Consider the following 57,671-nt stretch of genomic DNA (forward strand, 5'->3'; position numbering starts at 1 on the left):
ACCGGTGAATGCACCTTTCTCGTGTCCAAAGAGTTCAGCTTCGAGAAGTTGTTCGGGTATGGCTGCGACGCTGATCGGGATAAACGGTTTGCCGGCTCGAGGGCTGTTCAAATGTATAGATCGTGCGACAACTTCCTTTCCAGTTCCGCTTTCTCCTTCGATCAGGATGCTCGAGTTGGTCGGGGCCGCACGCCCGATTACTTTAAATACCCGGAGCATTTTTTCGCTCTTCCCAACGACATTCGAAACGTTTACCTCTTTTACATGCTCGCCTTCAATTTTTGATGTTACCGCCGCTGCTTTGAAATGCGAAACAGCGTTTGATACGACGAGCCTTATCTCATTGAGATTCAGCGGCTTGCTCAGGTAATCGAATGCTCCGGATTTGATCGTGTTTGCGGCCTCGTCAAGAGTGCCGAACGCGGTGATTAAGATTACAGGCAGGTTAGGCGAGATTTCAATTATTTTCTTCATTAATTCGACGCCGTTCAACTTTGGCATCATCACATCGGTAACGACGCTGGAAAACGATCCGGTTTTTATTTTGTTCAAGGCTTCTACCGGATCAGAGAATGTTTCCACCTCATAAGTCGGCGATAAGGCTTCACGAAGAATCTCGAGCGAGTCCGCATGATCGTCTATTACAGCAATTTTTTCTTTCACATCAAGCCCGGTTTATGCTATGCTGTCACATTTTTTATCTTCACGGTTGGCAATATCACCGAGAATGCAGAACCAGTCTTTGAATTTCGCGATAAAAATATCTTTCCGCCGTGTTTATCCACGATCTCCTTACAGATGACAAGACCGATCCCGTTTCCGTTAGGTTTCTTGCTGTCAATGAAGTCGTTGAAAAGCTGAGGAACAATTTCCTGTGGAACGCCACAGCCATTGTCTGAGACATCGAAGCGAATATTCGGGTACCCTGAATCAGACATTCTGAAATCTAAATCCTCGTGTACATCAAGCTCTATCCGGCCTGGTGAGGCCGATTTGTTTTTTGTCTCTATTGATTCGATTGAGTTATTCAGGAGGTTTATCAGCACCTGCTGCACCTGCACATGATCGGCATTAATCATTGTGTGCCGGTTCTCAATCTTGATATTTAATTCGATCGGTTTTCCCTTTAATCGCGGCTCCATGACAATCCTCGTTTCCTCGACGAGGTCACTTACGACGACATCCTGCTTCGCGGGCATCGCTATCTTACGCGCCTGCAGAAGACTGTTAATGATACCAATCATGGATTCGACCTGCCGCTCGATGACGGTCAATTTCTTCTTCTCATCTTGGGGAAGCTCGTTTTCCATGAGTAATTGAACAGAAGTGTATATCGCATTCAGCGGGCTCCCTAGTTCGTGTGCCAATTTGGAAGCGATTTTTCCAAGCGCGGCCTGCGATTCAAATGTCCGAAGTTTTTCCTGTAAAGAGATGATCTCGCTGCTTTTTTCATGCAAGGCGTCGATCGCAATCGAGATCTCGTTTTGAAGACGCAAATTGTAATCCTCGCGTTGTTTGACTTCTGATCTTATGATCTCGTGAGCCTTCTGCAATTCGTTCATCATCCGGTTGAAAATCGAGGAGAGGTCTCTAAACTCGGTGCCGGAAGTTATAGATAATCGAGTATCCATCTTGCCTGCGGCAGCCTCGCGCATAGCGTTTGCAAGATCACCAAAGGGACGCAAGAAAGTCAATCGAATTGCAAAAAGAAGAAGTATAGACGATACAAAGCTGACGACCGATGTAATCCCGACTCCGGTTATCCAGTTTCGCAGAACAATTTGGCGCACATCTTCCAATGATATTTTGATGAGGGCATATCCCCAAACCTTGTTGTCACTTTGAAAGAGTTTCGAATAGTAGTAAAGTGAATAATCCAAAATCACAAAGGACGAGGACATATCCTTTTTTAGACCTGACTTTGCATAGTCGACCTCGCCGTCAGACAAGTCTCTCCCGACCAAAGCGACCAAAGAGACCGAATCGGGGCCTACTTTTCTGTAGAACCCTACAGATTGCACATCGTGATTTAGTCTGAGAGCTAAATTTGCATTTGTCATGAGAGTCTGGATATCCGCCTCTTGAGAGGAGCTCGAAGTTAAGTTGAATTCCGCGGCCATCAGCTCCGCATCGGTCTGGGAGTCGCGAAGTTCCATTCTCTGAGCAGTGACAGAGTTAAAGTAGGTGATCAGGATTCCTGCAGCAAACAAAATAAGCCCGACCACCGCGGCACTCCGTGTTCGCAGTGACAGGACAGGCGATCTAAATTTCACGATGAAATATAATTTTTGACGGCCTGGCTTTCAAGGCAAGATGGTTCCCACTCTGTTGAATTTACTCCAGCAGTCATAAGGTGGTTACTGTTCACAGACCTTGAGTGGAAATGCAGTTCGACTTGTTCAGATATGGGCACTTGCCGGGAAGTCAGGAGAAGTCAGCTGTTGAAACAATTTTGAGTCGGTTCCACGAGCTGACGGCCGGATGCTCGCACGCTTAGAGTCCAAAAGTGTGCGAAGAAAGATTGCCGTACGTTTATTAAATTATGTTGTCTTAAATAATTCTCGGATGGAACCGTATAGATCATGGCGCAGAGTGAAATAAGAGAAACCTTGTCGGAAAATGAAATCGTACTAGAAGGGGTGCGCACGCATAACCTAAAGAACCTTGTGGTGCGAATCCCCAAAGGAAAAATTACTGTCGTGACAGGGCCGTCAGGGAGCGGTAAATCAAGTTTGGCATTTGATACCATTTACGCTGAAGGGCAAAGAAGATATATCGAAAGCCTTTCGGCTTACGTGAGACAGTTTCTCGAGCGAATGGAAAGACCCGATGTCGACAGCATACGCGGGATTTCCCCGACGGTCGCCATCGAACAAAGACGCTTAAGCAGAAATCCTCGCTCTACAATAGCCACCATGACTGAGATCTATGATTATCTGCGTCTGCTTTACGGAAGGGCCGGAACAGTAGTCTGTCTCAATTGCAGAATTCCTGTTATTAAGTTCACCCCTCAGTCGATCTTGAATTTCATAAATAATCGCCTGAAAAATAGGAGGTTATATATTTTTTTTGATTTCAAAAATAATGATTACAGGAGAAACGTTCAGGAGCTGAAGAGGCGCGGCTTCTACAGATTTGCTGAACTAGAAAAACCAGGCGAAGTTATCGACGCGAACACGGCTTCGTTCGCGCCTCTTGGTGATTTTCTTGTCCTCGCGGATAGAGTTGTTGCCCATGATAGCGACGAAAGGATCACGGAAGCGTGTGAACAGGGATTCTTAAATGGTGCGGGAAGCATTTACGTCTACGATGTCGATGCACGGGAGGTTCATAAGTTCTCCAGCAGGCTCGAGTGCTCAAACTGCGGCAGATCATACCTTGAACCGGAGCCTCGATTGTTTTCCTTTAATAATCCCTATGGGGCATGTCCGGAATGTCAGGGTTTTGGCACCGTCATAGGTTACGACTGGAACAAGGCTGTGGCAAACCCTTTCTTGAGTGTCCTTGAGGGAGGCATAAGTTTGGTGTCGGCACCTGCCTTTGATATCTACAGACGGTCGCTTTTGAAAGCAGCAAGCAAAGGGAAGATTAGACTGGACATTCCTATTAACAAACTCACTGAAGATGAATTTAACTTTTTGATCAAGGGAGACAAAGAATTCATCGGTTTATACGGCTTCGTGAAAAACCTGGAGAAGAAATCTCGTTCGTTCTCGGTCAGATACTTTCTCGATAAATATCGTGGATACGTGGTTTGCCATTCGTGCAATGGCGGACGGCTTCGACCGGAGGCAGCTGCCGTTCAAATCGACGGGAAAAATCTTCCCGGAGTTGTCGCAATGACAGTGGATCGTGCACGTAAGTTTTTTGAATTGGTTCAACTCGAAGGGGAGCATGCCGTGATTGCCGCGCAAGTGCTTGACGAGATTCGAAAGAGGATTGGTTATTTATATGAAATCGGTCTGGGATATTTGACGCTCGACAGGTTATCGTCCACTTTATCGGGCGGCGAAGCGCAGCGCGTAAATTTATCGACGAGTCTTGCATCCACTTTGGTGGCAACGACATATATTCTCGACGAACCGAGCATAGGCTTGCACCCCCGCGATATGGATCGGCTGGTTTCCATTTTGAAGAATCTCAGGTCTTATCAAAATACCGTGATTGTTGTGGAACATGATGCCGAGATGATGAGAAACGCGGACCATGTCATCGATCTTGGACCGGGCTCGGGGGCGCTTGGAGGGGAGATTATGTACGAAGGGCCTTTTGCCGGGCTTCTCAAATCCAAAACCTCGATAACCGGAAAATACCTGCGCGGCGAAAAGGAAATTCCTTTGCCAAAGAGAAGAAAACCTGTCGACAAGTTCATTCATGTTCGTGGTGCAAACCTTCATAATCTCGTTAATGTTGATGTCGATATTCCGCTGTATTCCTTTGTTTGTATAACCGGCGTCAGCGGATCTGGGAAGAGCACACTCGTTTACGACATCCTTTATGATGCGCTGAAGGAAGAATTCTCAACAGACCACTTTCGCAATTCTTCCGAAAACGTCAAGCTATCTTCTAATAGTGCTAAGGAGATTGTGTTCGATTATTTCCCTCAGTCCGTCGAGCTTGTCGATCAGAGTGCGGTCGGGAGAATATCGAGATCGAATGTGGCAACTTATAGCGGTGCGTTCGATCCGGTTCGCGAAATTTTTGCGAGGACGCCGCTAGCGAGGGAAAGAGGATTAAATGCGAGCTACTTTTCTTTCAATGTTGATTGGGGCGGAAGGTGCGAGGCCTGCAACGGCGAAGGCGTGCAGGTGGTTGAGATGCAGTTCCTCGCGGACGTTTCCCTCGAATGCGAAGTATGCCGGGGCAAAAGGTATGGTTCGGAAGCATTGGAAATAAAATATAAAGGGAAGAGTATTGCCGACATTCTTGATCTCACCGTGGCTGAGGCTAAAGAATTCTTTTCTGAGTCGACCTCTCCGGGAAAAGATAACAAGGATGTCCTCAAACGTCTAACGCTGCTTGACCGCGTCGGATTAAGCTATCTGAAATTAGGTCAGAGATTGTCAACGTTATCCGGCGGGGAGGCACAGCGTCTGAAGATTTCAAGTTATCTTTCTCCCTACGCTGTGAACAAAGACTCCTTGGGGAAATACATAGCCGGGAGCAGCGGGAGTGAGGTGCTCTTTATCCTCGATGAACCGACAACTGGATTGCACTTCGAGGAGATTGCAAAGCTGCTCGAAGTCTTGTTTGATCTGCGCAATCATGGGAACAGTATCATCGTTGTCGAACACAACTTAGATGTCATCAAGTGTGCCGATTACGTTATCGACTTAGGACCGGAAGCAGGCGAAGCTGGAGGAAAAGTAGTTGCTGCAGGAACACCTGAAGAAATAATTGGGGTCAAAGAATCAAGGACGGGACCTGTGTTAAGAAAGGTGATAGGAAAATGACGGTAGATGTGTTGGCCGTCTTTGCGGTCATAACAGGTGCTGGTCGTTCTTGTTATGGTCCGGAAGTTTACTCAACGAAATCCCCTCATTTCCTCGCGAAAGCATTTCAAGTTACGATTGGAAAAACATCCCGCTGAAGTTATTTTATAGGATGCTGATTGCATTTGAAGGGATCGACGGCAGCGGCAAGACGACACAGGCAGAACTTCTTTCGAAACGGCTTAATGGCGAAGGAATATCGAACGTAATTTTGCGCGAGCCCGGCGGGACTCCTCTTGGCGAAGGAGTTCGAGAATTACTCCTGCACCGGTCAGACTTAAAGGTAAGCCCGATTGCCGAGTTTCTGCTCTTCAGTGCAAGCAGGTCCCAGCTGACGCATGAAAAAATATTGCCGGCGCTTAGAGGCGGAAAGGCAGTGATCATAGATCGGTACTTTTATTCTTCGATCGCCTATCAAGGGTTCGGCAGAGGAATTCCGGTGTCTGAAATAAAGACCGTGAACCACTTTGCGACGCAAAACGTTATCCCAGATGTGGTTTTCCTTTTCACGCTGGACTTGAAAACTGCCTTCGAACGCATGGCTTCATCCGGCAGAGCTGCGGACAGAATGGAAAAAGGAGAAAGCGAGTTTTTTCACAGGGTCATTGACGGATTTGCTTATTGCGCAAAGGAAGAACCGGATAAGTTTGTCACCGTCGACGGAAGAGAATCGATTGACAATCTTTCTGAAAAGATATTTCAAAATGTAATGAACAGAATTAAAAGGGTTAAAACAAATGCGCCGTAAAGTTTTCTTTGTTACGCTAGTTTTGTTTCTTGGAACAAGCATAGGGTTTGTTGCTGTCAAGAACAGTGATACCTTCTACGAGGTCAAACAGAGTATCGATCTGTTCGGAAATGTGTATAAGGACGTCATCGAAAATTACGTCGACCCTGTTTCGCCGGGTCAGTTCATGCGGAAAGGAATCGACGCGATGCTCTCGTCGCTTGATCCCTATACTGTTTACATGGATAAGCAAAACAGCGGCGAGATTGATTTGCTCACGACAGGCAAATACGGCGGGATCGGGGTGACGATCGGAACCGCCAACGGCAAAGTGATAATAACCGGCGTCTTTGATGGCTACAGCGCACAGAGACAGGGATTAAGGATCGGCGACCAGATACTCATGATAGATACGTCCGATGTGAACAAAATCAAAATCGATGAAGTCAGCGACATGGTACGAGGGGAACCCGGTTCCCAGCTCAAGCTGAGAATAAAAAGGGAAGGTGAGGAGAAGCCTTTTGATGTGGTTCTCGTGAGATCGGAAATCAGGTTGAAATCTGTGTCGTACTACGGTGTAGTCGATTCCAATATCGGATTCATAAAGCTGGATCAATTTTCACGGGGATCCGATGAAGAAGTAAAAAATGCTTTGACGGATTTGATGGCACGGGCTAGCCTTAAGGGTTTGATTCTGGATTTGAGAAACAACCCGGGAGGACTGTTGGAATCTGCAGTAAATATCGTCGAGCTTTTTGTCCCTAAAGGAAGTTTGATCGTAATGACCAAGGGGAGGGATCCTTCTTCCGACAAGAAATATACGTCAGATCAGGATCCGATAGCTCCGGATATTCCGATGGTAGTCTTGGTGAACGGAAACAGTGCGAGTGCCAGCGAAATAGTAACCGGGGCTCTGCAGGATTTGGACAGGGCGGTAATTATCGGGACGAATACATTCGGAAAGGGATTGGTACAGACAATTCTTCCGCTGGGATACGATGCGCAGCTAAAGATGACGACCGCAAGATATTATACGCCGAGCGGCAGATGCATTCAAAAAATAGATTACGAACGGCGCCGCGACGGGGAAGATGCCGTCACCCCGGACAGCCTTAGGAAAGAATTTAAAACGCTGGATGGTCGTCCGGTGTACGAATTAGGCGGGATTTCTCCCGACAGCACGGTGACCGGACTGGAGAATTCCGACTACGTTCAACAGCTCATGCGCGGCGGTTACTTTTTTAACTTCGCGACACAATTTCGCGCGGAGCATGATTCGATTTCACAGGATTTCACCGCCCGGCCCGAAGTGTTGAACAGTTTCAAACGCTTTATCGAGAAGAATAAATTCACGTATGCCTCCTCTCTTGATCAGGCTGTGGGGGATGCGCGCAAATTGGCGTCTACTTCCAACTACGATGAGTCGATATACAAGGACTTGTCTTCAATTGCAGATAGAGTAAAGAGCGATGAAGAGGGATTATTCAACAAGAGTTCCAAGGAGATTTCAGAATATTTGACCGCCGAAATTATCGGCAGATTCAGGGGGGACGCGGCGCAAACTGAAGCTGCTCTTCATTACGACCATCAGACTAGAGTTGCCGAGTCGATCATAGAAAATACTTCAACTTACAGAAGAATTCTTTCCCTGGATTATTGATTATACGTTTGAATTCCGCTAAATTTTTTTCACAACAGAGGAAGGAATCTCACCATAATGTCTGAAACCATCAGCGCAACCAAACCGTCGGCTGCATTCTCAAAAGGTCTGGATGGAATCGTGGCCGGCCAATCCAAGATTTGCTTCATCGATGGACTGAAGGGCGAACTTGTTTATAGCGGGATAAACATAGACGAGCTTGCGACGAACGCAACTTTCGAAGAGGTAGTTTACCTTTTATGGTACGGTCGGCTTCCCAGAAAGGATGAACTAAGTAAACTCCAAAAGGAACTTGCGGCGAACAGGAGCCTGCCGAGCCAGGTCATTGAGTTCTTGAGAGGTGTCCCGAAAACTGCCGATCCGATGGATGTGCTTCGAACGGCGGTTTCGTATTTGGGTATTTTTGACGAAGAGGCAAAGGATAATTCACCCGAGGCTAACCTGCGAAAGTCGATCAGGCTTGTTGCGAAGATGCCCACCATTGTGGCTAACTTCCACACGTTTCGGAAAACAGGTGACTATTCGAAGCCGGATGGTTCGCTTGGGCATTCCGCGAATTTTCTTTATATGTTGAACGGTGTACCACCCGGCGACACCTCGACAAAAACTATGGATTGCGCCCTGGTCCTTCAAGCCGATCACGAGTTTAATGCCTCTACGTTTTCCGCAAGAGTGACGGTGGCTACTCTGTCCGATATTTATTCTGGTGTTACTTCTGCAATCGGAACTCTAAAAGGACCTCTCCATGGCGGCGCAAACGAAGAAGTCATGAAGATGCTTCTTGAAATCAAGACAATGGACAACGTAGAAAAATATTTGCAGAGTCTGCTGGCGGGCAAAAAGAAAGTGCCGGGTTTTGGGCACCGGGTTTACAGGGTCGAAGATCCCCGTGCAAAACATTTGAAGAAATTTTCAAAGCAGCTGGCCGAGACGATTGATAATCTAAAATGGTTCGAAATGTCGGAGAAGATCGAAGCAATAATGAAAAAGGAGAAGAGTTTGGTGCCGAACGTGGATTTCTATTCAGCATCAACCTATTATTATCTCGGTATCCCTATCGATCTTTACACTCCCATCTTTGCGATAAGCCGAGTCTCAGGTTGGACTGCTCATATTATGGAACAATATTCGGATAATCGCCTTATAAGGCCGTTGTCAGACTATGTTGGAAAACGTGATCAACACTTTGTGCCGATCAGCCAGAGATGAACGGTTTCTGAACTTGGCTTGACATAGGAATGAAGACACAACTTCCTCGTACAGAATTCAAAGTTGGTGCTCGTTTTCCCGAGGGTGTTTTTCGAGATACAGATTAAGTCCAATTAGGATTGGCGCTTGCTGGAAATCCTCTATGGGAGTACACGGGACGTTCGGGATAATTCGTGACATTTTTAGTTGCGGCTGAGCCGCGTTGGGAGGATAAACATGACTTCTTATGAAAAACTTTCGCTGCCGCAAAGAGGCGAAAAAATTGTCTACGCGAGCGGCAGGCTGCAAGTGCCGGATAATCCAATCATTCCTTTTATTGAAGGGGATGGTACAGGTCCGGATATATGGCGGGCAAGTAAGATAGTATTTGATGAAGCAGTGAAGAGAGCTTACGGTGGGAAAAAAGAAATCGAATGGTTGGAAATCTTCGCCGGCGAAAAGGCAAACAGGATTTATGGCAGGCAGGTTTGGTTGCCGGAAGACACACTCAGGGCAGTCAACGAATACATTGTCGCGATAAAAGGCCCACTTACTACGCCGGTCGGAGGTGGAATTCGTTCTTTGAATGTTGCACTCCGTCAAGTGCTCGATCTTTATGTCTGCTTGCGGCCTGTTAGATACTTCGCCGGTGTACCATCACCGGTAAAGCATCCTGAAAAAGTTGATGTGGTGATCTTCCGCGAAAACACTGAGGATATCTACGCGGGCATAGAATATGCGGCGGGAACGTACGAAGCACAAAAAGTCTTGGATCTTCTTCAGAGAGAATTTCCGAAGGATTTCGAAAAAATCCGGTTCAACACGAAAGAAAAGGCTGATCAATTCTGGCGAACCGTCGGCGCGAACGATTTTCCCAGCGATGTAAGAGTCGGCATCGGCATTAAGCCGGTAAGTTACAGCGGGAGCGTGCGACTGATTCACAGCGCGATTTCCTACGCGATCAGGAACAAGCGCGAATCAGTCACCATGGTGCATAAGGGGAACATCATGAAATTCACCGAAGGTGCATTTCGGGATTGGGGATATAAAGCGGCAAAAGAATATTTCGGTGCTGTCGAGATCGACGGCGGCCCATCATGTAAGATTCCTGAAGGAAAACCGGGTGCAGGGATCATCATTAAGGACAGTATTGCCGACATCACTCTGCAGCAGGTTCTTACGAGGCCAGAGGATTTTGACGTCGTAGCCACCTTGAATTTGAATGGAGATTATCTGAGTGACGCTCTCGCGGCACAGGTCGGCGGAATCGGCATCGCGCCGGGAGCAAACATAAACTACATAACAGGATACGCGATCTTTGAGGCGACCCATGGCACGGCACCCAAGTATGCAAACCTGAACAAGGTGAACCCGGGCTCCATGATATTGAGTGGTGTAATGATGCTCGAGTATCTGGGATGGAACGATGCTGCGAATTTGATAGTGAAGGGGATGGAGAAAGCGATACAATCGAAAGTGGTCACTTATGATTTCGCTCGACTGATGGATGGCGCGAAGGAAACTGGCACACTCGAGTTCGGAGAAGCGATAGTGCAAAATATGAGATAGAGGATTTCACAAAGCCTGGACAGAATTCCAGTTAAGACTGTAAGTCCGGCTGGATCGAGCAGCACCACGTGTTTGAAAGGTGAGAGAATCGGACAGAAACGGATTGGAAGACAGTTCTCATTTTCCATTATATGATTTTTATTTTATATTTTACTTGACAAAAAGATTTTATTTATTTAACTTATTCTTGTAAAAGACCTTAATTACTAAGACAATTACCTTGAGATGATAGCACTAGCCGACAAGAAGCTTGATCCCATCGATCACAGGATCTTGGAAATCTTACAGAAGAATGCTCGCACCAGGCTCAACGAAATGGCTCAGCAGCTTGGTCTTACTATTCCAACTATCTCCGAGCGTATCCAAAAGCTGGAAGATCGCGGGTTCATAAAAGGATACACTGCCATATTGGACGCCAAGCGATTGGGTAAGGACATCACGGCGTTCATAACTGTCTCGATCGACTCCAGCAAACATTACCAGATGTTCATGGAGCGCGCGCGCGAAACTGAAGAGATACTCGAGTGCCATTCGGTGACAGGCGAGGGGTCACATCTTTTGAAAGTTCGAGCTGAAAATACTAATTCACTCGAGAAACTCTTATCAAGAATCCAGTCATGGCCGGGAGTGTTGAGCACCAAGACGAGCGTCGTGTTATCCACTATCAAAGAATCAACTATTTTAAAAACACAAAACAACTAATCTAGGAGGGACAAAATGGCAAAAGCAGTAAAATCTGCTAACGAGGTAGACAAATTCTTAAAGTTTATCAAAGACAACGGTGTCGAAATTATCGATCTGAGATTCATTGACATTCCGGGACAATGGCAGCATTTTTCTATGCTTCCATCAGAATTGAACGAGGATTCATTCGAAGAAGGAATAGGATTTGACGGGTCAAGCATCCGCGGATTTCAAGCCATCAACGAAAGCGACATGGTTCTGATTCCCGACGCGACGAAATATTTCATAGATCCGTTTACATCTTATAAGACACTTAACGTAATCTGTGATGTATACGATCCTATTACCGGCGAACCGTACCACAGAGACCCGCGATTCATTGCACATAAGGCAGAATCTTACCTCAAGTCGACCGGCATTGGAGATAGCGCCTACTTCGGACCGGAATATGAATTCTTCATTTTTGATAACGTGAGATTTGCGCAGACTGTGAACTCAGGATTTTATGAGATCGATTCCGAAGAAGGTATTTGGAACAGCGGAGAAAATAATAAACAAAATTTAGGATATCGTCCCAAAACAAAAGAAGGATACTTCCCGGTCCCGCCTATAGACAGCTTACAAGATGTAAGGTCGGAAATGTTCCTCACAATGAGGCAGGTCGGGATCAATGTTGAAGTGCACCACCATGAGGTTGCCACGGCAGGCCAAACTGAAATCGACATGCGGTTTGCTCCACTCTTGGCGATGGCTGACAACATGTTGACCTTCAAGTACATCACGAAGAACGTAGCAAAAAAATACAACAAGACCGTCACTTTCATGCCGAAGCCGCTCTTTGGAGATAATGGTACGGGCATGCACGTTCACCAGAGTATCTGGAAAAACGGGAAGCCGTTGTTTTACGGTAACGGCTATGCAAACTTGAGCGAGATGGCGCTCCACTACATCGGTGGATTGTTGAAGCATGCTCCCGCTCTGTGCGCGATTACAAACCCGACAACCAACTCCTATCACAGGCTCGTTCCCGGTTTCGAGGCGCCTGTCAATTTGGCGTACAGCCAGCGCAACAGATCTGCTTCCGTTAGAATTCCGATGTACTCAAAGAATCCGAAAGCGAAACGATTGGAGTTTCGTGTTCCCGATCCCTCGGCAAATCCTTACCTTGCTCTGCCGGCGATGCTTATGGCGGGACTGGACGGAATAATTAACAAGCTCGACCCAGGTGAGCCACTTGATAAAGATATCTACGACCTGTCGCCGGAAGAGCTTCGAAATGTTCCTTCAACCCCCGGTTCGCTGGAAGAGTCCCTCAAGAATCTTGAACGCGACCATGAATTCCTGCTGCGCGGCGATGTATTCACTGAAGACCTCATCAGCACGTGGATAAATTACAAAATGACGAACGAAGTGAAGCAAGTCGCCTTGCGGCCGCATCCCTATGAGTTCATGCTCTATTATGATGTTTGAGAAGCGGTAAGTAAATTAGACCAATTATATTTCAGGAGGGGCTGCCAGGTGGCAGCCCCTTTTTTATGCGGTGTTGACGAAAAAACTGTAAGAGATACAGAAAAAACCGAGTACGGAGTGAACCAATGATCGCTTACGTTTTTTGGCATTGGAAGAAACCAGAGGTGGAAACCGCCGAGTATGAGAAGCATCTTCGCAAGTTTCATGCGAAGCTCAGGGAAGAACCACCTAAGGGTTTTCTTGACTCATTTAGCGTGGGATTTGCCCGCGCTCCTTGGATAACGAGCACGGACGAAGCATTCGAGGACTGGTATCTAGTCGAGAACTTCGGTGCGCTTGGCACGCTGAACGAAGGAGTGATAACTGGAACCCGCATGACATTGCATGATGCCGCCGCCGCGATCGCAGATGGTGGAACTGGCGGGGTTTATGCGCTACACCATGGGACAGTGATGAGTAGGCCGAGATTCGCACACTGGTTCGGAAAACCTCCGGGCATGTCATACAAAGAATGCTTCGAAGAACTTATGCCATTGGTAGATAATTCGGGGGGAGCACTATGGATGAGGCGGATGACTCTCGGACCGGCCAAGGAGTTTTGCCTTCATGGAGACACCGTTGCGGCATTTCCTCCTAGATTCAATGTTCTCGTGATACCTCTCAGGGAAATTTGGGCCGGGAATAAGTGACGATTTGACGGCCCTACCACAAGTAAGTCGCCGATATTCTTTATTCGAGACCGACGTAGATACACGCTAAGGGTGCTGTTCGATTCTCGTATTTAACTTCGTCTTTTACTTTGCCAGGCGGATGGTAAGCCAAAAAATTTTGAGGAAATTCCGATAAAAGGAGAGCGGGTTGGAGCTGACCATGTAGAACCACCGTGTCGCCGAAACAAAATAGCTGAATCAAACGACTATGCTACGGAGAAATACATGGCATTAATGAAATGGAGGGAAAGATTCGCTGTCAATATCAAAGAGATCGATGAACAACACAGGAAATGGAGAGATATGCTCGAGAATATTCTCGGTGGACTGGTGGAGTATACCCGAGTTCATTTTGCGACTGAAGAGAGACTGATACAGCAGAGCTGGTATCCTTTTTTTGAAGGGCACAAGAAAATACATGATGACATGATAGGGGAGGTGGAATTGCTCGAGTTGAGGCATAAGTCGGGCGAGACCTCATTGAGCATATATGTCATGAATTTCTTGAAGAACTGGCTGGCTGATCACATTATGGGAACCGACAAGAATTACGGGCCCTACCTCAATTCAAAAGGAATCGTATAATTTGAGATTCTTGATATCGCAATCATTATTAAAGAAATAATGAATGTGGTAAATCTCCATTTTCGGTAGTTGATTTCCAGCGGGAAAAATATTACTGAGAATATTCTTGACTCCGTCAATGGCTTAAACTTCAAACCATCTCATTGAAACAAAATGAAAGGTTGTTTAAAATTAAGCAGGAATAAGAGATGCGGAGTTTAAGATGAACCATTTGAGCAATTCCTTTTCGACCAAGAGGAATTTCAAGGTAAAGAACGGCCCGGTATTGATATTTCATCTGCCGTCGCTGACAAGCCTCGGCTTCAAGGTAGAGCAACTTCCATATTCAATGCGAGTTCTCTTGGAGAATTTGCTGAGGCTTGAAGATGGCAGGGTGGTTACCTCGTCCGATATTGAGTCCCTTCTAAGATGGAACGGGAAACCGAGTGGGGAGAGGGAGATAGCATTCATGCCCGCTCGTGTTCTACTTCAGGATTTCACGGGCGTCCCGGCCGTCGTAGATCTGGCTGCAATGAGAAGCGCGGTCGAACGAATGAAGGGGGACCCTGAGAAAATAAATCCGTTGATCCCTTCGGAGTTGGTTATCGATCATTCCGTTCAAGTTGATAAGTTCGGAACAGATGATGCCTTTCTGTTCAATGCAGACTTGGAGTTTAAGAGAAACGTAGAACGATATGCATTACTTCGCTGGGGGCAAAAGGCATTCAAAAATTTTAAGGTTGTTCCACCCGATACCGGAATAGTCCATCAAGTGAATCTCGAGTATCTCGCGCGCGTCGTTGAAACAAGGGAGCAACATGGGGAGACTGTGGCATTCCCGGATTCGCTTGTCGGTACGGACTCTCACACGACCATGGTGAACGGGCTTGGAGTGTTTGGGTGGGGAGTCGGCGGAATTGAAGCCGAGGCCGTGATGCTCGGGCAGCCATACTTTATGCTGACACCGGAGGTTATCGGTGTGCGATTGACGGGAGAATTGCCCGAAGGTGCAACAGCCACGGATTTAGTTTTGACTTTGACGCAAATGCTCCGCAAGAAAGGCGTCGTAGGAAAGATAGTGGAGTACTTCGGCGAAGGAATTTCCAAATTAAGTTTGCCCGACCGTGCCACAATAGCGAACATGGCACCTGAGTACGGTGCAACCATGGGTTTCTTCCCGGTCGACAATGAGACTATAAAATACCTCAGACTAACGGGGCGCAGCCCGGAGCACACTTCTTTTGTCGAGAGCTATTGCAAGGAGCAGGGGCTCTTCTGGAACGAACAAGCACCCGAACCGATTTACAGCGATGTAGTCGATTTGGATATGAACAAGGTTGAATCGTGTCTCGCGGGCCCGAAGAGACCACAGGACAGGGTACTCCTGAAGGACGTAAAAAATTCATTCCTGGAATACCTCACGTTGTCTCCGGCCGAGCGTGGTTTCGGATTGAAGCCGGAAGATGTCTCGAAAAGTGTCCAAGTTCGCCCGAATGGATTTGCACGTGCTAAAGACGGAAGCTCATTTGAATTACATAATGGCTCGGTGGCGATTGCGGCGATTACAAGCTGCACAAACACTTCAAATCCAAGTGTAATGATTGCCGCAGGCCTCGTTGCAAAAAAAGCCGTTGAGCATGGATTGAAGTCAAAGCCATGGGTGAAGACGAGCCTTGCGCCCGGCTCACAGGTTGTTATGGATTATTTTAAAGAAGGGGGACTGATCCAAGCGCTTGAAGAGCTCCACTTTAATCTTGTCGGCTTTGGATGCACTACTTGTATTGGAAACAGTGGGCCGCTTGACGAGGAAATTTCATCAGTCATCGAAAAGGAGAACCTCGTTGTTGCGGCAGTGTTGAGCGGAAACAGGAACTTTGAGGGACGAATCAATCCTCATGTGAAAGCCAATTATCTGTCATCGCCTCCTCTTGTTGTTGCGTATGCACTAGCGGGCAGAATCGACTTTGATCCACTTACACAACCTATTGATAACGATAAAGATGGCAAACCTATTTTCTTAAAGGATATATGGCCTTCACGAGACGAGATTCAAGCAGTACTGAAGAAGTCTATAAAGCCTGAAATGTACCAGGCACGCTACTCGCATGCTTTCGGTGGAGGTGAGAGATGGAAAGGGTTAAGGGTTCCAGATGGAACTAGTTATCATTGGGATAGTAGCTCTACTTATATTCAAGAGCCGCCATTTTTCAAGGAGATCTCTCTGATTCCCGAGAGAGCCGACGATATTTTCGGTGCAAGAGTGTTGGCTTTGCTTGGTGATTCGATAACGACTGATCACATTTCTCCTGCAGGCTCGATTCCGGTAAATAGTCCTGCTGGAAAGTACCTAATAGAACATCATGTATTGCCCAAGGACTTTAACTCTTACGGGGCCCGCCGTGGAAATCACGAAGTGATGATCCGTGGTACATTCGCAAACATTCGACTCAAAAATTTGTTGACTCCGGGCACCGAGGGAGGCTGGAGCATTCACCTGCCAGATGGGGAAAAGACGTGGCTCTATGATGCAGCAGCGAAATACCAATCTGAGAAAGTTCCGCTGCTGGTAATTGCAGGCAAAGAATATGGCAGCGGCAGCTCGCGAGATTGGGCGGCAAAAGGAACCCTTCTTCTCGGCATCAAAGCTGTGATTGCAGAGAGCTACGAGAGAATTCATAGAAGCAACCTTGTTGGACTTGGGGTGCTTCCACTTCGATTCAAGGAAGGAGAGAGCGCTTCGAGCCTCGGACTCACCGGAAGGGAAGTGTATTCGATAAGCGGTATAAAGGATGGGCTGACACCGCGAAAAGAACTCGAAGTGGCTGCAATCGGAGAAAATGCTAAATCGATTAAGTTCAAAGTCATAGCTTGTCTTGACAGCCATGTCGATGTCGAGTATTACCTAAATGGAGGAATCCTGAACACCGTATTGAGGCAGATGCTGACATGAGGCTAGGAATGATTTGCAAGTTCACGATTTGGCAAGTAAATTAAAAAGCTGGGTGTCAGGCCTCTGTTGTTTTAGCGGTTCATTTTATGAAAAACGAGGCACTACAAACCGAATGTAAAGCATCGCTGAGTCCGGGGGTATGCAGCACTCATGTTCATGCGACATGCATACCGATAAACAAAAGTCAATGTGCAAGGACGCCTAAGATTTGCTCACTGAGTATGAATGACGTTGACTGACTCTAATACACATGATGGTACAGCAGAAAACGGACAAGTCCCTGGGGACAAACCTGCTGCTATAATTGACCATACGGCAAATGTAAAAGCCGCGCTTTCATCAAAGTACGAGATAGTTGAAAATCTCGGTAAGGGAGAAATGTGCACGGTCTACCGGGCGGTCGATCTTGCGCAGAACAAGGAAGTTGCTCTCGAAATACTCCCGCCTCACCTGGACGAGAATCCAGAATATGTCGACCGCTTTCACAGTGAAGCATGGGCTGCTGCCGATCTAAGCCACCCTAACATTAGCAGGATATTCGACATAGGGTTCGAAGAGGGGATTAATTATGTGGCTGTTGAATACTTAGAGGGGACAGATCTCCATACATTAATTCTATGGAAGGGAAGACTTGAAACAGAAGAAGCAGTTAAGATCATAGCGCCGGTCACGGCTGCCTTGGCATATGCTCATGATAAGGGAGTAATTCACAGAGATATCAGAAGCTCTAATATTATTGTGACGGACGCGGGGAGACCGGTTTTGACCGACTTCTGGATCGATCATGCTTTCAGAGGAACACGGGTGACCAAAGCCGAAAGAGTAATAGGGACGCTCGAGTACTTGAGTCCCGAGCAGGCGGAAGGCAAGGAGCTGGACCGAAGCAGCAATATTTATTGTCTGGGCATCGTCTTATACGAAGCGCTGACGGGTCGAGTCCCGTTCAGCGGCGGCAATCCTTTCACAACAGTCAGCAAGATAATTAACAGCCCGCCCATTCCGCCCAGGCAAATCACCTCGTCGATACCGGAGTGGATGGAGGAAATCGTCCTCAAGTGTCTCCAAAAAGATCCGAAGGACAGATTTTCGACTGCTGGAGAGTTAACGGATGCGTTATTTAGGATCAGGCGTCGTAAGACCGCCGTCGGCCCATGGTCGCATTCCCGCGGTCGCAGTATTTCTTCGCACCCCCATTTGACTCACAAGAGAGTGCAGGAGCCGTCCTTAAAGAAATCCTACGTCTCGGAATCCCATCCTGAGGCACCAACAAAGCGACGGAAGGAAGCTAAAGTTCCGCCGCCGGAAAAACAAATTGAAAAACTGGATAAAGTTAGAAGTATACGGTTACATAAGCACATTCCAACAAAAACAATTCTCAAGACCGCTGCACCGTTTCTTATTATTGCCGCAGCAATTTTTATCGTAATAAATTACTCCGGTACCTGGCTCGGGGGAATTAAGACAGAACACGCAAGTTCAGGTACAACGCAATCGACGGAGATCGGACAGGCGCACGCATCCAGCTCTCTCCCGCCGCAAGACCATCGATATGATGGTACAACGAGTAAAGAGATCGAGTCGGGCAGCCGAAAGGCCGAGACCCGGCAAGAACCACCCCCGAGCATTATCGTTAATCCTTCGAATAAATCGGCGGAGGTTGTAACGAATACGCCGAAGACTATCGCTACTGAAAATGTGGAGCCATCCATTAGGCCGTCAACACCTGATAGGGTCGATCGTGAGAGACAGGTTGTCCATATTCCGTGGATTTTGGTTGATGGTGGTGCATTTCAGATGGGCAGCAACAATTATTCTTATACAAAACCGATGCACGCAGTTAATCTGCACAATTTCTATATGAGTGCAACTGAGATAACTTTTGACGAGTATGATAAATTTTGTGAGGCAACTCATGCCAAGAAGCCGAGTGACAATGGCTGGGGAAGAGGAAAGATGCCGGTAATAAATGTGAGCTGGAACGACGCGGTTGCTTTTTGTCGCTGGCTGTCGGACCAGATGGGGAAAACTGTACGTCTTCCAACAGAGGCAGAGTATGAATATGCGGCACGTGGCGGGAGCAAGAGCAGGGGATTTCAATATAGTGGAACAAATGACATTGACCTCGTCGCTTGGTACTCGGGAAACTCGGGCGGAAAACCGCATGAAGTAGGCACGCTGGGCCCTAACGAAATTGGGCTATATGATATGAGTGGAAACGTTTGGGAATGGTGCGAAGATTGGTACCACCAGTCGTATGATAAGGCCCCGGCCAACGGAGGAGCTTGGGCAATCCAAGACCGTTACAATCCTTACAGGGTACTTCGAGGCGGCTCGGCAAATGGTGCAAACTATTGCAGCCAAGTCTCGTTTCGCTTTTATCTTTTCCCGTACAGCAAGGATAACACCATAGGATTTCGCTGCGTCCAGGAGGCGAAATGAGCCGCGGTCGGCGCGCAGATATCGTTTAGTGATTTACTAATACTGCGCTCCTATGTTGAGCGTTATGAAGAAGGAATTGAAGTTAGCCATGGGTTCATCCTGCAAGCTTTCGATTCCATGCGACATCGGAAGTATATAATATCGTATACTTACTCCTAAGAGGCTTCCCGGATCAAGTCCAAAGTACGCTCCTAGTCCAACGTAACCGCCTGCTCCGAAGTATCCCCTGCCATGTGAGATACTCCATCCGAATGGTTGATCGTAAGGAGTTGCGAAAATAATATTCGGACCGACACCTCCGGAAATGTAGGGCCTGAAACTTCCTGTGAGGCTCTCTTTGAAAAGTCTGTACTGCAGGCCGGCCATAGCAGGAAAAACTAGCAGTGTATTGATTTTCCCGGGAACGATTTTTACCAGGTTACCGTATATGTCATATCCCTCAAGCTCTACCTCGTTTGGTGCTTTTGCTTCGGAGCCGCTGAGCGTGAACGTCCAAGAAAGGGTGCCGTTGATCGCCTGGTTGTAGAAGAAGCCCATGCCGAATCCGTTATTGCCTAGCATGATGTCGAGTCCCAGAGCATTTGTCTTTTCAGCAGTGTCGGGTGCGACGTCCTTTATCGGCATGAAGGCATATTCGGAATCAGGGTTTGCAGAGGTTTTAGTCACCTGCGCGAAAGAGATTCCTACTGTAAGAACAAAAAATCCGATCATGCATTTAAACATGTTCTTCACTCCGCAACAATATAATCCTTTTGAATTTCCTTTTCATCTTAAGATTAGACGTATCATAGTCCGCATAAATTTAATGTCAGATATGATGCGAATAGTTCCCTGGAATCGTGATGCGTAACTTCGTCCTTCTCCTTGTTAATAACTCGTTTGTTGAGTCTAGAATTGCCAATCCGAGGTGTTATAATGCTCTGTTTCTCTACAAAACTCTGTACGCGTTGAATTTCAGATATTCTGTCTCGGGCATTGATGGAAGGATCGGGTGATCAGGAGATGCCCCTGCGCGACAAAGGAGCTGAAGTGTCCGGCCGGATTTGAGAGCCGCCTCTGCAACTATTTCTTCGAATGTCTCCCTGAAAATATGATGCGAGCATGATGCGGTAAGAAGAATTCCTCCGCGCCTTAACGTGTTGAATATGCTCTCGTGCAATTGCCTGTAACCGCGCTTCGCGGATGGGATACTCTTTCTATTTTTTGTGAAGTTTGGCGGATCGCAAATCACAACATCGAATCTCTCATCTTTCACTCGTGTTAGATATTCATTCACATCTGCAGCTACTACTTTTACCTGATCTAATTTGTTCAAGCGCGCGTTCACCGACAGATTATTTATCGCGGGTTCGGATGAGTCAACGGCAATTACCTCGCTTGCGCAGGCATGTGCCATGTTGAGTGCGAATCCGCCCTCATTTGAGAAAAGGTCCAGGACCCTTGAATGGTTCGCGAATCTTCTCGAGAAGATTCTGTTAGCTCCTTGATCGAAGTAGAATCCGGTCTTTTGACCTCGCAATGGATTTACTCTGAAGATCACACCCTCTTCGTCATAATCGGCAGTCATCTCTTCACCGAGTATGATGGATTTCGACTGCGTGAGACCTTCGAGCTCTCGCGTCTGGCTTTCATTTCTTTCATAAATCGCAGCAGGTGAAAATAATTCTTTGATGGCTTCGTAAATGAAATGCTTTCGTTTTTCCATCCCGATGGAAAAAATCTGAACGCTGAAAAGGTTGTTAAATCTGTCTATGATCAGGCCGGGGAGGAAATCACTTTCGCCGTAGGTCAATCTGTAGAACGGAGAGTCGAAATATCTTTCCCTCAGAGACAATGCGGATTTAAGTCTGTCCATGAAGAAATCCTTTTCGGGTTCGACGAACTCTTTTGAGACCATTCGAACTGCGATCAGAGTCTTCGGATTATAGTAGCCGAAACCGATTGAGGAATTCTTTGAATTCCTCACTTCCACCATATCACCGCCGCCGGGGTTTCCCTCGATTTTTGAAATCTCGTTGCTGAAAACCCAGAGGTGTCCCGAAAGAATGCGGATATCTTCCTTAGGCTTAAGCCGTATGATCGGATGGCTCATTTCAGTTTGGCGAGCGAAGAAGCAATCCTGTCCATGGCTTCGATGAGTTCGCGGTCTGAATAAGCATAGGAGATTCTGATGTGATCGTCTGAGCCGAACGCGCCGCCCGGTACGAGTGCTACCTGTGCTTCTGCGAGAAAGTAATGAGCAGCGTCCATCGAGTTCTTCAAGACATTGCCATTATGTTTTTTCCCGAACAAGTTTCTTATCGAGGGAAAGAAATAAAACGCGCCTGCCGGTTTCGTGGTAGTAAGCTCTTCAATCTTTGATAATTTCTCTAACATCAGGTCGCGCCGTTTCTGAAAAGAGAGCCGCATCTTTTCGATATCGTCCTTTGTGCCGCGAAGCGCCTCCAGCGCGGCGGCCTGCGATATTGATGAAGGATTTGAAGTCATCTGGCTTTGAATTTTTGCCGCCCTCTTTATGATCTCTTCATTTGCAGCCATGAAGCCTATTCGCCAGCCCGTCATGGAGTATGCCTTCGAGACTCCGCTCGCAGTTATTACCTTGTCCCGGATCTCCGGTATCGAGCCTATTGAAAAATGTTTATGATTGTCGAAAACGATTTTTTCGTAAATCTCGTCAGAAATAATGAAGAAACCGTATTGGTCGGCGAGTGCAGCTATTCCGCGAAGTACATCTTCATTCAAAATACTTCCGGTGGGATTCGACGGCGAGTTTATTATTATTGCTTTCGTCTTTTTTGTCACGAGCGGTCTGATATCCTCTGCCGTAAAGGTAAAACCGCGTTCTTGTTTGGTTTGAAGGATGACCGGCTCGGCGTCGACTAATTTTACCATCTCGGGAAAACTTACCCAGTATGGCGCCGGAACGATCACTTCATCTCCAGGATTACAGATCGACTGGAGGGCATTGTAGATAGAATGTTTTCCTCCGTTTGAAACAAGGATGTTTGCAGCCGTCACGTCGAGTCCGTTCTCTGACCGGAATTTTTCCGCAACAGCCTCGCGAAGCTCTGGCGTCCCTTCGTTCTGCGTGTATTTGGTAAAATTATTTTGGATTGCCTTGATCGCGGCTAATTTGACATTTTCAGGCGTAGGGAAATCAGGTTCGCCTGCACTTAAGCTGATAACGTTTTTTCCCTCGGACCTAAGTTTTCTCGCAAGGGAAGTCATTGCGATGGTTTGCGATTCTTCTATTCTATCTACTTTTTTTGACGTGGATATCATTAAAACTGTTTCCTCCTTGTGAAATATTCTGCATCCCTAATTTTTGCGCCAACTCCTTTCTTACATGTGGTGGTACAAATTCACTCACGTCTCCTCCGAACTTGGCGATTTCTCTGACTATGGAACTGTTCAAGTAAGTGTATTTCTCATCGGGCATCAAGAAGATTGTGTCGATATCGGCACAGAGCTTCCTGTTGGTCAGAGCAATTTGAAACTCATATTCAAAATCCGATACTGCCCGCAGACCGCGGACTATGGCACCGGCATTTTTGGATTTGGCGTAGTCGACCAGAAGTCCGTCGAATTCTTCTACCTCTATGTTCTTTATCCCCTTGACGGCCTCCTTGACCAATTTGACTCGTTCAGGACCACTGAAGATCGGAGCCTTGGTTGAATTTACGGCAACGCAAATGATGACTTTGTCGAAAAGTCTTGCGGCACGGGCAGCGACATCAACGTGCCCGTTTGTCACCGGGTCGAAAGTCCCCGGATAAATTGCAATTTTCATCTTATCTCCGGCTTTATGAAAGAGAGAATCGTTGAGCCAAAAATCTTTTGACGGAACAAATTCGAAGCTGGCGGTACATACTCCTTCGAATGTTCAACGCAGATGATTCCTGATTTTTTTATTATGCCTTTCGTGAGAATTTCGTCAACGATCTTATGAGTCATGCTGTTGAACGCGTAAGGCGGGTCGATAAAAATAAAATCGAAATTTTCTTCGCACAGTTTGAGATATTTTTCCGTTTTCATTATGTGAATTCTGCATTTGTCCTCGATGCCGAGCGCCTTCACGTTTTTGCCTAGGACGTCCGCAACTTTTGGATTCGCTTCAACGAACAACACATGATGAGTGCCGCGACTTATCGCTTCAAATCCGACGCTTCCCGTACCGGCATATAGATCCAATGCGGTTGTCTCTTGAAAATCGAAAAGGTTGACAAGAATATCAAACAGTGTCTCTCTGAGCCTGTCTGTAGCAGGCCTGAGTCCATCTGATTTGATCGTGAGCAGTTTCCTGCTACGCAGTGTCCCGCCGGTGATTCTCATTTAACCAATCTCGCCTCTTTTTCTCATGACGCGCAGTGCGGCACGTCTTTTATTTTAATGCCGCGCCGATTACGGCTGAAAAAACATGCGGGATTGAACCTAACTTGGGGTTCATTGAGGCAAGAGGGGAAAGCATGAGGTTATGCGCCGGATTGAGCATCTCAAATCTCTCATCAACATTTTTTTGCAGCATGTCTATAAGGAATTCATCGGCCGTCTGGCCGGTGACATAAAATTTCTCGACGTATTCTTTCGAGATGGATTCCAACGTCTGTGTCAACTTAGTCACCGGATAAAACGGCTCGTTGGAATAGGGAAGATACTTGTAGGCGATCTTGCGTCCATCCTTAGAAAAGCTTCCTTCTATCTGGCGCTCCTTCACTGTAATCAAGATGAAGTTTTTTGAGCGAGGTGTCAGCTTGTTTATCGAAATCTCGCTGCAGGAATGATCCAGGTCGATAAACTGGAGATCGAGCCCGCACCTGGCCGAAAAATCCTTGAGATTGTTGAAAAGCTTGTTTTCAATTGCAGCGTAGAATATTTCTTTAAACCCGTCGGGCGAGGTATTCACAACTTCATACGCCGGCATATATTGTCCGCCGGCAAAATTGTCGTGGAACTCCAGCTCGGCTCTCAATAAGTCAACAATTTCAGTTCGCTCAAGATCGGAATCAACGTCGACTGTGTTTCTTCGGGTGAATGACGTATCTACAGCGATCGAGGCCGTGCGACTGAGAATTCCTTCTTCGTTAATTATGAGAGAGACTTTCTGCACGAGTTCATCCGCTTCTGTTGATGTGAGCGGCTGTTCTGCGACTCGAGAGAGGAAGAAACTGTTCTCCCGCTGCTCAATTTCAGCCGCGCGGAGAATTTTGTTCCCCACCTCGATGCCCAGAACAATCCGGTAGTCTTTCATTTAATTTATTCTCACGAATGATTTCATCTTCTCAAACTTTTTAGGCCCAATGCCCTTAACCTTCCGAAGTTCTTCGATGGAAGTGAACTTTGTAACTGAGTTGCGGTAATCAATGATTCTCTGAGCCAGAGATTTGCCGATTCCGGGCAGGGAAGCAAGACCGTTCAAGTCCGCCTTGTTCAAATCGAGTGAAGAGCTAATTGATGTTTTCGCCTTTGAACCTGATTTGGCTGGATATTTTAGAGTATCCTCTTCCGCCGCAATGATTGAATCAATCTTAGATGACGCGGTTTCAAAAAATTGATCCGATTGCCTGAAGTCGTAGTGTTCCGTAGCCTTATCTAATTTCAGAATTTTTGCCGTGCCACCGATAATGAGCCCGGCGGCCAGGAAAATAATTACCCCCGCTTCACTCTTCGTGAGGCCTAGTTTGAACTGGATCTTTCTGGTTACTTTTGAAAGCATCTTATTACGGCATTCCGGTAGTACATTTTAATATTGGGAACGAGCAATCAAAATTCAACTTGAACGGTGCAATATACCGACAGGAATCAGTTCGTGCCGTTCCGGGATGGAGGTTTTAGATTTACAGAATGCCCCAGCTCCTTGAGCAATTCCTTATCCTTTTGATTTAGTTTTGTCGGAGTGAAAACGTTAATGCTGACCAGCTGGTCGCCGCGGCCGTATCCGTTCAGGTGGGGGAGGCCTTTTTCTCGCATCCGTAAGATTTTTCCTGATTGGATACCCGGCTCTATCTTGAGTTTCGCCCTGCCAGTGAGCGTCGGCACTTCGATTTCGCTTCCGAGAGCTGCTTCAGGAAAACTCAAATCAAGTTCATATATGATGTCATCACCATCACGTTTGAAGTGCTGGTGAGGAGATTCCTCGATCATCACAATCAAGTCGCCGTTTGGGCCTCCTCGCTTACCGGCGTTTCCTTCTCCTCGGAGCGTCAGGTAGTTTCCTTCACTGACTCCTGCGGGAATTTTGACTTTGATTGTGGACTCGCCGTTCATTCTGCCGGAACCGCCGCAGGTGTTGCATGGATCTTTGATGACTCTGCCGCTCCCGCCGCACGTCGAGCATTGAACAATGTTTACGAACTGCCCGAACATTGTACGGGAAGCCCGCCGCAATTCACCGCTTCCTCCGCAAGTGGGACATGTCGTGGTTCCACTTCCCCCTTTTGCTCCGGTTCCACCGCAGGTCTGGCATTTTTCAAGTCTTTTGAGCTTGATTTTCTTCTCAACACCGCCCGCGATTTCTTCCATAGTGAGTTTAACGGAGATTTTCAGATCCGTACCGCGTTCTCCGCCGGCATGTGAACCTCGCGAACGGCTGCGGGTTCCGGCTCCAAAAAGGTCGTCAAATATCGAGCCGCCAAACCCGCCTCCAAAGAGGTCGTTAAAAACGCTGAAGATGTCGTTCGGGTTGGTGTTTGTCCAGTCATGAAAATCAGTACCCATTCTAACTCCTTCATGACCGAATCTATCGTATCTCGAGCGCTTGTCCTGATCGCTCAGGACTTCATAAGCCTCGGTTGCTTCCTTAAATTTTTCCTCGGCTTCTTTATTTCCTGGATTCCTATCGGGATGATATTGCATCGCGAGCTTGCGGTATGCCTTCTTCACATCATCAACAGAGGCGCTTTTCAGGACGCCTAAAATTTCGTAGTAATCTCTTTTCGTTGGCATTATGTTCTCTCAGCGGACTTAATTCTTTGGTTCCTGTTCTGTTCCATCCTGGCCCGGCGACGCAACAATAACTTTCGCATGCTTGATGATCTTTCCATTAAGGGCGTAACCGCGTTCTACTTCTTCGACAATCGTGCCCGGCTTTACATCCTCCCTCTGTACCTGCATGAGTACATCATGGTACGTTACGTCGAACTCTTTTCCGACCGACTCAATCGGCTTAAGCCCTTTGTCCTCAAGGAGCTTATAAAGCTTTTGATAAATAAGCTCTATGCCTTTCTTGAAGGATTCATTTTCCGAATTCTTCTTTCCGTTTTCCAGTGCCCGTTGAAAATCGTCGAGAACCGGAATGAGATCCTTGATTATTTTTTCATTTGAAAATTTCACGAAGTCGGTCTTATCCGCCTCAACTCTTTTTCGGAAATTATCGAACTCGGCTGCAAGCCGCAGGAGCTGGTCCTTATACGTTCCGACCAACGCTTCTGTTTCGCCGAGTTGTTTCTGGAGTTTTTCAAAATCATTTTCAATTTGTTTCTCTGTCTCGACCGTGCTAGCGTTATCTTCACCTAAGTTCTCTTTGTTTGCCATATTCTCCTTATTTTCAGTTTCTCTCTCCCGGGAGTTCTTTCCGGAAGGGTTCTTCTCTCTGTCTTTTGTTTCTGACATATTACAATTATGAGCTGAGTTTGTTTGAAATAACTTTTGCAACGAAGTCAACGAGCGGGATGAGCCGGGAGTATTGCATCCTGCGAGGTCCTACCACTCCGACGGTACCTTTTATCGCTCCGACTTCATACCGTGCCGTTATCAGACTGTAATCTTTCAGTTTTGCCTCTTCATTTTCTGAACCGACCTTCACCGTGATGGATTCCGTCTTATCGGTTTTCTCAAGTATATGGAGGATTACATTTTCGTCGCCGAGGATTTCTAATATCCCCTTCAGGTTCTCGGGCAGGTCAAATTCAGGCTGAGAAAGAATTCCTTGCGGCATTCCAATGTGGACTTTATCGGTCTCCGGTGTGGCTGAAAAGATCTTATCGCCCATGCTCGCAAGCCGGCTGATGACATTTTCACCAGCGTAATCCCCGACGCGCTCGATGATCGTGTCCCGTATTTCCGATAATTTCAATCCGCTGAGTTTTTCATTCAGGATAGAATTAATCTTTCTCAGTCTCTCATCGCTCACTTCGGTTTCAATCTCCAGTACAATCGTCCTTATCAGGCCGCTTTCGAGAGAGATCACCACCAGAATCTTGCACGAGTTTAACGGAACGAGTTCCAGTTTTGTCAAAGTTGCTTCTCCGAAATACGGAGCGGAGACAAGACTCAGTTGTTTTGAGACTTTGCCGAGGAGTTTCGATGCCTCACTCAATAGTTCGCCTGAATCTGACGACGAATTTAGTCCATCAGAAATTTTTGCGCGATCGTCATCGTCAAGCTCGTCCAGAGAAATCAGTGAGTCAAGATAGATCCTGTAACCTCTGTCTGTGGGAACTCTTCCCGCCGACGTGTGCGGATGGTTTAAGTAGCCGAGCTGCTCAAGTTGTGCCATGACGTGCCTTATCGTTGCGGGACTAAGATTTTCCGGCATCTTTTTCGCAATAAATTTCGACGCCACGGGATTAGCCGTAAGAATAAAGTCGTGAATGACTTCTCTCAAAACTTCCTTTTCTCTGTGAGTTAATTCGTTCGTTGCCATCGAAATTTACAAGAAACCATTAAATTTTATAAAATTTAATATTTTTGAGATAGCCAATCAAGGAACTGACGACAGGGCAAACGTAAAAAGCACGGGAGAAAAGAGATAGATGCGTGTTCGCTGTCTTGCATCTGCCGGGAGTTGGAATTAATATTTCATCAATGCGATCTTCTAATCCATCTTCGATCACATTAAAAGCCGGGCTGCTCCTCGTTGCAGTTTTCATTGCGGCGGGTATTTTGATCTATACACAATCTTTGGTAAGACAATTGATCGAGCGGGAAGTGAGAATCGCCCATTTGTATGCAAGCTCCCTTCAGTATTTGGCAAGTGACCAATCGCCGTCTCAAGATTACAGCTTCATTTTCGACGATGTCCTGAGTTCGATAGACTTTCCGATGATTCTTACGGACAGCAGTGATGTTCCCTTCATGCCATACGAACGCAATATTAGAAACATCCGTCTTGACACAACTATCTCTTTTGCCGAACAGCGCGCTTACCTTGAAAGACTTATGAAGAGGATGGATGCGCAGTATCCGCCGATAAAGGTCACACTCGGGAAAATTGTCCTGAGCGAAGTCCATTACGGAGAGTCAAACCTCGTTACACAACTTCGATACGTACCTTATGTTGAGTTCACGGTCGCCGGGCTTTTCATTCTGCTGGGATACGTTGCGTTCAGCTATATCAAAAGGAGTGAGCAATCAAATATCTGGGTAGGAATGGCGAGAGAGACAGCGCACCAGCTTGGCACGCCGCTTTCAAGCTTGATGGGATGGATAGAAATGATGAAGGATGATGTCGGTGGGAAGCGAAGAACCGAGATCATTTCCGATATTGAGCAGGATGTGAGCAGATTAAATAAAGTCGCCATGCGGTTTTCAAAAATCGGATCGGTGCCGGAATTGAAGGCCATCTGTGTGGGTGATGCGATCGAGAATGTTCTATCGTATTTCAGCAAGAGAATTCCTCAAACCGGGAAAAAAGTCTCATTGACTTTCACAGGAGACCGCTCCTTGTGGGCCAAATTTAACTCGGAACTTTTCGAATGGGTTCTGGAAAATCTGATTAAGAATTCTCTGGATGCCATCGAAGATAATGACGGAAAGATAAACATAAATCTCTCGAGAGAAAACGGTTTTGTCGCGATCGACGTCAATGATACGGGGAAAGGCATCGACATGAAATTCAGGCGAGACATTTTCAGACCCGGTTATTCGACTAAGAAACGAGGCTGGGGGCTTGGATTGAGTCTCGCAAAGAGGATTGTGGAGTCATACCATGATGGTGAAATTTTTTTAAAAGAGAGCAAGATCGGAAAAGGATCGACGTTCAGAATAAGATTAAGAGCGGAAGATCCAGATTACAACGCATAACTAATTCATTCGCACCGGCATCCTGAGGCGGCTTGTCGCTTGTTTGGCGTTTAAGCTCGCACTGTTGGTCATGCGAGGCTCTATCAGCATCGATTATGTAGGAACTTCTCGTTTACTCCTCCAACTTGTTAAAGACCGATGCGCTTCCACCACTGATTCTTCTTCAATTTGTTTAAGTCTCGAAGAGATAACGTTCGCCCGTCCGAGATATCCGATTAACTTTTTCGGATTTTGTCTTTCAACTACGGGCAGCCTCCCGATATTGTTCTTAAGCATTTTCGACACCGCGTCATAAACACTCTCGTCAGCGTAGGTCACCACCAATTTGGTTGCCGCTATATTAAGAACGTTTTCATCGGATTTGTTTTTATCGATTGCCTTTAAGAGGTCTCCCTGGGTGACTATCCCGATCAGTCCTTCTTGTTCATCGAGTACAGGATATGCCTTGTGGGAACTGTACTCCGGGTCATTACGTGCGATTTTGTCCGCCAGATTCCCGACAGTGTCTTTTGCGTAAACCACGGCAGGATTTCTGTCCATCACATCCCGGACCGGAGTAAGCCGCAGAACGTCGGTGTCGTATTCCTGAAACACATGCACGCCTCTTCGTGCGAGTTTCTCGGTCATGATAGAATTTTTGAGGAAGGATATCGCGATTGCCGATGCGATTACACCGACGAGCATGAGAGGCAGAATTGCATCATAGTCCCGGGTAATCTCAAAGGAAAAGACTATAAATGCAAAAGTAGAGCGAGCTGCGGCTCCGAAAACCGCGCCCATGGCAACGAGTGCGAATGCGCCAGGCGATAGGTTCGCCGTTGGAATTAGATGATTCACGACAACTGCGAATGAGCCTCCCATTGCTGCGCTTGCCATAAACATCGGGGCCAGAAGTCCGCCTGATGTTCCGGAACCCAGCGACACGAGCAAAGCGATGGATTTGAAGATCATCAGTAGAAGAAGAATCTTCAGCGCAATGTTGTTGTTCAGTATATCGGAGATAGTATCGTAGCCTACGCCGAACACGCGTGGAATGAAGAAACCGATGACCCCGAGTCCCAGCGCGCCGATCGCAGGCCACCATAGAGAATCGATCGGCAATTTCTCAAACTGGTCCTCAGTCCAATAAAGAGCTTTCGTGAAGACTATTGCTCCGATTCCACAGAGGACACCAAGCACGACAAAGTATACCGCGTTCCTGGCGATGTCAAAATCGAGTGAACCCGTGTGGAACATCGGGCCGGGTCCAAGAAGTTTAAATCTAGCGGCAGTTGCTACTGCAGTCGCTATGACAAGAGGAATGAACGACCGCGGCTTGAATTCAAACAGAAGCAGTTCCACCGCGAGGATAACCCCGGCAATTGGTGTGCTGAAGGTTGCTGCCATTCCCGCGCCCGCGCCGCAGGCCAGAAGGATTTTTCGCTCGGACGCGGTCGTTGGTATAAATTGGCCAAGGAGTGAACCAATGGCGCCGCCTGTCTGGATGATCGGGCCTTCGGCGCCGAACGGTCCGCCGGTGCCGATCGCGATTGCGGCTGAGAGCGGCTTCAGTATCGCCACCTTTCCGGAAATCTTGCTTTTATTAATTACAACCGCCTCGATAGCTTCTGGAATTCCGTGCCCCTTTATTTTCGACGTCCCATATTTCGCCATTACGCCGACAATCAGCCCTCCAATCACCGGCACTAATATTACAAGTATCCCGATGTTGTTGTATTGCGGACTGACGAATTGAAATGAATAACGGTGATAGAATGAAAGATTGGTGAACAATCCGATCAGATTGTACAGCACGAATGAGACGATGCCGGCAATCAACCCGATCAGGCCGCCAAGAAATGATAAGAAGAAGAGTCGAGATCGTGAACCGGTTGAGTTTGTATGATCTATTTCCATTTACTCCTCATAAAAAATTGATTCTGATGATTGAACAAATGATTTTTGCTTTTAGTTCTGAAAGAAAAAGATGGAGATTAGATCGTACCAGATTTTTTGAGAGCAATACTTTTAGAAGTTAGCTTTCAATGCCCCATGGAAAGAAGTGCACAGAGGAGACAAGTGATAACAAGGAAACATTTTGCCACCGATTTGATGTTAAGAATTTGCATAAGTGCAAAGGAGAAGTGACGATGATAGGAATAAAGACAGTATTATTGCTGATGTCGATAACATTATGCCTGACTCAATCCGCTTCTTCTAAGACTGTTCCCCGCAGAGTGTCTTCGACGACGCCGAAGGCGGGAATACAAATCGTCGGCGTGTCACCATACCAGCTTGTCCAGCTTTATGGTTCGGCAGGGAGCTCGATGTATCCAACCTCCGGTTTCAGCACTGTCGGCGAGAAGACCACCGTATTCCTGCGGGCGATGGATTCAACAGGCGGGACGATTCAATCGGTGAGCTGGTCGGTGGTTGATCCGAACGGCGGCCACGCGCTGATCGACAGCGCAAGCGCACCCTTTACGACTATCACTCCGGACACGACAGGAGAATATACAATCAATCTTCAATTAACGACTGCAGGAGGGAGTTCTCAATCTTCAGCTACGATCACTTCCGCAAACTATGTGGGAGTCGGCTCGGTCGGAATTTTCACGAACGACACAATGGCAACTGACAACCATTACGCCAAGTTTCCTCAGTGCGCTTACTGCCACGAATTCCTCACGCCGGCCACCGATCCCACGGCAGGAGTTCAAAAGTGGGCGCTGACCGTGCACGCAAATACGTTCAGGAACAGGATCAACGGTACTATGGGATATTTTGCCGGTCTGTGCGAGAAGTGCCATACAACCGGATACAATCCGCAGGCTGAGAATGGGAACTTCGCAAACGTTGCAAGCCAGGCAGGGTGGACTTTTCCAACTTCACTTGTTGACACGAACTTTGCACATCTTTATAACTCGTCGTCGCAACTTGCGCAACTGGCGAGCGTCGGATGTGAAAGCTGCCATGGCCCCGGCGACCAACATGCCGGTGATCCATCTAAGATTTCAGTTTCTCTTAGCGCATCGGTTTGTATGAGATGCCATGATTCACCGCCATATTACAACATAGGACGCATGTGGGTATCGAGCCCGCATGACAGCGGGATGAGTGCAATTCAAGCGGAAGAAGCCACAGTAAACAGCGGCTCCGCCACTTGTGCAAAGTGCCATAATGGATCAGGATTTTTTGACTTCGCGAGCAACAATGACCTGCAGTCTTCTTACGATCCCATGCCGCTCACATGCGCGGGATGCCACAATCCACACGATGCTTCTAATCCGTACCAGCTTAGAAAGGTAACTGCCGATAGTCTAAAGAACGGCTTTGGTATAACAGAGGGTGGTGCAGGCGTGTTGTGCATGAATTGCCATCGCTCGAGGGCGAGCGCAAATATCGCGGTCTCGAGTGGCTGGGTCGCATTCTTTGGTCCGCACGAAGGGCCGCAAACCGACATATTCTTTGGCGAAAACGGCTATCAATTTGGCGACAGCTCAATAACAGGGCTCAACACTCACACCCAGCTTACGGATGCCTGCGTGACATGCCACATGGCTTCGGATACGCTTGATCCCAAGGCTACAAATTTGTTGGGCGGCCACACCTGGAAGATGAGCGGGCCGGATAGCGTCGGGAACCAGGTCGACAATACAACAGCCTGCCAATCATGTCATGGTCCGATCACCGATTTTGATCAGATACCTGCTCCATATGACTATGCCGGCATAGCTGACGGAGGGCCGATACCTGGAGTGCAGACCGAAGTTCAGGCTCTCCTCAATAAGCTGGCATCGCTGCTGCCTGATTCGGTAATCTCAAATCCGAACAGTGCCACTGTCGGCAAAGGACTGACGCGGAGACAGCTTGGTGCGCTATACGATTACCTCTTGGTTTCAAAAGACGGAAGTTTAGGAATCCATAATGCCAAATACACATTCGCTTTGCTGACGGGTGCAATCGGCACGTTGACCGGCGTGAAACAAATTAACGAGCAGGTTCCGCACTCATATGTGCTTGAGCAGAACTACCCTAATCCTTTTAACCCCACCACGATGATTGATTTCTCAGTCCCGAGAGCAGGGATGGTAAACATATCGATCTACAATTCTGTCGGCCAGCTTGTCAAAGTTTTAACTAACGACAACTATTCTCCCGGCAAGTATCAAGTATTATGGGACGGCACAAATGGAGGAGGAAATCCAGTGGCAAGCGGCGTCTATTTCTACAGACTTGTTACTCGTGACGGGAATATGCAAGTCAAAAAAATGATCTTGCTGAAATAGTGAGACTACTGAGATCAGAGAGTCCGGTCGTGAGTAAGGACTCTCCGATTCCTAAATTCTGGGGACAACTCGGATCTCAATCCGCACAATTCAGATGCGGATTGATTTAAATGCCATTCATCAATTATATTTTTGTGCAGTCACAGTTGAACTCTATCATTTGGGTCCCAGAGAGGACTTTTGATAAAAAGCACTATTTGGCGGAAAATTGTGGACAATCATTTCAAATTTCAAAGACTTCATTAATTCCTAGGAGAAATAATGGCTGAACTGAAGAAGTATGATCTTGTTGTGCTCGGCGGGGGGCCTGGCGGATACGTGGCGGCTATTCGCGCGGGTCAACTCGGGATGAAGGTCGGATGCGTCGAGCGCGACAGGCTCGGTGGAATTTGTCTTAACTGGGGCTGTATACCATCAAAAGCACTTCTCAAGAGTGCGGAGGTGATGTCCTTGTTCAAAGAATCCAAGGAGTACGGAATCACCTACGAAAATCTCAAAGTCGATTTTAAGAAAGTCATAAAGAGGAGCCGCGATGCGGCGAATAGGTTGTCTCAGGGAGTAGAATATCTTTTCAAGAAGAACAAGATTGAGAAGATTAGTGGAACAGGAAAATTCTTGAATCCCAGAACTCTCGCTGTAGTCGATAATTATGGTAAGGAAGTGACGCAGGTCGAGGGAAAAAACATAATAATCTCAACCGGAGCAAGACCACGTGATCTGCCAGGTATTAAGATCGATAGGAAAAAAGTAGTTACAAGCACCGAAGCAATGACACTAGAGTCGATACCCAAAGACATGGTAATTATTGGGGCAGGTGCTATCGGAGCGGAGTTCGCGTACTTCTGCAACGCATTCGGTACAAAAGTCACTTTGATTGAAATGATGTCGAATATACTTCCTCTTGAAGATATGGAAGTTACTGCACAGCTTGAAAGGGAATTCAAGAAGCAAGGGATTGAAGTGTTGACGGAAACGAAAGTCGAATCCGCCGCCGCCTCTGGGAATGGTGTGTCAGTTAAGGTTGTCAATAAGAAAGGTTCACAGGAACTCAAGGCTGAAATCGCCCTTGTTGCAGTCGGCATTCAAGGGAATTCGGACAACCTCGGGTTAGAAAGTATTGGGGTGCAGGTTGAGAAATCGTGGATAAAAGCTGACAAGACGAACTACAAGACCGCAGTAAATGGTATCTATGCAATCGGTGATGTCATCGGGCCGCCGTGGCTTGCACACGTCGCCTCGGCGGAGGGAATCCGATGCGTGGAAGGAATTGCCGGAGTCGAGTCCGAGCCGTTGGATTACAACAGCATTCCCGGTTGCACGTATTGTCAGCCCCAGGTGGCAAGCATAGGAATTACGGAGGCGAAGGCAAAAGAGCTTAACTATGAAACTAAGATCGGCAGATTTCCGTTCACAGCTAATGGAAAGGCTATCGCAGCCAATGAAGCTGTCGGCTTTGTGAAATTGATTTTTGATGCGAAATACGGCGAGTTGCTTGGCGCGCATATTATCGGACATGGTGCGACCGAGCTGATTGCCGAGTTGGGTGTGGCGAAGAAACTTGAAACTACACCACTGGAGATTATCCGCACTGTCCATGCACATCCGACACTGAGCGAAGCCGTTAAGGGAGCCGCCGAAGAAGCGCTCGGACAATCAATAGATATTTGAAGTGAATTGAAAAAGACACTACTGATCAACATAGGCACCACAGAATACGCGTTCGCGTGGGATATGCAGAAGATTTTACATCGGGAAAGAATTGCTGGGAAGATTCCTGACATAATTCTTTTCACGGAGCATTATCATACATACACGATCGGCAAATCCGGAGGTGAAGATCATCTTCTCGCGACCGATGACGAATTAGTTCAAGGAAATGTCAGCGTTCTCAAGACAGACCGTGGTGGAGATATTACGTACCATGGCCCGGGTCAAATCGTATGTTATCCGATAATCGATTTGAACAATTATTATCATGATGTCCATCGCTATCTCCGTGACCTTGAAGAAGTTGTGATAAGAACGTTGGCGGATTTTGGAATTGATGCGCACCGGGAGCCCGAATATACCGGAGTTTGGGTCGGGAGCGAAAAGGTCTGTGCCATCGGAGTTAAAGTCAGTCGGTGGGTTACGATGCATGGCTTTGCGTTTAATGTCAACACTGATCTCTCTTATTTTGGCAGAATTATTCCATGCGGCATTTTCCACAAAGGCGTTTCCTCGCTTGGGCAATTCCTTGGAAGAACAGTCGACATCACCAAAGTAAGGGAAGTGATCGCCAAAATGTTTACAGATGTATTTCAAACAGAAATCGAATCCGTAAACTGCGATCAATTTTTTGAGAAGTACCACATAGAGATGGAGAAAGAACATGCCTCCGCTTGAAAGAAAGATGAAGTCACCGGTTGGACAGATTGAAAAGGCAAACGGGAATGAAATCCTCACCGCTGAGTTCGGAAGGGGAACGGTAACCATGGACCGGCTCATTGACGCCTACAGGCTGATGCTGTTGGCCCGCCGTCTCGACGAGAAAGAGCTGGCACTTTTGAAACAGGGCAAGGCATTCTTTCACATAAGCAGTTCGGGCCACGAAGCAATACAAATTGCCTGTGCCATGTCGTTGAAGTCGGGATATGATTGGGCGTATCCATATTACCGGGGACTGGCATTCGCGCTTGGGATCGGCCACACTCCGGAAGAAATCATGCTTATGCAGCTCCACAGAGCGGAAGATGTTATGACCGGCGGCCGCCAGATGCCGGGACATTACGGCAAACCGTCGTTAAACATTCCCACTCAATCGAGTCCGACGGGCACTCAGTTCTTGCAGGCTGTCGGCACCGCGCTAGGATGCGTGAGAAGAGGTAAAGATCAGGTTGTATATGTTTCTTCCGGAGAAGGTGCTACGAGCGAAGGAGAATTTGCGGAAGCGCTCAACTGGTCGGCGAGAGAAAAACTTCCGGTACTTTTTTGTATTGAAGACAACCATTATGCGATCAGTGTGCCGGAATGGCAGCAGACTGTCGGAGGCTCGGTTTATGAGGTCGTAAGAGGTTATGCGAATCTCGAGCGCATGAAAATAGACGGTACTGACTTCGTCGAGAGTTATGAGGCTGCCCAAAGAGCTATTGCCCGCGCGCGTCGGGGCGAAGGGCCAACCGTTATCGTGGCGGATGTTGTCAGACTCCGCTCTCACTCTTCTTCCGACGACGACAGAAAATACAGGCCGAAGGAAGAAATAGAGAAAGACCATGCAAGAGACCCTGTGCTGATTATGGAAGCACATCTGGTCGAGAACAAGATCCTTACCCAGTCAGAGGTCGAATCGATTCACAACGAGATTAAGAAGCGTGTAGATGATGCGGCCGACTGGGCAGAATCGCGTCCGGTTCCTGATGCATCTTCCGCAGTCCTGAACGTATATGCTCCCGCGGAAACGTATTCTTCATTTGAATACGAGAAAACCACTCCATCAGGTAAACCTATTGTCATGGTGGATGCTATTAACCATGGCCTTCATGAAGAAATGGCAAAGGATCCAAAAATGCTGATCTGGGGCGAGGATGTGGAAGACGGAAAGGGAGGGGTATTCACCGCAACGAAAGGACTCTCGACAAAATTTGGAAGGGAGAGAGTCTTCAATTCGCAGCTGGCGGAAGCGAGCATAATTGGCGCTGCATTCGGTGCTTCCGTGCGGGGGTTCAAACCGGTAGTTGAGATTCAATTCGCGGATTATATTTTTCCCGCGATGATGCAGATCAAGAACGAAGTTGCCATGATGCGGTACCGTTCCAATAATACCTGGGGATGTCCGATGGTGATACGGGTGCCGGTCGGAGGTTATATACGCGGTGGACATTATCACAGTCAAAACATAGAAAGCATATTTGCACACTGCCCTGGAATTTACATTGCTTTCCCATCGACTGCGGCGGATGCTAAAGGTTTGTTGAAGTCCGCGATCAGGATGGAAGATCCGGTTTTGTTTCTCGAACACAAGGCTCTCTATCGTCAAAGTTATGCCATGTCGCCGGAACCGGATGAGGAGTACCTTCTCCCGTTCGGCAAAGCGTCCGTTCGGCGTGAAGGAAAAGACGCAACCATCATTACTTACGGTGCCACCGTCTACTTTGCCTTAAATGCTGCAAAAAAAATGTCGGATAGTGGAATCGAGATCGAAGTCGTAGATCTTCGCACCATAGTGCCGCTCGACAAGCAGGCAATTATACAGAGCGTCAAGAAGACGAACAGAGTCTTGGTGTTGAGCGAAGATACCCGCACCAATGGATTTGCCGCCGAACTCTGCAGCATTATTGCGGAGGAAGCGTTTGAGTTCCTGGATGCTCCGGTAAGGAGAATCACCGGTCAAGATGTTCCTGTTCCTTATAGCCCTGCTCTCGAGGCAGCTGTACTTCCGAGCGAGGCTCAGGTGCTGAAAACTCTTGAAGAATTAATTGCCTATTAGACAGGAGGACTAAACATGCAAGTTGAAGTCTTGATGCCGAAGATGGGTGAGAGCATCACCGAGGGGAAAATTGTGAAATGGCATAAGAATGCCGGCGAGAAAATCGAGAGGGATGAAATTTTGCTGGAGATAAGTACAGATAAGGTCGACACCGAAATTCCCGCTGTTGCCTCGGGTATGATTTCGAAAATTGTGGTGCGCGAGCAAGAAATTGCACAGGTCGGTACGGTTATAGCATATATAGAAACGGAAATTGAAAGGATGGCCGCCGGGGAAGATGACGGCCATTTGCTTCACGATGCAGTGACGGGAGGGGCTGAATACTCGACCGAGCCAGCAGGCTCAAAGTCTGAGGTCTCGGGACTTAAACACAACGGACGTAATGGAGATAGATTCTATTCGCCGCTGGTGAAAAATATTGCGAAGACTGAGGGAATTTCGACAGATGAGTTGATGAAAATTGGCGGAAGCGGCGCGGGAGGACGCGTCACGAAAGAAGATTTGAGAATCTACATTGAAAATAAGAGCAGGAAGTCGGACGGCGGGACTCGGAGATCAGAAATCGCAAACATGAGTTTCGATGCAAAGCGGGAGACAACATTTCCGATAGACAACATGCGTCAGCTCATCATGGAACACATGATCAAGAGCCGTGACGCTTCGGTTCATGTTGCCGCAATCACGGAAGTCGATATGACGATCATATCTAATTTCATTTCGAAACGAGGAGAGGAGTTCGAGAAACAGGAGGGATTCAAACTGACTTTCATGCCATTTATTGCCCACGCTTGTGTGAGAGCCTTGAAGGATTTCCCGTTGGTGAACAGCAGCATAGAGGGATCGAATGTTGTTCAACATAATTATGTGAATCTCGGCGTTGCAGTTGCCATTGAAACAAAGGGGCTACTCGTCCCGGTCATAAAAGCCGCTGATGAAAAAAGTGTGCTCGGGCTGGCGAGGGCGATTCGTGATCTCGCCTCTCGCGCCAGGAACAAAAGACTCACAGGCGAGGACACCATAGGTTCAACATTCTCAATCACTAACTATGGCGTATTTGGGAACCTGATGGGCACCCCGATCATTAATCAACCGAACATCGCTATACTCGGCGTCGGCGCCGTTAAGAAGAGACCAGTTGTCATAAACGATGCGATCGCAATTCGCCAGATGGGATTCCTGACTCTTTCATTCGATCACAGGTTGGTCGATGGAGCGCTGGGCGGGCAGTTTCTGGAGAAGATTGTACAATATTTGGAGAATTTTGACACGAAACAAGTATTTTGAAATTTGTGAATCATGAAATTTAGATGTTGAATCATGGTCGATATTGACGAGAAGATTTTGATCGAAGATAAGCCGAAGCCACGAAGGCCTGAATGGATTCGGGCAAAACTCCCTTACGGCGAGAACTACGCGAAGTTATTGCACTTGATGAGGGGGAAGGGTCTTCATACGGTTTGTGAAGAAGCACGCTGTCCGAATCTCGGAGAGTGCTGGGGGCGCGGTACAGCTACTTTCATGATACTCGGCGATATCTGCACTCGAAGCTGCGGCTTCTGTGCAGTCAAGACCGGTAGACCGACAGAACTTGACACCGATGAGCCGCACCGCGTCGCTGAAGCGGTCGTATCTATGAAGTTACGGCATGTCGTGATTACATCTGTAAACCGAGATGAGCTTCGTGACGGCGGGGCATCCGTGTTTGCGGAGACAATAAGACAAATCAGAATTAAAGAGCCGAGATGCAGAATCGAAATTCTAATTCCGGATTTTAAGGGAGAGAAGCTCGCACTTGACATCGTGGTCGACGCGGCACCCGATGTCTTGAACCACAATGTGGAAACCGTGCCGCGGCTTTACAGCACCGTCAGGCCGCAAGCGAAGTATGAGCGATCATTGGAAGTTTTGAAATATTTTAAGGAGCATAGACTGACGACGAAAAGCGGAATGATGGTCGGGATAGGTGAAAAACCGCCTGAGGTCATCAATCTGATGAGAGATTTGAGGCAGTCTGAGGTCGATATACTTACCATCGGACAATACTTGCAGCCAACCAAAGAGCATCTTCCGATCGACCGTTATGTTACTCCGGACGAATTCGAAATGTATAAACAGACCGGTCTTGAAATGGGATTCAAGTACGTCGAATCGGGGCCGTTGGTCCGCAGTTCGTATCACGCGGATGAGCAGATTATTTTTTAATTGTTACATGGAGAAAGATAGATGAGCGATTACGCTGTAGAGACAAATAAATTGAGAGGATCGAAACAAATTTCAAAAGAGGAATATCTAAGCTTAGGAAGAAATAAATTGATTGAAATGTTCCAAACCATGGTTTTGATAAGACGCTTTGAAGAAGCGGCGGCCAAAATGTACAGCATGCAGAAGATCGGAGGCTTTCTTCATCTTTACATAGGGCAGGAAGCCGTTGCGGTGGGGACGCTTGCTGCTATCAGAGAAGATGATTACATCATAACGGCGTATCGCGACCACGGTCACGCGCTTGCCCGCGGCACCGACCCAAAATTGTTGATGGCAGAATTGTTCGGTAAATACACCGGTACCAGCAAAGGCAAAGGTGGTTCGATGCATTTTTTTGATGCGTCGAGAAACATGCTTGGTGGACACGCAATTGTTGCAGGACAAGTTCCGCTTGGAACGGGAATTGGTTTCAAAATCAAGTACAGGAAGGAAGATCGTGTTTGTTTGACATACATGGGAGATGCCGCGATGAATCAAGGGGCGTTCCACGAATCGCTTAATCTTGCCTCACTCTGGAAACTCCCCGTGGTCTACATCGTGGAAAATAATATGTATGGAATGGGCACTGCAGTCGAGCGCGCCTCGGCAGTGACGGAATTATATAAACGCGGGTGTTCCTACGGCATAGAGGGAATGGTCGCCGATGGAATGAATGTGTTCGCAGTTTATGATGCCGCCAAGGAAGCCGTGAAGAAGGCACGTGAACTTAGCCTCCCGACTCTCCTGGAGGTGAGGACATATCGTTATCGCGGGCATTCGATGTCGGACCCGGATTCTATTTACCGGACAAAACAAGAAGTCGAAGAGGAGAAGCAGCGAGATCCGATTGAACAGATGAAAAAGTTTTTGCTCGATGAGAGAGTTGCTACGCAGAAAGAGATTGACGATGCAGATGCCAATGCGAAAAAGGTCGTCTCTGGAGCCGTTGAGTTTGCGGAAAAGAGTCCAGACCCACCGCTTGAATCGATGTACGATGACATCTACTCCTGAAAGTTAGAAATCAAACGAAAAATATTGTTGACTGAATATTAAAAACTGATAACTGGAAACTTACGAAATGCCGGAAATAACATTTAGAGAGGCAATAAATCAAGCAATATCTGAAGAGATGGAACGTGATGATTCCGTCTTCGTTGTGGGCGAGGAGGTAGCGCAATATCAGGGTGCTTATAAAGTCACCCAAGGATTGCTGCAAAGATTCGGCCCCCAACGAGTACTCGATGCGCCTATATCGGAATCAGGTTTTACGGGGCTCGGTGTCGGCGCAGCTATGGTTGGATTGAGACCGATCGTTGAGGTCATGACATTCAATTTCTCTCTGGTCGCATTCGACCAGATCATAAACAATGCCGCGAAGATGCGACATATGTCGGGTGGGCAGTTGAAAGTGCCGTTGGTTATTCGTGGGCCTAATGGACCAGCGCACCAGCTTGCTGCGACACACTCGCAGGCACTCGAGAGTATGTATGCGCATGTCCCAGGGTTGAAAGTGGTTCTACCCGGAACGCCGAAAGATGCAAAGGGACTTCTCAAGTCGGCGATCAGAGATGATAATCCAGTCATCTTCATGGAAAGCGAAGTGATGTACGGCATGAAGGGCGAGGTACCTGAAGGCGAATACACTGTTCCGCTCGGCAAGACTGATCTGAAACGAGAGGGCAAAGATATTACAATCGTAGCTTACGGCAAGATGCTCGGAGCTGCTTTGAATGCGGCAGAGAGTCTTTCGAAGGACGGCATCGAAGCCGAGATTTTGGATCCGATGACAGTACGTCCGCTTGATGACCAGCCGCTCATAGACAGCGTAAAAAAGACGAATCGTTGTGTTGTGGTCACGGAATCGTGGCCGTTCGCAAGTGTCGGGAGCGAGATTTCGTTCAGGATTTCGTCGAAGGCTTTTGATTATCTTGATGCACCGGTTGAGCTGGTTTCTTCTGAAGATGTGCCGATGCCGTATTCAAAAGTTCTGGAGCATGAAGTTCTGCCGACTCCTCAAAAAGTTATTGATGCCGCTATGCGGGCACTTTACAAAAAGTGAGGTTTAACTAATGGCCGTTAGAATTCAGATGCCCAAACTCAGCGATACGATGGACACGGGCAGAATCGTAAGGTGGTTGAAGAAGGAAGGTGAAAAGGTCGTGCCTGGTGATGTCATCGCCGAGGTCGAAACCGATAAAGCAAATATGGATATGGAAGCTTACGACGAAGGGACTCTCCTGAAAATCGTGGCAAAGGAAGGGGACCGGGTACCAATAGGAGGATTGATTGCCATTCTTGGAAATGCGGGAGAGGACATTTCTGCCTCGGTTCGTGAAACCGGAAGCGTTCCTGACGCCCAGGAATCAGAAAGGCATGAAGCTCAGTCATCTCCTGAAAAGATAACTCCTCTCGCGCAAGTTACCGCACCTTCGCTCTCCAAGACGGAATCTTCAAAAGGCAACGGCCGGTTGAAAGCTTCGCCGCTCGCAAAGAGACTTGCACGTGAGCGCGGGATTGATATCGGAGACGTGAAGGGAAGTGGTACGGGCGGAAGGATTGTCAAGCGTGACGTGGAAGCATCGATGACGTCCAAGCGTCGTGCGGTTGTTTCTTCGGGAGAATTCAAGGATGAGTCGCTATCCATGATGCGCGAGGCCATTGCCAGACGATTGAGCCAGAGCAATATCGAGGCGCCACACTTTTTCCTGACAGTTGAAGTTAAAATGGAGAACGCGATAGCCTTTCGAGAATCTCTGAATAGCTTCAATGAAGAGAGCAAAATCAGCTTCAATGACATTATCGTTAAAGCATGTGCCGCCGCACTTCAGGAACATCCTGAAGTCAATGCGACTTTCATGAAAGACAAAATTAGAATGTTCGGAGACGTCCATATCGGCGTAGCCGTTGCTATTGACGATGGGCTTATTACACCTGTCATACGCGACGTCGATAAGAAAGGGCTCCGGGATATTTCAATTGAGACAAAAGGTCTTGCCGCGAAAGCCAGAGAAAGAAAACTGAAACCGGAAGAATATTCCGGCAGCACTTTCACGGTCAGCAACCTCGGTATGTTCGGAGTCGACGAATTTACCGCGATCATAAACCCTCCGGAGGCTGCAATACTCGCGGTCGGTGCCATCGTCGAAAAACCCGTCGTTGAAGATGGACAGATAAGGATCGGAAAGCGGATGAGGATGACGCTGTCATCCGACCACCGCGTTGTCGACGGCGCACTTGCTGCCCAGTTCATGCAGACGCTGAAGAAAATTTTGGAGAGCCCTGCGGCGCTCGCTTTGTAGAAATAGTTTTTGAAGCTGAATCCAGCCCGGCATTCTGCAAGTATTGGAGGGGATATTTACTGTTGTGAATTGTCAGGGCTTTGTTCTTTTGCAGTCCTTAGTTAAATTTTTTCTACTCACATCGCTTCATGGGCCCTTAGCTCAGTTGGTTAGAGCAGCTGACTCATAATCAGCGGGTCGGGGGTTCAAATCCCTCAGGGCCCACAAAAATAAATCAGTTTCAACTCCTTCAAATAGCTCTGTCCGTTTCCGTTCAAGTTCAAACTGAACGCTTTAATGTACGATCAAGATTACTGAACCGTACCACTGCGTCTGGAGATTGCCGAAAGAATACCTTCCGTGGAAGGTTCAGCTTCACCATCTCCACGACCTACAACATAATACCGCCGCCGCCTTTTGACGTTTGCAATTTTCAGGTCACTCAACTAAAATAACCATGGAGAAAACCTTGCGAAGTATGCTGAGCAATTTTCTAACCCCTACCATTCCACAATTAAGTGGAGACCGACAGCACGGCTCGCAAACGGCAGAGGTTGTTTGTTTCAGGGAGGAATCATGCGAAGAATTCTGAAAGATTTAGTAGCCGTGTTGCTTCTCACGACTATGGCAGTAGCGGCAATCACTTGGTGGACTTCAGCGACAGGAACAAATCGGGTTGACCGAAATTTGAAGGCGGTTGTGACCCTGATCGTGTATGGTGCTGATGGAGGTATCAAATGTCAGGGGAGTGGGTTCTTTGTCAACTCAAAGGGATTACTGGCAACAAACGCTCATGTTGTAAATGACGCCGCGAAAGTAGTCGCTAAACTTCCTTCAGGAGCGTTCTATAACATGAAAGAAATCATGCACGTTGATCGAACCAATGACTTGGCCTTACTTCAATTTGAAGCAAAAGAAACACCTTTTGTGACCGGATTCGGCAACTCAGATGAGATCAAGATAGGAGAAAAGGTTTATGCGATAGGAACACCTGACGGACAGGAAGCTACGCTTTCCGAAGGGAATGTAAGTAATCCGACCAGAGACTTCAACGGGATAAGACGCATTCAATTCACAGCTCCAATTTCTCCTGGTAGCAGCGGAGGCGGGCTTTTCAACGAGAAGGGTTATATCATAGGAATCACTTCCAGCACGTTGAACATTCAGTCAGGCGAGCAAGCAGGTTTGGATCAAAATCTGAACTATGCTGTGCCAGTAAATGATCTGAAAGCGATGATTGCTGACACAAGCAAACACTTAGGGGGTAATGCTACTTATTACTACACGCAAGGTGTCTCTGCAGATTATCTGAGAGACTGGAATAGGGCCACGGAATATTACTCAAAAGCCATAATGTTGGATAGTACATATGCGGCCGCATACATCAATTTGGGCAGTGATTGCTTTTCGACTGGCAACTACGAGCTTGAAGTCAAGAGTTATCTCAAAGCTACCAAAGTCGATCCATCAAACCCTAATGCTTACTTTTTGCTTGCCACCGCCTATGAGGATGTTGCGCAATATGACAAGGCTATCAAGGCGTTCAGGACGGCGCTGAAACTGGACCCTAACGACAAAGACTTTATTTACGAACTTGCGCTCCTCTATTTAGCCAGAGGAGATAAGGAAAAAGCGCAGGAACTAATCAACAACCTCTGTCGTTTAGACCAAGGTTTTGGAACAGTTTTTATGTCCATATTGAACCGTGAAAAATAACCTGTGTACATCATGGTACACTTTTCTGACATTGCCTTGAATGCATACGTCACTTTTTGATCTAAGTCTGTTCCGCCAATGGTACCGAAGTTCCACGCGGGCTTCCGAAAATACCATGCTACCAAAATCGGCACGCGGTTCGACCTATCGTACGTTTCGTACACATCCGTGTGTAAAATCCTCCACGTGCATGCAAGGGATCACTTCATACCTTCCTGCATCCAGTCTACATGCTTCATAAGTCCTAGGGATACAATGGGTTGGCAATGCAGCTGGGATGCGCGAGTTTTCCTTAGGAGGTATGATTTTTGATAGTATGTACTTGCTCTAATCGTGTAGAGTTTGTTACATTCAGCTGGTTGAAATGTATGCTAGAAGCGATATAAAGCTGACGGGTGATAAGCCCGGCCAGGTTGTGAGATACAGAACGGAGTTAAAGAAACGGCCCCCGTGTGCGTGGAGTGTGTCAACGAAGGGAAGTGTGGGCATATTGATGGTGAACAAAGACATCAGCAGTACTCAGGCTGATAACAGCATTGCTGAACGCCTCAGCAAGTGCGGATGCATACTTTAGGAGGCAAGCGTGGGAACACAACAACTTCTGCTTACTGTCTTGGGAGTCATTGTCGTAGGGATTGCCGTTGCGATCGCTATTGTTCTGTTTAGCGGCAATGCACAAAGTTCGAACCGAGATGCTGTCACCCAAGATCTGGTGAGTATCGCAGCCGTCGCCCAGGAGTACTACAGGAAGCCGGCGATCTTCGCCGGAGGGGGAAACAGCTTCAACGGCTTCAATCTCTCGCCGACCGATACGGGGAATGAAAATGGAAGTTATTCAGTTGACGTGGCCCCGTCTTCGAGTCCTGTCTACAAACCCGGTAGCACGACTCCGATTCCGAATCCCACGCAGACGATCTATCTAATCGGATGTGGGAAAGAGATCGGAGATGACGAGATGGATCCGGTAAAAGTGTGTCTAAAAGTAACACTAGACTCGCTGGTGTCATTTCCTATCAATTGAGACTTAACATACATTCGTGAAGCTGGCGAGGCTCATTCGTTGGCCTGCCCTCAGTTGATTCATCAATGACAACTTACTAATCCGGTCGATCCATGGTATACAATCAGCCATGCGGAAACATAATCTGTACCATCTTGCTCAAATTTGTTTCTGATGATCATTTTTTGTAAATACATCATGGTGTAAATCAGCAAATGATGTGCAAAGAGTCTTACACATTCCGTGCTTTGTTCCAGACACTTGGGAGCCTGTGCACAAGGCTTGCTGACGAGGTAGGGAATTCTGTTTGCGGGTGAAAAGATGAAAATAGCATTTGCATTTTTCCTTTTGAACGTTTGGCTAGGTTCATGTCTTGCACAGGTAGAGCCTAATCCTTCTAATATTCAACGCTACGTAATTTATGCCGTCGACAAATTGCCTGAGCAAAAGGGCAATCCCCCAAAAATCTGGGCATAGAACGAAGGCGCCGTCGGCGATCCACATAATTATCTGCTTCTGGATACGCAGACCGGAAGGACATGGCTTCTTGTCCGAACTTCAGACTTTGCGGAACGTGCTGATAGCTCTATGAATGAGTGGAACAGCTATTCATGGAGGCCCCTTTTCTTTCAAACGGGCGTGCAATCTATACGCGCCCCACAGGGTAGTTTATCCAGAGAACCGGAAAAGTAACTTTCAGGTAAAGGGAAAACAAACCAGATGGAAGTCATGAAAGTATTCTTTTCCAGCAGGCGTTTTTTCGGGATGATTGCCTACCGCGTGAATGTCATGTCTCTAAAATCAACGGAATCGCGTCAAACAAGCCCGTAGTAAGGCAATCCTTTGTTGGGTCAACTTCTTTACTGGCTAAATGTAAGATGCCTTAGAAATTCCTCGTATATTTCGAGAATCTTCTCCTTGCTAAGTTCTGCTTCCGCAGTTGAGGTTGCAGCCGTTCCGGGGCCTGACTTACGGTTAATCGTTAGACAATAAGCGACGGTCAAGTTGCTTGCGACTATCTTTGTCGTATCGCTTTCCATGATACTTAACTCCTTATTTGTGCCATGATACCTGACAACATACGAATGCGCGATTAATTTACGCCTTTGTGAAACTCGAAGGTGCCATGATAGAAGAGAACTTTTCCGGAAGAGTCGCAGTAGAATTCAGGTCGGCAGAATCTGAGTTTCGCTTCGGCGGCATTTCTGTCTCATTCCTCAGCGTCCACAAGACAGTTCGGATGGGTTCCAATACTTACTTTGCGGAGATCAGATCGTAGTTTGTCTTCTGACTCATGGGAATGGTCATTGCATTTTCTCCTGCAGTTGCCATGACTAGTTCTTGATCCGATGTTCCGCTGATTTTCATAGCCTTTCCGGCCGAATAATCGAACAGGGCAGTCCCGTTGATGGTTCCGCTTCCGTCAATCGCCAAATTCATTCCGTTGATCGTCGCAGATCCCTTCAACTTAACCTTCCCGGCGAATGCTATCTTGACACATGAAATCCCGTCAAGATTTTCTTTTCCAACTAATTTGTAATCCGTATTTGTGGTTACTGCAATTTTCCCCTGGGAGCCTGGAGTGCCGGCCGTGTCCGTCCTTGTCTGGTTCCACGTTGCGCCCTCGCCAACACTCGTGGAAGGCAATTTCAAAAAGAAACTCCCGAAATCTTTTGCCTGTCCTGCAGGTGAATTTGCAAAGGCAGTATCGATCCATCTCGTCGAGATTTCTTCGCCGTTGGGTTTGATCCTTGTCTCCTTAATTTTCCCCAGAGCCGGAGATGGAACATGATTAGTATCTCCGTTCGGCATTATCGCAATGTTCTCGCCCGAGTCGATGACAGTGGAAAATATCAGCTCGTCGCCCGATATTACGCTGCTGATTGTAAGAGATTGATCCGAAACTACATTGACATGCTGCTCTTGACCCATCATCGTTTCGACGGTCTCCAGAGTAGTATGAGCTTTATAATGAATTGCAGAAGAAGCTTTATACTCCAACTTATATTGTGCCATTCCGACACCTGCCATTGCAAGGGCACAGACAAGAGTAACTCCGAACGATTTCATTTTTTCTCCAATATTAATTATTGTTTTCCGAATTTCCTGGTTCTGGATCTTTCCGTGTCGCCTCGAGAATCAATTCGGCGACATCCTTTACGGCAACGTCCGCGGCTTCTTTAGCTTTAACGCCGTCGGTCATCATCGTCATACAGAACGGACAGGCAGATGCAATCACATCAGGATTGGTTGACAGAGCTTCTTCAGTTCTCTCAATGTTCACGCGTTTGCCCGCTTTCTCTTCCATCCACATTCTGGCGCCGCCTGCTCCGCAGCAAAAACCTTTGTCCTTCGAACGTTTCATCTCAACCATCTCAACGCCGTTTATCGCAGCAATGGCTTTCCGCGGCGAGTCGTAGATCCCATTATATCTGCCAATATAGCACGAATCATGATAAGTAACTCGCTTTTTCTGTTGTTCGTTTTGAACCGAAAGTTTTCCGGAGCTTATCAGCTCCTCAATCAACTGCGTGTGATGAATGACCTCATAATTCCCGCCGAAGTTCTTGTATTCGTTCTTGAGCGTGTTGAAACAGTGCGGGCAGGCAGTGACGATTTTTTTTACGTGGTATTTTTCAAACGTGCTGATGTTTTCTCTGATGAGCATTTGAGCTAAATATTCGTTTCCACTTCGTCTCGCAGGATCGCCCGAACATTTTTCTTCGTTTCCAAGTATCGCGAATCTTATTCCAGCCATTTTCATCAACTGGGAAAAAGCGCGCGCGACTTTCTGATACCGGGCATCGTAACTTCCTGCGCAACCGACCCAATACAGAATGTCGAAGTTGCCGTCCGTATCGGCAGCGATCGGAATATCGTGTCCTTCGGTCCATTTTGCCCGGTCTCTCCAGTTAAATGCCCACACGGTGAAGTTGTTTTCCAGATTTTTATATGCGGTGGCAAGCTCTGTAGGAAATCTTGACTCATTGAGGACGAGATACCGGCGCATATCAACGATAGAGCCGACATGTTCAATCATAACGGGGCACTCTTCCATGCATGCCTGACAGGTCGTGCATGCCCACAGCTCGTCCTCGGTGATATAAGTGTCCACGAGGTGTTTTTTGTCGGCATCTTTGTGTGCCACGATATCCGGTGCCTTTTCCATCGTGCGTCGGCGAATATCGGTAATTATTTTTCGCGGAGAAAGAGGTTTGCCGGTGATATTCGCCGGACAAACCGAGTCGCATCTGCCGCACTCGGTGCACGTGAATCCATCAAGGAGTTGTTTCCATGAAAGGTCTTCGATATCTCCGGCGCCGAACCGCGTAATGTTCTCATCTTCCAGATTTATTGGTGTCAGAGCACCTCGCGGTTTTTGAGTCGCAAAATAAACGTTGAAGAACGATGAGCCGATATGGAGGTGCTTCGAATATGGGAGATAATTCAGGAATCCGAGTACTATTAATATGTGTATCCACCAGAAAACCTGAAAGAGATTTGAAAGGGACGGGGGCGATGACGAGACAAATAGAGATGCCAATGCGGACGAGAAAAATCTCGCTCCGGAGTTTAAAGTGTCGACTCCTGCTGATTTTTCAAGCGCGATGTGCAGACTGTTCTGCAGAAACATCGAGACCATGATGAGCAAGATCAGACTTAGGATGAGATTCGCGTCCAGCTTTGAATGAGTTTTGAACTCAAGGCGTTTTACGTTCGCGATGTTTCGACGATAGAAAGCAAAGAGTACAGATATAATCACCAGGAGTCCAAAGCAATCCTGAAGAAAAACAAGCGGAGAATAGAGCGGACCAAGAAACGTCAGCGATAAACCCTCTGCGAAGCCCTGCAGAATACCTTCCAGTATGGCGGTGAGAAGAATCATGAATCCCCAGAATATGAAGAAGTGCATCAATCCCGCGACCGGTTCTCTCAAAAGTTTTTTCTGACCGAATGCAATCGACAGGACATTTATGAGTCGTGTCCCGACCTTGCCTGAACGATCTTCCTTTTTTCCGACTTTCAGATAAGAAATCAGTCGTTGGACATTCCTCGCAAAGAACAAAATGGCCAAAATGAAAACTATTGTGAAAACGGTTGTTTTTATCATGTATTCTTTGCCTTCTAAATTTTTTTGAAGCAGAAACTCGTCTTGTAGTCGACCTGACTTTTCAAATATATCCTGGCCGCTGCTAATAATCAATTGCTTCGTCGCCTCAATCATTTAATTGAAATTTTATACACCTCAAGTTATATTTTGTTCTAATGAAACCTGTACCGGCATGGGAAAAATAATCACGATTGCGAATCAGAAGGGCGGAGTTGGGAAGACTACCACAACCGTCAATGTCGCGGCCTGTCTTGCTGCCCTGGAGCACAAAACTCTTCTGATCGATATCGATCCGCAATCGAATGCAACAAGCGCGCTTGGGTTTGACAAAAGTCAGCCTCATGTGAGCACTTATGACGTTATCCTGGGATCATCCCCGGCAGATGCATCCATCCGGGATACCACGCTCTCCTTCCTAAAACTGATGCCGTCCGACATAAATCTTGTCGGAGCCGAGGTGGAATTGGTGGAGATGGAAATGAGAGAGTCTCTTCTAAAAAATGCGATCATACCGATTAAGGATAACTTCGAATATGTTTTGATTGACTGCCCGCCTTCGCTGGGTTTGTTGACGGTAAATGCTCTCGTGGCAGCTGACAGCGTTCTGGTCCCCGTTCAGACCGAGTACTTTGCCCTGGAAGGACTTGGACAGCTTCTTAACACGATCTCGATGGTGAAACGTAATTTAAATTCCGGTTTGGAGCTTGAGGGAGTTCTCCTGACGATGTTTGATTCGAGGCTGAAACTCTCTAATCAGGTGGTCGATGAGGTCAGACGATATTTTGATCAGCGAGTTTTCAGAACCGTGATCGGAAGGAATGTTCGTCTCAGCGAAGCACAGAGTTTTGGCAAGCCTATCATACTTTACGATGCGGCTTCTCTTGGAGCGAAACATTACATGGAATTAGCAAAGGAATTCTTGGATCGGAACAAGGCGAAAGTAAGACAGGGGATTCCGGATTCTTCAAACGAGTTTGGTGGGAGACCCGGAGATATTAGCTTGGAAAAGGATTCCGCAAACCACGATGTAAGTAGGGAAGGCGCAAAGCCATGAAATCTAACATTCGTCTTGGTAGAGGATTAGATGCCTTGATCAAGAAAGAATCTATTCCCTTCGATAAGATCCCGCCTGAACTCTCTGATCAGTTAGCAGTCAACCCATTCGCGAAGATCTCAGTGAACAAGGTCACCGCAAACAGATTCCAGCCGAGAAGAGACTTCGATCAGAGGACTCTCGAAGAGTTGAAGAAATCTATAAGGGAGAATGGGCTTATTCAACCGATAACGGTGCGCCAGACTAAGGATGGCGGATTCGAGTTGGTGTCCGGGGAAAGACGTCTTCGCGCCATGAAAGAGCTTGGTATTCGAGAGATACCTGCATACGTTCTTCAAGTCGACTCCGACGAGAAGATGCTGGAAATGGCGTTGACCGAGAATCTTCAGCGAGAAGATTTAAATCCAATAGAAATCGCGCTTGGATATGAGAGGCTAATTGACGAATGTAACCTCACGCAGGAGAAAGTCGCAGACAAGGTCGGGAAAGATCGTGCCACGGTAGCTAATTTTCTGCGACTTCTTAAGCTGCCTGCTCCGATCCAGAAGGGTCTTGTCTCAGGTGATATTACAGCGGGTCACGCCAGAGCACTTCTTTCGATCGAAAACTCCAACGAGCAATTTCATCTTTTTAATAAAATTGCCCGCGATAATCTCAGCGTTCGTCAGGTGGAGAGAGAGGTACAACGGCTGACGGGAGCGGGCAAGAACAAGAAGCTTCAATCGAAGGGCAGCTCAACCAACAAGCGCGCGAACGCCAGCGAAAGCGTGTTGAGTGATCTTGTCGATAAACTCAGGAAGCATCTGGGAACTCAGGTGAAAATAAATTACGGTGAAAATCACGCCGGTGATATAAGAGTTGAGTTCTATAGCGATGAAGATTTGGAAAGGTTGATCGAAATAATATTGGGCGATAGAAAAGGCAAATGACGAAGATTCTGTTTGCAAAAAATGCACCTCGACCGATCGGACCGTACTCTCAGGGAATGGAAATCGATGGATTCATTTTTCTTTCTGGGCAAATCGGCATACAGCCGGAAACGGCTGAAGTAGCCGACGGTCTGGCGCAGCAGACACTGCAGGTGATGAAGAATATTTCAGAGGTGCTTCAATCCGCCGGTTGTTCATTTTCTCAAGTAGTGAAGACAACAGTCTATTTGAAAAACATGAACGATTTCACCGAGTTCAACAAGATTTACTCCGAATATTTCAAAGATAATCCTCCTGTCCGCACGACTGTTGAGGTTTCATCGCTGCCTCGTAATGCATTAATTGAGATCGACATTATTGCACATAAGTAATAGAACCAGGATTTCAAAAACTCATCCAGAGCGAGGTCGAGGGATCAGGGATCGAATTCACGTCGCAGAAATTATCCGTGCTGCCTTAGTATTGTTGTTGATCGGTTCGTGCACAACCTTCGCGCAAGGACAAGGAGTGACGAATGGGCGAACTTCGATCGTTGAATTTCAGTTTCGACCCGGCCGATTGGAATTGGCCACCGATCTCGGAGTCACAAACCTTCGAGACCCTTTTTTTCAAAAGACCCGATATTCACATCCTGACACCATGGTTGCGGATACCAATGCTCGCAAATCATCTGTCTCACCACCGGTCCTTTCATTCGATACCACCGTCGTCGATACCAGCACCGTCATAATTAAACAGAGATCAGCACTTATTGCTGTACTCCTGTCGGCAGCGATACCGGGCGGCGGACAGATATACAACAGAAGTTACTGGAAGGTGCCGATCATTTACGGATTACAGGCATTCTTTGTCTCGCAATGGTTATCGAACAACAAGCTTTACCGATCCTTCAGGGCACAGTTTGAAGACTCTCTCAAGACCCCCGGGTCCTCTTCACAGTATTTGGCCGAGCTGCAGGGAGGGAGAGATTTCTATCATGATCAGCGCGATTCTTACGCGTGGTACACCGCAGGAATTTATGTTTTGTCGGTGCTTGACGCGTACATAGATGCGGAACTGTCCGGCTTCGACGTCTCACCGAGTCTCGGTTTTGCTCCAGATGGATCACCTGTCGCGGCGGTCTCGGTGAGAGTGAAATTCTAACTCTGATAATCCCCCGAAGATTTTAACTCCTCGACAGATTTGATTTCCTTTTCAAAGAAACCCGACAAATAGAATATCGCGGAAAGAATAAGACCAGGGTACATCGGTTGAATGTTAAGTAAGTATTTCGGATTCATTGGTGTATTCATGATGAATCCCGACACGAGCCAGAGAAGGGAAGTCAACCAGCCGAAGGTCATTGACAGGAATATATATTTTCGGTGCACGTGAAACCTTGGAAAATAACTCGATACGAGCGGAATCAACAGTCCCGGGATAAATACCGTACCGAGATCGTACCAGATTTGTATAACCGAAGGAACGAGGAGTGAGATCGCGATCGAGATAATTGCGGTGACGAAGATTCCTATCTGTGAGTTGGCCAATATTCTCTTGCTTGCTCCGCTAATCTCATCATGTTTTCCAAAGAGTCTGAACAAAATATCCTTCCCGATAGTGACGGCGGAGATAAAAGTTAGGCTCTCCAAACTTGACATGATGGTTGCAAGTAATCCTACATAAAATAATCCCTTGATAAAACTCGGCAGGACGATTTCAGCGAGTGCGGGATATGACATGGCGGGTTGCTCCAGGGTTGGGACGATCGCCCTTGCATATAGTCCGGTCGTTGAAGTCATAAAATCAAAGAACAGCCAGAATATTACCGAGACCAGGATTCCGTAACGAGCCACCGATCCGCTTTTTGCCGCATAACATCTCTGGTGAAACGCAGGATCTATCAGTGTCCAGCTTGCTATGAAGAACCAGGCGATTATGTACTGCCAGGAGTTTCCACCCGTGAGCGTCAAATGTCCTCCCGGAACGTGCGACTTGATGAACGACAATCCGCCGTAATGGAGGTAACAGTAAGGAAGTATCACACCGAAACCGATGTACATCAAGACAAACTCTAGACTATTAGTCCTGACGTCCGAGTGAAGCCCGCCGGAATAAAGATAAGCGATCGAAGCGACTGTAGTGAAGAGCACCGAGACGAGCAAGGACCAGCCGGAGATCATCTCGACAATGATTCCGACCATCAGAACATAAGGAGCGGGGGTCACTATGAAAAGAGTGAGGAAGGAACCCATCGTGGCAGTCGCGTTGCCATAGGTCTCGCGAAGTTTGTCGGGGATCGTGTGTAATCTTGCTCCGTGAACTCGCGGTGCAAGGAAGATTGCAAAGAGGATCGCAAAGAAATAGTACGGCACACCGAAAATAAACCAGTTTGAAATGCCATATCGATATGAGAATTCCCCGACACCAAGTATGCCCCCGTACCATGTTGACACGAGAGTCGCGACGAAAACCGGCAGCGTGAGACTTCTTCCCGCAACTAGATATTCATCGATGTGAGTCCGCGCCTTTCTAGCTGCGCGAAACCCGACAAAGACCACGGCAGAGAAATACAATACAATGACTGCCCAATCGGCCAAAGATAATCTTACAATCATGCGTCCTTTACAAACACCAGCACGCCGCCTTTGTGAACAGTTATTTCTATTTTGTCGCCAGTCGCACGATTGCTTATTCCTTGTCCTCCTTTTTTCAGGACAGCCCCGTGAAGCCCATAAGCCAGGCCCTTCGTACTCACGGTTGTACCATCTTCCATCGGAATGATAGAGACCTCGACATCCCCGAATATGTCCAGTGAAAGATCCTTAGAAGCAGGGAAGACCAGATATTGATTATCTGCAAGGACTATTCGGCATTTTTTTGAGTACTCGTATGCTATTTGCAGGTTTGCCAGCGTTTGATCGATTCTTCCACCTGAGAAGGAGAAGACCAGGAATTCACGGAAGTCTCGACCAAGAAGGAGATTCAATGTCTTTTCAAAATCTGTATTGTCTTGGGAATCGATCCTGACGATCTCCGCGTCTTCGAATTCTCTTCCGGTGTTTGTGAAGGAGTCGAGGTCACCGACAACTAGATTAGGTTTATATCCGAGTGATGCAGATTTGTTAGCACCGCCGTCGGCGCAGGCGATGAATGTCGGACGCGGAATCAGATTTCGAACCCGGTCGCGCGACGGAGGATCTCCATTGCAAAACATGAGGACGAAATTTTCAAAATCCATTGATCGTCAGAGATTGATGGAACAGTTCAAGAAGAGGTTTCTCGTGGCGGCGGGGTAGAAGTATTGCCCTTCACCATGTGCGATATACAGTTTATTCAGGAGGTTGTTGCAGTACAGTTTGAACTCAACTGAAGACAGGGAGAGAAAATTATTCACCTTATAGGATATCCAGCCGTTCACGATGAAATACGGATCGATCTTATCCGACAGCAGTTCGAAATTGTCGGTATATTGTGAACCAACATATTGTCCGAGCAAAGCAACGGCAAAGCCGCCTAACGCGTATGTTGCTCTGATATTTCCCAACAATTCGGGGAATCCACCGATTCTGTTTCCATCCAACTTATCGGGAACGACAATTGAATTATTCAGACTGTCGGCTTCTGTCTCGTAGTAGATATAATGGATTATCCTGTTGCGACTAAGCGAGAGATTCCCGTAAATCGAGAATTCATTTGTGAGGTTGGCAGCCGTTTCGAATTCGAGACCGATGTGGCGAGTGCGTTGAGCGTTGCCGTCTATTGGCTGTCCGTATTGGTCCAGTTCTCCGTTTGAAACGAGCTCATTATAAAATTCCATCCAATAGGCTGTAAGCCCGAGGCTGAAGCGGTTGTTGGCTGAATGATACCCGAGTTCAAAATCGTTAAGGGTCTCGGGTTTTATAAGTGGCTCGCCGAAATTCAATGTGCTGTCTGGATTCAAAGCGAAGTGCGGTACCTCGCCTCCGCTTGATTCGTCAGCGTTGTAGATGCTGGCAAGCTGCGGTTCGTGGGAAGTCTGACTCAAGCTGAAGTAGATATTGGATTCGGGTGTGATGTTATAATTCAATCCTATTCTTGGGTTGACAAAATGATATGGAACGTCGAATGTATTTCCGACAAATGTTTCACCGTAGAATTTATATTGCTTGAATTCGTATTCGAGGTCGAGCATAAGAGTGAGCTGCGGACTGACGTCAAAAAGCTCATGGCCATATGCCGTTGCCACGTCGGTGCGAGCGTGCCACTCGTTGTAATGATAGTCGACAGATAAATTTGCCGGCAAATTATTTGCCCACCTTATGCTCGCCCAGTGATCGGAATAGTTTTGATCTAGCTCGGCTCCGAGTACAAGTGTCCCATCATAATGCCGGATTGTCAGGCAGGGAAGCCATCCATATTGTTTAAGATCTTCGTATGCGTGAATCAAAGCGTCACTCGGATTACTTGATGGACGAAATCCGTATTGGGGAGTTATCCGGAAATAACTTGTGTCTGCCCAAGATCCGTCATAGTCGTAAAATCCTGAGCCAAGTATCATAAAAAGGGAGTTCTTGAAAGCCAGCGTCGGGGAGATTCTCCATTCGTTCAGAAGTTCAAAATGGGGTTGAGAGAAATTTTCCGTTTCGGCGCCCCGCCTCGGAACTGCATATACCGTATCTCCGTTTGCGATGAATCGGGTCATGTGAGGCGAATAGTTGACCTGGTTGCTGTCGCTGTTCCAGTCATCCCAATTCTGCGTGCGGAGATTTTTGTCAAGTGCCGCAAACTTCGGCAGGCCTAGATATGAAAGGCCGTCTGAGATTGGCCCGCCGTAAAAGTTCAGCTCCGTTGTCACATTGTCGTCATACCTTGCAGCATTGAGAAAATAGCTGTCAAGGTTCACCCAGGAATCTTGCCGGTATCCGTCCGTCATGTTTTTTGCAAGGTGAGCGTAAACGGAGTATCGGTCTCCGATCAATCCCGAGCTGAGAGTTGTCGAGTATCGTCTGACGTAACCGTTCGAACCGGTCGATCCCATGCCGTAAGTGAAATTCATCTCTCTCTCGTTTGCAGGATTTGTTGTCTCAAGATCTATAGACCCGCCGATTGCAGGAGCACCGTAGAACTCATTGCCTGCGCCGCGCTGAACTTGAATGGACTCTGTGCTCGCCTGCA

47 protein-coding genes and 1 tRNA gene (1 of these 48 running past the window's edge) are annotated in these 57,671 nt (G+C 47.3%); 29 read left to right on the top strand and 19 right to left on the bottom strand.

Annotation, left to right across the window (positions count from 1 at the left end):
* On the bottom strand, nt 1–663 hold a 663-nt coding region (locus VLX91_13345), incomplete at its 3' end, for a sigma 54-interacting transcriptional regulator (GenBank protein ID HUI31191.1).
* Nucleotides 664–680: 17 nt separating this feature from the next.
* Nucleotides 681–2,273 (bottom strand): ATP-binding protein, encoded by a 1,593-nt coding sequence (locus VLX91_13350; protein HUI31192.1) that lies wholly within the window; start codon nt 2,271–2,273, stop codon nt 681–683.
* 309 nt (nt 2,274–2,582) lie between these two features.
* Between VLX91_13350 and uvrA the strand changes: the two genes are divergently transcribed.
* The 11 genes from uvrA to VLX91_13405 all read left to right on the top strand — a co-directional run bounded on the left by uvrA (nt 2,583) and on the right by VLX91_13405 (nt 19,453).
* Nucleotides 2,583–5,453 (top strand): excinuclease ABC subunit UvrA, encoded by a 2,871-nt coding sequence (gene uvrA / locus VLX91_13355; GenBank protein ID HUI31193.1) that lies wholly within the window; start codon nt 2,583–2,585, stop codon nt 5,451–5,453.
* A gap of 151 nt (nt 5,454–5,604) precedes the next feature.
* Nucleotides 5,605–6,240, top strand: coding sequence for a dTMP kinase (gene tmk / locus VLX91_13360; protein HUI31194.1), 636 nt, complete (start codon nt 5,605–5,607; stop codon nt 6,238–6,240).
* Nucleotides 6,230–7,879: a S41 family peptidase gene (locus tag VLX91_13365; GenBank protein HUI31195.1), complete on the top strand. Its 1,650-nt coding sequence runs from the start codon at nt 6,230–6,232 to the stop codon at nt 7,877–7,879. The genes tmk and VLX91_13365 overlap by 11 nt, the downstream gene beginning before the upstream one ends.
* 57 nt (nt 7,880–7,936) lie before the next feature.
* Complete coding sequence (locus VLX91_13370) at nt 7,937–9,088, top strand: citrate synthase (protein HUI31196.1); 1,152 nt, start codon at nt 7,937–7,939, stop codon at nt 9,086–9,088.
* 216 nt (nt 9,089–9,304) lie between these two features.
* Nucleotides 9,305–10,636: an NADP-dependent isocitrate dehydrogenase gene (gene icd / locus VLX91_13375; GenBank protein HUI31197.1), complete on the top strand. Its 1,332-nt coding sequence runs from the start codon at nt 9,305–9,307 to the stop codon at nt 10,634–10,636.
* Between the two features lie 225 nt (nt 10,637–10,861).
* Complete coding sequence (locus tag VLX91_13380; protein ID HUI31198.1) at nt 10,862–11,338, top strand: Lrp/AsnC family transcriptional regulator; 477 nt, start codon at nt 10,862–10,864, stop codon at nt 11,336–11,338.
* 15 nt (nt 11,339–11,353) lie between these two features.
* Nucleotides 11,354–12,790, top strand: a complete 1,437-nt coding sequence (gene glnA / locus VLX91_13385; protein ID HUI31199.1) for a type I glutamate--ammonia ligase — start codon at nt 11,354–11,356, stop codon at nt 12,788–12,790.
* A 125-nt stretch (nt 12,791–12,915) separates the two neighbouring features.
* On the top strand, nt 12,916–13,479 hold the full coding sequence (locus VLX91_13390) for a hypothetical protein (GenBank protein ID HUI31200.1): 564 nt from the start codon (nt 12,916–12,918) through the stop codon (nt 13,477–13,479).
* Between the two features lie 246 nt (nt 13,480–13,725).
* The gene (locus tag VLX91_13395) at nt 13,726–14,085 is read left to right on the top strand and encodes a bacteriohemerythrin (GenBank protein ID HUI31201.1); all 360 of its coding nucleotides are present in this window, start codon (nt 13,726–13,728) and stop codon (nt 14,083–14,085) included.
* A 202-nt stretch (nt 14,086–14,287) separates the two neighbouring features.
* The gene (acnA, locus tag VLX91_13400; GenBank protein ID HUI31202.1) at nt 14,288–17,014 is read left to right on the top strand and encodes an aconitate hydratase AcnA; all 2,727 of its coding nucleotides are present in this window, start codon (nt 14,288–14,290) and stop codon (nt 17,012–17,014) included.
* A gap of 225 nt (nt 17,015–17,239) precedes the next feature.
* A complete protein-coding gene (locus VLX91_13405) occupies nt 17,240–19,453 on the top strand; it encodes a bifunctional serine/threonine-protein kinase/formylglycine-generating enzyme family protein (protein HUI31203.1) in 2,214 nt (737 codons plus the stop codon).
* 36 nt (nt 19,454–19,489) lie between these two features.
* On the opposite strand, the gene VLX91_13410 is transcribed toward VLX91_13405, so the two are convergent.
* The 10 genes from VLX91_13410 to hrcA all read right to left on the bottom strand — a co-directional run bounded on the left by VLX91_13410 (nt 19,490) and on the right by hrcA (nt 28,094).
* Nucleotides 19,490–20,176: a hypothetical protein gene (locus VLX91_13410; GenBank protein HUI31204.1), complete on the bottom strand. Its 687-nt coding sequence runs from the start codon at nt 20,174–20,176 to the stop codon at nt 19,490–19,492.
* A 205-nt stretch (nt 20,177–20,381) separates the two neighbouring features.
* Nucleotides 20,382–21,545 (bottom strand): class I SAM-dependent rRNA methyltransferase, encoded by a 1,164-nt coding sequence (locus VLX91_13415; protein HUI31205.1) that lies wholly within the window; start codon nt 21,543–21,545, stop codon nt 20,382–20,384.
* A complete protein-coding gene (locus VLX91_13420) occupies nt 21,542–22,735 on the bottom strand; it encodes a pyridoxal phosphate-dependent aminotransferase (protein ID HUI31206.1) in 1,194 nt (397 codons plus the stop codon). The genes VLX91_13415 and VLX91_13420 overlap by 4 nt, the downstream gene beginning before the upstream one ends.
* Nucleotides 22,707–23,243, bottom strand: a complete 537-nt coding sequence (coaD, locus tag VLX91_13425; GenBank protein HUI31207.1) for a pantetheine-phosphate adenylyltransferase — start codon at nt 23,241–23,243, stop codon at nt 22,707–22,709. The genes VLX91_13420 and coaD overlap by 29 nt, the downstream gene beginning before the upstream one ends.
* Nucleotides 23,240–23,785, bottom strand: a complete 546-nt coding sequence (rsmD, locus tag VLX91_13430; protein ID HUI31208.1) for a 16S rRNA (guanine(966)-N(2))-methyltransferase RsmD — start codon at nt 23,783–23,785, stop codon at nt 23,240–23,242. The genes coaD and rsmD overlap by 4 nt, the downstream gene beginning before the upstream one ends.
* Before the next feature lie 49 nt (nt 23,786–23,834).
* Complete coding sequence (locus VLX91_13435) at nt 23,835–24,701, bottom strand: hypothetical protein (GenBank protein ID HUI31209.1); 867 nt, start codon at nt 24,699–24,701, stop codon at nt 23,835–23,837.
* Nucleotides 24,702–25,166 (bottom strand): helix-hairpin-helix domain-containing protein, encoded by a 465-nt coding sequence (locus VLX91_13440; protein ID HUI31210.1) that lies wholly within the window; start codon nt 25,164–25,166, stop codon nt 24,702–24,704.
* An 86-nt stretch (nt 25,167–25,252) separates the two neighbouring features.
* Nucleotides 25,253–26,395, bottom strand: a complete 1,143-nt coding sequence (gene dnaJ, locus VLX91_13445) for a molecular chaperone DnaJ (GenBank protein HUI31211.1) — start codon at nt 26,393–26,395, stop codon at nt 25,253–25,255.
* Between the two features lie 18 nt (nt 26,396–26,413).
* Complete coding sequence (gene grpE, locus VLX91_13450) at nt 26,414–27,061, bottom strand: nucleotide exchange factor GrpE (protein HUI31212.1); 648 nt, start codon at nt 27,059–27,061, stop codon at nt 26,414–26,416.
* Between the two features lie 7 nt (nt 27,062–27,068).
* Nucleotides 27,069–28,094: a heat-inducible transcriptional repressor HrcA gene (gene hrcA / locus VLX91_13455; protein ID HUI31213.1), complete on the bottom strand. Its 1,026-nt coding sequence runs from the start codon at nt 28,092–28,094 to the stop codon at nt 27,069–27,071.
* Between the two features lie 161 nt (nt 28,095–28,255).
* On the opposite strand from hrcA, the gene VLX91_13460 reads away from it, so the two are divergent.
* Entirely contained in the window at nt 28,256–29,473 is a 1,218-nt protein-coding gene (locus VLX91_13460) for a HAMP domain-containing sensor histidine kinase (GenBank protein ID HUI31214.1), read from the top strand.
* A gap of 93 nt (nt 29,474–29,566) precedes the next feature.
* On the opposite strand, the gene VLX91_13465 is transcribed toward VLX91_13460, so the two are convergent.
* Nucleotides 29,567–31,369, bottom strand: coding sequence for a chloride channel protein (locus tag VLX91_13465; protein ID HUI31215.1), 1,803 nt, complete (start codon nt 31,367–31,369; stop codon nt 29,567–29,569).
* A 233-nt stretch (nt 31,370–31,602) separates the two neighbouring features.
* On the opposite strand from VLX91_13465, the gene VLX91_13470 reads away from it, so the two are divergent.
* From VLX91_13470 to VLX91_13530, 13 genes are all read left to right on the top strand, one after another.
* Nucleotides 31,603–33,741, top strand: coding sequence for a FlgD immunoglobulin-like domain containing protein (locus VLX91_13470; GenBank protein ID HUI31216.1), 2,139 nt, complete (start codon nt 31,603–31,605; stop codon nt 33,739–33,741).
* Nucleotides 33,742–34,002: 261 nt separating this feature from the next.
* Nucleotides 34,003–35,409 (top strand): dihydrolipoyl dehydrogenase, encoded by a 1,407-nt coding sequence (gene lpdA, locus VLX91_13475; GenBank protein ID HUI31217.1) that lies wholly within the window; start codon nt 34,003–34,005, stop codon nt 35,407–35,409.
* Between the two features lie 6 nt (nt 35,410–35,415).
* Nucleotides 35,416–36,126 carry a lipoyl(octanoyl) transferase LipB gene (gene lipB, locus VLX91_13480; protein ID HUI31218.1) on the top strand — a complete coding sequence of 237 codons (711 nt, stop codon included), beginning with the start codon at nt 35,416–35,418 and terminating at the stop codon, nt 36,124–36,126.
* Nucleotides 36,113–38,206 (top strand): dehydrogenase E1 component subunit alpha/beta, encoded by a 2,094-nt coding sequence (locus tag VLX91_13485; protein ID HUI31219.1) that lies wholly within the window; start codon nt 36,113–36,115, stop codon nt 38,204–38,206. Before lipB ends, VLX91_13485 begins: the two co-directional genes overlap by 14 nt.
* Before the next feature lie 15 nt (nt 38,207–38,221).
* Nucleotides 38,222–39,490, top strand: coding sequence for a dihydrolipoamide acetyltransferase family protein (locus VLX91_13490; protein ID HUI31220.1), 1,269 nt, complete (start codon nt 38,222–38,224; stop codon nt 39,488–39,490).
* A gap of 33 nt (nt 39,491–39,523) precedes the next feature.
* On the top strand, nt 39,524–40,408 hold the full coding sequence (lipA, locus tag VLX91_13495; GenBank protein HUI31221.1) for a lipoyl synthase: 885 nt from the start codon (nt 39,524–39,526) through the stop codon (nt 40,406–40,408).
* Between the two features lie 21 nt (nt 40,409–40,429).
* A complete protein-coding gene (pdhA, locus tag VLX91_13500; GenBank protein HUI31222.1) occupies nt 40,430–41,458 on the top strand; it encodes a pyruvate dehydrogenase (acetyl-transferring) E1 component subunit alpha in 1,029 nt (342 codons plus the stop codon).
* A gap of 67 nt (nt 41,459–41,525) precedes the next feature.
* Nucleotides 41,526–42,506 carry a pyruvate dehydrogenase complex E1 component subunit beta gene (locus VLX91_13505; protein ID HUI31223.1) on the top strand — a complete coding sequence of 327 codons (981 nt, stop codon included), beginning with the start codon at nt 41,526–41,528 and terminating at the stop codon, nt 42,504–42,506.
* A 10-nt stretch (nt 42,507–42,516) separates the two neighbouring features.
* The gene (locus VLX91_13510; GenBank protein HUI31224.1) at nt 42,517–43,746 is read left to right on the top strand and encodes a pyruvate dehydrogenase complex dihydrolipoamide acetyltransferase; all 1,230 of its coding nucleotides are present in this window, start codon (nt 42,517–42,519) and stop codon (nt 43,744–43,746) included.
* A 130-nt stretch (nt 43,747–43,876) separates the two neighbouring features.
* Nucleotides 43,877–43,950, top strand: a tRNA-Ile gene (locus tag VLX91_13515).
* A 351-nt stretch (nt 43,951–44,301) separates the two neighbouring features.
* Nucleotides 44,302–45,441, top strand: coding sequence for a trypsin-like peptidase domain-containing protein (locus VLX91_13520; protein HUI31225.1), 1,140 nt, complete (start codon nt 44,302–44,304; stop codon nt 45,439–45,441).
* A 364-nt stretch (nt 45,442–45,805) separates the two neighbouring features.
* Nucleotides 45,806–46,015 (top strand): hypothetical protein, encoded by a 210-nt coding sequence (locus VLX91_13525; protein HUI31226.1) that lies wholly within the window; start codon nt 45,806–45,808, stop codon nt 46,013–46,015.
* 9 nt (nt 46,016–46,024) lie between these two features.
* A complete protein-coding gene (locus VLX91_13530; protein ID HUI31227.1) occupies nt 46,025–46,462 on the top strand; it encodes a hypothetical protein in 438 nt (145 codons plus the stop codon).
* 839 nt (nt 46,463–47,301) lie between these two features.
* Here VLX91_13530 and VLX91_13535 read toward each other — a convergent pair.
* From VLX91_13535 to VLX91_13545, 3 genes are all read right to left on the bottom strand, one after another.
* On the bottom strand, nt 47,302–47,481 hold the full coding sequence (locus tag VLX91_13535; protein ID HUI31228.1) for a hypothetical protein: 180 nt from the start codon (nt 47,479–47,481) through the stop codon (nt 47,302–47,304).
* A 214-nt stretch (nt 47,482–47,695) separates the two neighbouring features.
* Nucleotides 47,696–48,511, bottom strand: coding sequence for a hypothetical protein (locus VLX91_13540; protein ID HUI31229.1), 816 nt, complete (start codon nt 48,509–48,511; stop codon nt 47,696–47,698).
* A 13-nt stretch (nt 48,512–48,524) separates the two neighbouring features.
* Complete coding sequence (locus tag VLX91_13545; protein ID HUI31230.1) at nt 48,525–50,666, bottom strand: (Fe-S)-binding protein; 2,142 nt, start codon at nt 50,664–50,666, stop codon at nt 48,525–48,527.
* Nucleotides 50,667–50,724: 58 nt separating this feature from the next.
* Here VLX91_13545 and VLX91_13550 point away from each other — a divergent pair, with 58 nt between their 5' ends.
* The 4 genes from VLX91_13550 (at nt 50,725) to VLX91_13565 (ending at nt 53,678) form a co-directional block, all read left to right on the top strand.
* Nucleotides 50,725–51,606, top strand: coding sequence for an AAA family ATPase (locus tag VLX91_13550; protein ID HUI31231.1), 882 nt, complete (start codon nt 50,725–50,727; stop codon nt 51,604–51,606).
* The gene (locus tag VLX91_13555; GenBank protein HUI31232.1) at nt 51,603–52,535 is read left to right on the top strand and encodes a ParB/RepB/Spo0J family partition protein; all 933 of its coding nucleotides are present in this window, start codon (nt 51,603–51,605) and stop codon (nt 52,533–52,535) included. Before VLX91_13550 ends, VLX91_13555 begins: the two co-directional genes overlap by 4 nt.
* Nucleotides 52,532–52,906, top strand: a complete 375-nt coding sequence (locus VLX91_13560) for a Rid family detoxifying hydrolase (protein ID HUI31233.1) — start codon at nt 52,532–52,534, stop codon at nt 52,904–52,906. Before VLX91_13555 ends, VLX91_13560 begins: the two co-directional genes overlap by 4 nt.
* Nucleotides 52,907–53,042: 136 nt before the next feature.
* The gene (locus VLX91_13565) at nt 53,043–53,678 is read left to right on the top strand and encodes a DUF5683 domain-containing protein (GenBank protein ID HUI31234.1); all 636 of its coding nucleotides are present in this window, start codon (nt 53,043–53,045) and stop codon (nt 53,676–53,678) included.
* Here VLX91_13565 and VLX91_13570 read toward each other — a convergent pair.
* The 3 genes in view from VLX91_13570 to VLX91_13580 are tightly spaced (at most 30 nt apart) and all read right to left on the bottom strand, a layout consistent with a single transcriptional unit that may run on beyond the window.
* Nucleotides 53,675–55,132 (bottom strand): sodium:solute symporter family protein, encoded by a 1,458-nt coding sequence (locus VLX91_13570; protein HUI31235.1) that lies wholly within the window; start codon nt 55,130–55,132, stop codon nt 53,675–53,677. The two genes, VLX91_13565 and VLX91_13570, sit on opposite strands and share 4 nt — an antisense overlap.
* Entirely contained in the window at nt 55,129–55,731 is a 603-nt protein-coding gene (locus tag VLX91_13575; protein HUI31236.1) for a thiamine diphosphokinase, read from the bottom strand. Before VLX91_13575 ends, VLX91_13570 begins: the two co-directional genes overlap by 4 nt.
* 30 nt (nt 55,732–55,761) lie before the next feature.
* A protein-coding gene (locus tag VLX91_13580; protein HUI31237.1) for a TonB-dependent receptor crosses the window boundary here: on the bottom strand, nt 55,762–57,671 show its 3' portion. 613 nt of this gene lie beyond the right edge of the window; only the last 1,910 of its 2,523 coding nucleotides appear in the window; its start codon lies off the right edge, out of view — the gene reads right to left on this strand; it ends in the stop codon at nt 55,762–55,764.

The organism is Candidatus Acidiferrales bacterium (genome assembly GCA_035515795.1).
In the GTDB taxonomy this organism is placed as follows: Bacteria; Bacteroidota; Ignavibacteria; order Kryptoniales; family JAKASW01; genus JAKASW01.

Excerpts from the sequence above, each read along its gene's own strand:
- uvrA (HUI31193.1), top strand. The coding sequence starts at position 2,583 with ATGGCGCAGAGTGAAATAAGAGAAACCTTGTCGGAAAATGAAATCGTA.
- tmk (HUI31194.1), top strand. The coding sequence starts at position 5,605 with ATGCTGATTGCATTTGAAGGGATCGACGGCAGCGGCAAGACGACACAG.
- VLX91_13365 (HUI31195.1), top strand. The coding sequence starts at position 6,230 with ATGCGCCGTAAAGTTTTCTTTGTTACGCTAGTTTTGTTTCTTGGAACA.
- VLX91_13370 (HUI31196.1), top strand. The coding sequence starts at position 7,937 with ATGTCTGAAACCATCAGCGCAACCAAACCGTCGGCTGCATTCTCAAAA.
- icd (HUI31197.1), top strand. The coding sequence starts at position 9,305 with ATGACTTCTTATGAAAAACTTTCGCTGCCGCAAAGAGGCGAAAAAATT.
- VLX91_13380 (HUI31198.1), top strand. The coding sequence starts at position 10,862 with ATGATAGCACTAGCCGACAAGAAGCTTGATCCCATCGATCACAGGATC.
- glnA (HUI31199.1), top strand. The coding sequence starts at position 11,354 with ATGGCAAAAGCAGTAAAATCTGCTAACGAGGTAGACAAATTCTTAAAG.
- VLX91_13390 (HUI31200.1), top strand. The coding sequence starts at position 12,916 with ATGATCGCTTACGTTTTTTGGCATTGGAAGAAACCAGAGGTGGAAACC.
- VLX91_13395 (HUI31201.1), top strand. The coding sequence starts at position 13,726 with ATGGCATTAATGAAATGGAGGGAAAGATTCGCTGTCAATATCAAAGAG.
- acnA (HUI31202.1), top strand. The coding sequence starts at position 14,288 with ATGAACCATTTGAGCAATTCCTTTTCGACCAAGAGGAATTTCAAGGTA.
- VLX91_13405 (HUI31203.1), top strand. The coding sequence starts at position 17,240 with ATGACGTTGACTGACTCTAATACACATGATGGTACAGCAGAAAACGGA.
- VLX91_13410 (HUI31204.1), bottom strand. The coding sequence starts at position 20,176 with ATGTTTAAATGCATGATCGGATTTTTTGTTCTTACAGTAGGAATCTCT.
- VLX91_13415 (HUI31205.1), bottom strand. The coding sequence starts at position 21,545 with ATGAGCCATCCGATCATACGGCTTAAGCCTAAGGAAGATATCCGCATT.
- VLX91_13420 (HUI31206.1), bottom strand. The coding sequence starts at position 22,735 with ATGATATCCACGTCAAAAAAAGTAGATAGAATAGAAGAATCGCAAACC.
- coaD (HUI31207.1), bottom strand. The coding sequence starts at position 23,243 with ATGAAAATTGCAATTTATCCGGGGACTTTCGACCCGGTGACAAACGGG.
- rsmD (HUI31208.1), bottom strand. The coding sequence starts at position 23,785 with ATGAGAATCACCGGCGGGACACTGCGTAGCAGGAAACTGCTCACGATC.
- VLX91_13435 (HUI31209.1), bottom strand. The coding sequence starts at position 24,701 with ATGAAAGACTACCGGATTGTTCTGGGCATCGAGGTGGGGAACAAAATT.
- VLX91_13440 (HUI31210.1), bottom strand. The coding sequence starts at position 25,166 with ATGCTTTCAAAAGTAACCAGAAAGATCCAGTTCAAACTAGGCCTCACG.
- dnaJ (HUI31211.1), bottom strand. The coding sequence starts at position 26,395 with ATGCCAACGAAAAGAGATTACTACGAAATTTTAGGCGTCCTGAAAAGC.
- grpE (HUI31212.1), bottom strand. The coding sequence starts at position 27,061 with ATGTCAGAAACAAAAGACAGAGAGAAGAACCCTTCCGGAAAGAACTCC.
- hrcA (HUI31213.1), bottom strand. The coding sequence starts at position 28,094 with ATGGCAACGAACGAATTAACTCACAGAGAAAAGGAAGTTTTGAGAGAA.
- VLX91_13460 (HUI31214.1), top strand. The coding sequence starts at position 28,256 with ATGCGATCTTCTAATCCATCTTCGATCACATTAAAAGCCGGGCTGCTC.
- VLX91_13465 (HUI31215.1), bottom strand. The coding sequence starts at position 31,369 with ATGGAAATAGATCATACAAACTCAACCGGTTCACGATCTCGACTCTTC.
- VLX91_13470 (HUI31216.1), top strand. The coding sequence starts at position 31,603 with ATGATAGGAATAAAGACAGTATTATTGCTGATGTCGATAACATTATGC.
- lpdA (HUI31217.1), top strand. The coding sequence starts at position 34,003 with ATGGCTGAACTGAAGAAGTATGATCTTGTTGTGCTCGGCGGGGGGCCT.
- VLX91_13485 (HUI31219.1), top strand. The coding sequence starts at position 36,113 with ATGCCTCCGCTTGAAAGAAAGATGAAGTCACCGGTTGGACAGATTGAA.
- VLX91_13490 (HUI31220.1), top strand. The coding sequence starts at position 38,222 with ATGCAAGTTGAAGTCTTGATGCCGAAGATGGGTGAGAGCATCACCGAG.
- lipA (HUI31221.1), top strand. The coding sequence starts at position 39,524 with ATGGTCGATATTGACGAGAAGATTTTGATCGAAGATAAGCCGAAGCCA.
- pdhA (HUI31222.1), top strand. The coding sequence starts at position 40,430 with ATGAGCGATTACGCTGTAGAGACAAATAAATTGAGAGGATCGAAACAA.
- VLX91_13505 (HUI31223.1), top strand. The coding sequence starts at position 41,526 with ATGCCGGAAATAACATTTAGAGAGGCAATAAATCAAGCAATATCTGAA.
- VLX91_13510 (HUI31224.1), top strand. The coding sequence starts at position 42,517 with ATGGCCGTTAGAATTCAGATGCCCAAACTCAGCGATACGATGGACACG.
- VLX91_13520 (HUI31225.1), top strand. The coding sequence starts at position 44,302 with ATGCGAAGAATTCTGAAAGATTTAGTAGCCGTGTTGCTTCTCACGACT.
- VLX91_13525 (HUI31226.1), top strand. The coding sequence starts at position 45,806 with ATGTATGCTAGAAGCGATATAAAGCTGACGGGTGATAAGCCCGGCCAG.
- VLX91_13535 (HUI31228.1), bottom strand. The coding sequence starts at position 47,481 with ATGGAAAGCGATACGACAAAGATAGTCGCAAGCAACTTGACCGTCGCT.
- VLX91_13540 (HUI31229.1), bottom strand. The coding sequence starts at position 48,511 with ATGAAATCGTTCGGAGTTACTCTTGTCTGTGCCCTTGCAATGGCAGGT.
- VLX91_13545 (HUI31230.1), bottom strand. The coding sequence starts at position 50,666 with ATGATTGAGGCGACGAAGCAATTGATTATTAGCAGCGGCCAGGATATA.
- VLX91_13550 (HUI31231.1), top strand. The coding sequence starts at position 50,725 with ATGGGAAAAATAATCACGATTGCGAATCAGAAGGGCGGAGTTGGGAAG.
- VLX91_13555 (HUI31232.1), top strand. The coding sequence starts at position 51,603 with ATGAAATCTAACATTCGTCTTGGTAGAGGATTAGATGCCTTGATCAAG.
- VLX91_13560 (HUI31233.1), top strand. The coding sequence starts at position 52,532 with ATGACGAAGATTCTGTTTGCAAAAAATGCACCTCGACCGATCGGACCG.
- VLX91_13570 (HUI31235.1), bottom strand. The coding sequence starts at position 55,132 with ATGATTGTAAGATTATCTTTGGCCGATTGGGCAGTCATTGTATTGTAT.
- VLX91_13575 (HUI31236.1), bottom strand. The coding sequence starts at position 55,731 with ATGTTTTGCAATGGAGATCCTCCGTCGCGCGACCGGGTTCGAAATCTG.